The sequence below is a fragment of the Gallintestinimicrobium sp. genome (assembly GCF_046968865.1).
In the GTDB taxonomy this organism is placed as follows: Bacteria; Bacillota; Clostridia; order Lachnospirales; family Lachnospiraceae; genus Gallintestinimicrobium; species Gallintestinimicrobium propionicum.
On sequence record NZ_JBKVPW010000005.1, the window covers coordinates 57672 to 115342 of the forward strand.

Below are 57671 nucleotides of genomic sequence, written 5' to 3' on the forward strand. Positions count from 1 at the left end.
AAAGCTATCTGGCATCCGGCAGTTATGCGTGGAACAGCGGCATGTTTGTCTGGAAAGCCTCCACGATTCTTCACTATTTCGAAGAACTTCTGCCGGATGTGTACGCCTGTCTGAAACAGATCGGGGCAGCGCTCGGCACAGAAAAAGAGCAGGAGGTTCTGCATGAGGTTTATCCGACCATCCCGAAGATTTCCGTGGATTACGGCATTATGGAGCGCGCAAAGGGTGTTCTGATGCTGGAAGGAGATTTCGGCTGGAACGACGTTGGCAGCTGGGATACGCTGGATGCAGTGCGCACCCGGGATGCTGCCGGTAACATCAGCTCCGGCGATACGCTGCTTCTGGATGCGAAAAACTGCGTTGTATACGGCGGTAAAAAGCTGATCGCCGCAGTCGGCGTTGAAAACCTGGTCATCGTAGAGGGCAGGGATTCGATTCTGGTCTGCCCTGTCGATCAGGCACAGCGCGTCAAGGAAGTCGTTGAGACGCTGGAAAAAGAAGGCAGGACGGAACGGCTTTAAACGGCGAAAAAACGCGAAATATCACGACCGTTTTCCGTTTGGTTTCCAAAATCTGAGTGTTAGAATAAAGTAGAAAGCAGCGGCAGAATGTTCACAGTGCGGTCACACTGTTGGTGCGGAAAAAAGACTCAGAGGAGGAATCAGAAATGGCTGCAGAATGGAAAGAAACACTCGAAACGGAGCGGGAGATATCGGCGTTTATGCTGGAACTTGGGATTCCGGCGCATTTGAGGGGATATTATTATCTGAGGGAGGCGGTTTTGCTGGCTGTCTCGGATATGGAACTGGTTGGCAGCGTGACGAAGCTGTTATATCCGGTGATCGCAAGGCGTTACAAAACAACGCTTCAGCGGGTGGAACGCGCGATCCGAAACGCAGTGGAGGTGTCCTGGGAACGGGGCAATCCGGAGGTGTTTGAGGATCTGTTCGGGTTCAGCCGGGAGACGGGCGCGCCGAGGCCGACAAACAGCGAATACATAGCGAGAATTGCGGACAAGATAAGAATGGACGCAACTACAGGAGAGAAACATGTTACTGAGCGTAATCGTACCTTGCTATAATGAAGAGGAAAACGTTCCGATTTTTTATGAGGAAATGATGAAAAATTCCGCTTTTTTGGAGCAGGAAAAACTGGAGCTGGAAATTATTTATATTGATGATGGTTCCAAGGACAATACCGCAGCGGAGGTTCGGAAGCTTCACGAAAAGGATGAACGGGTGCATCTGGTGTCCTTTTCCCGCAACTTTGGCAAGGAAGCAGGAATTTATGCGGGCTTCCAGAAAGCAAAGGGGGACTATGTCGTGATGATGGACGCTGATCTGCAGGATCCTCCGTCACTTTTACCGGAGATGTTTTCCTACATTAAGCAGGGCTACGACAGTGTGGCGACAAGACGTGTGACCCGAAAAGGCGAACCTCCGATCCGGTCGTTTTTTGCAAGGATGTTTTACCGCATCATGAATAAAATTTCCAAAACGGAGATCGTGGACGGCGCACGCGACTATCGCCTGATGACGAGACAGGTTGTGGATTCGATTCTTTCGATGTGCGAATATAACCGTTTTACGAAAGGAATTTTCGGCTGGGTCGGCTATGAGACGAAGTGGCTGGAGTATGAAAACGTGGAACGCACCCACGGCGAGACAAAATGGAGCTTCTGGAAGCTGTTTTTGTATTCGCTGGATGGAATTACCGCATTTTCAACAGTGCCGCTGGCAATTTCGTCTATCATGGGCGTTGTGTTCTGCATCGCAGCGTTTGTGGCGATCATCGCCCTGATTATCAAAAACCTGATTTACCATGATCCGACGCCCGGTTGGCCGTCGATGGTATGTATTATTCTGTTGGTTTCCGGCGTGCAGCTTTTCTGCTTGGGAATCGTGGGACAGTATCTGTCCAAGACCTATCTGGAAGTGAAAAAGCGTCCGATTTATCTGGTAAAGGAAGAACTGTAATGAATTATGAGAACCTGATCAGCATTGTGATGCCGGTTTTTAACGCCCAGGCGTATCTGGAGGAAGCGCTGGAATCGGTTCGCCGCCAGACATGGACGGACTGGGAGCTGCTGGTGGTAGACGATCATTCTACGGACGGGAGCGCAGGTCTTGTGTCAGAAATCTGCAGAAAAGACGCGCGAATTCGGCTTCTTTCCCAGACGGACGGGGTAAAGGGCGCGGCAAATGCAAGAAATTTCGGGACAGCACATGCAAATGGACGTTATCTCGCATTTATGGATGCGGACGATATCTGGCGGGTGGATAAGCTGGAACGAGAAATGGCTTTTTTGCGGGAAAAAGACGCAGCCTTTGTATTTTGCTCGTATGAATTTGGAGACGAGCATGCGGTCGGAACCGGCAAAATCGTGCGGGTTCCCGATCAGTTGACTTATCAGAAAGCGCTCAGCCGGACGGTCATTTTTACGAGCACGGTGCTGTTTGACCGGGAAAAAATTGACAAGGCGCTTTTGCAGATGCCGGACGTGCCGAGCGAGGACACGGCGATGTGGTGGCAGATTTTAAGAAACGGACACGTCGCTTACGGGTTAAAGGAAAATCTGGTGATCTACAGAAGACCGGAAAAATCCCTTTCCTCGAACAAGCTCCGGGCGATTACAAGAATCTGGGGACTTTACCGGAAACAGGAAAAAATGTCGGTGATCGCAAGCGCAGCATGTTTTTGTATGTGGGCGGTGCGCGCTGTGTGGAGAAGAATATAGCGGGAGAACGGAAGATGAAGAAAAACGATTCTGTCAAGCGGCTGATTATTCTGGCGCTTGGGTTGATTGGGCTGTGCGTGCTGACTGCTTTTTATGCGCACGACTGGTTCGCCTATTATTATCATCATATTGCATGGAAAACACATAACCGTTTTAATGTAAACGGTCATTTGCTGATTGTTGCTCTGTATTTCATATTGCTCTTTTTCTTTTCCAATACTTATGGAGCACTTAAAATCGGCTATCTGAAACCGCTGGATATTTTCCTGTCTCAGCTGTTTTCTCTTCTGTGCGTCAATGTAATCAGCTATGCGCAGCTGTCCCTGATGTACGGCTGGTTTATCATCGGCGGGGGGCATATGGTGTCGATGATGCTGTATCAGCTGGTGTTTGCAGGGCTGTGGGGCTGGCTGTGTAATCTGATTTACCGTCGCGCGTTTCCTCCGCGGGAGCTGCTTTTGGTGCACGGTGAGCGCCCGGTAGAGGATATCCTTGGGAAATTTGCAGGACGGAAGGATAAATATCATGTTGCAAAGTGCATGAACATCAAAGAGGGATACGATGCGGTGATCCGCGAGGTCGGAAAATATGATGCGGTCGTTCTCTGGGATATTCATACGATGGACAGAAACGTTCTGCTCAAATATTGCTACAGCCATTCAATCCGCGTTTATATGATGCCGAAGATTCCGGATGTGCTGGTAAAGGGAAGCGAGCAGCTGCACTTGTTTGATACGCCGATTCTGCTGACGAGGGAATATGCGCTGAACGTAGAACAGAGAATTGCAAAACGGTTTATCGATGTAGTATGTTCGCTGGTCCTGATTGTTGTGACATCGCCGATCATGCTGCTTACGGCGGTGGTGATCAAGCTGTATGATAAAGGTCCTGTGCTGTACAAGCAGGTCCGCTGCACGAAGGATGCGAAAGAATTTTATATCCTGAAATTCCGCAGTATGCGCGTGGATGCAGAAAAGGACGGTGTGGCGCGGCTTGCCGCCAAAAACGATTCCCGGATTACACCGGTCGGCAAATTTATCCGTGCGGTTCGTATCGACGAGCTGCCGCAGCTGTTCAACATTTTAAAGGGCGAGATGTCCTTTATCGGTCCCAGACCGGAGCGGCCGCAGATCATCCGCGAATATATAGAAGAAATGCCGGAGTTCGCATACCGTACCAGAGTGAAGGCCGGGCTTGCGGGATATGCGCAGGTATACGGAAAGTACAATACAACGCCCTATGACAAGCTGAAGCTGGATCTGTTTTATATTGAGAATTATTCCGTATGGCTGGATTTGAAGCTGATGCTTCTGACATTGAAAATCCTGTTTACGCCCGACAGCACGGAGGGCGTGGACGAGAAGCAGGTGACCGCCATGAAAAAACAGGTGCAGGAGGAAGAAAAATAATGCCTCTGAAAAGAGATGAAGCATTTTGGAAAGAGGGCATGGACGAAAAACGCTTTGCCCTCTGTTGTATTCATAAAATATGGATCTGTCTGGCGGCAGCTTTGGCTGGCGCTGTTTTTGCTGCGGGGATTTATCTTGGTGTGCGGCAGCTGACGATGGGGCCGAAGCAGTATCGGTCGGAGGTTTTATATTCGATCGTCTATGACATCGACGAGGATGACGAGGTTTTAAAAGAATTTATCAACGAATATAACGCCTATACCTGGGGGGATATGATGCGCTCCGACCGTGTGATGGATACGGTGCTTTTGCAGCTGCCGGACGTGGAACGGTCCGTGATTGAGGCTTCAATCAGCACGGAAATCGTGTCCGACCCGGAATTTCTGACAGCGTACTTTACGACTGGGGACGCAGCGCTTTCCGACCGGATTGCGGCGGCTTATAACCGCGCGATGACGGCATTTGGACAGACGATGCAGGGACGCGGTCTGACGGCAATTGAAGTATGGAAAACCGTTTCTGCACAGGCGGTGCTTCCGGAAAATAAAGTGAAAAATGCGGCGGCACTCGGTCTGGTGCTCGGACTGCTTGTAGGAATCCTGGGCGTGGCAGTCTGGTATGTTCTGGACGATTCCGTTTTGCTCAGCTCAGACGTGGAAAAACGCTGCGCAATCCCGGTTCTGGGCTACCGCACGGCAAAGCCTGATGAACAGTTCGGTGCGCTTCTGGATGCGCAGCTGAGAGCCAAAGCGTCTCAGACCGCTTTTCAGGAAATTTCGCTGGACACGGTGATTTCCGGGACGATGGGGCTTGGAGAAGAAGGAAAAATTCCGCTTATCCTTTTGGTTCGCTGGAACACACCCTGTATTAAAAAACTCGGACTTGCCCTTGATTTGCTTGCTCAGCGGGAGATCGCGGTTGTGGGCGTGATCCTCACGGACGCGGACGCACGGTTTTTGCACGCGTACTACAGAGTGTAGGCTGCCAGTTCACTCGTGGCAGCCTGTAGGCAGATTCCATGCTCGCATGAGAATTTGCCTACAGACTGCTACGAAGGGAGCGCCCATTTTATGAGCAAAAAGGAGCTGCGAAGCAGCGGAAAGCATCGAAGATGCGATTCATGACAATAGAATGTCCGCGGAGCGTGCATTCTATTGTATTGCGAATGGCGCGGGTGAACTGGCGCACGATTACAAGAAACAAAGGAGACGGCTCATGAAACTGCAGATTCTGGTTTCCTCCCTGAATCAGGAGGTCAAGTCGCTGGCAGAGAAAATGAATCTGCAGGCGGATGCAATTCTCATCAATCAGTGTAACGAAAACCGTTACGAGGAATGGACGCAGGACGGTCATCGGATCCGCTGCTATCATCTGGCGGAGCGGGGTGTCGGGCTGTCGCGCAACAACGCGCTTCTGCGTGCGGACGCCGACCTGTGCCTCTTTTCTGATGAAGATATCGTTTATGACGACGGTGCAGCTGAGCGGATTATCGAAGGGTTTGAGCAGCATCCGGAGGCGGACATGCTGTTATTCAATGTGCGCGTGCAGGAGAGCCGCTTTACCTACTGGAATTCGTTTTATAAGCGGGTGAGGTGGTATAACTGCGGTCGTTATCCGGCATACAGCTTTGCGCTGCGCACGGCGAAGATGCACGAAAAGAATCTGACCTATTCGTTGTTGTTCGGAGGCGGCGCGAAATATGCAAATGGAGAGGACAGCTTGTTTATCCACGACTGCCTGAAAGCCGGGCTGAAAGTCTACAGTATTCCGGTCGAAATCGGAGAAGAACAGCCCAGACCGTCAACATGGTTTTTCGGCTTTGACCGCAAATTTTTTCACGACAGGGGCGTTTTGTATCATGTGCTGTACGGAAAGCTGGCGGCGGTGATGGGATTTCGGTTTCTGCTGAAAAATAAATCCAATATGAATTCTGAGAGCTGCCCGGAGGGGCTGACCTTTGATGAGGCGAAAAAAGCGCTTCTGTCCGGAATCCGCGACGCAAAGGGAGGGCTGTAAATGGTATTTTATTTTCTGATTACAGCGGTTACGATTGCGCTCGCGGGGCTGATGGACGCGGTCTGGACGCGCTCGGGGCAGGAGGCAGGCGGTGTAGTGCGGTGCGCTGGACAAGCCGCCGAGAGTGCGGCATCCGGGAATGGCAGGCGCGCCCGCGGCATCCCATCATCCGGCGGCGGCTTGTTTCCGGCGGGCGTTTCCCGACGCCGCGCCTTCGACATCGTGTGTCTCGCTGCTATTTTCCTGATTCTGGCGGGCGTGAGTGCGCTGCGTCTGGAGGTCGGTAACGATTACGGCAAATATGTCGAGAATTTCCACGAAATCTGGGCGGGAACCGATCAGGCGTATGTGGTGACGGAAGCCGGATTCAATTTCGTGGTATGGTTGATTTATACACTTTCCGGGTATGAAAATTATCTGCTGGTATTCGCGGTGTTCGGCGCGGTTACGGCTTTTTTGTTTTTAAAGGCGTTGTATGAGCAGAGTGACTGCTTCTGGCAGAGCTTCGCGATGTTCATGCTGCTGGGCGTATATTTTCGGACATTTACGACGGTGCGTTATTATCTGGCACTTGCGGCAGCACTGTATGGAATCCGGTTTGTACTGCGCAGGCAGTATGGCTGTTTCGTGATCTGGATTGGCATTGCGGCGCTGTTTCATAAATCTGTTCTGATGGTGCTTCCGCTGTATTTGTTGGCTGTGCTTCCGTGGAAAAAATGGATCGCGCCGGCGCTGACTGTGATCGGAGGGATCGGTTTTGTTTTCCAGCGTCCGCTTTTAAATCTGGCGCTGACGTGGTATCCTACATACAGGGACACCGTATATCTGTCACAGGATATCGGTCTGAAAGCGAATGCGTCCGGAATCCTCCGGTGCGTGCTCGTTTTTATGCTGGCGGCAGTGGTTGGCAGGTGTGGAATGGAAAAGGAGCAGAACCGTTTCTGCCTGAAATTAAATTTTTTCGGACTGCTGTTTTATACCTGCGGTTCGTTTTTGCCACTGGTATCGAGAATGTCCTATTATATGATTACGCCGCAGCTGCTGCTCGTTCCGGGACTGCTTGGCTGCGTGGAGAACCGGAAGCGGAAAAATATTTTAACAGTACTTGTGGGGATCGTATGCCTGGGGTATTTTTTGTGGTTTTTAAAAACGGCATCCGGAAGCGGGATGCGCGTGCTTCCCTATAAGACCTGGATTTTTACGGATAAGGAGTGGATCAATGGCGCAGATTTCTTTTAGCATTGTGGTAGTATGCTTAAACCCCGGTGAAAAGCTGTTGAAGACGGTGCAGAGCGTATTGAACCAGAAATACGGAAATTATGAAATTGTGGTAAAGGACGGCGGTTCGACGGACGGCTCCCTGGAACAACTTCCGGCGGACAGCAGAATCCGGGTTTATACAAGACCGGACAGTGGGATTTATGACGCGATGAATCAGGCGATGTCCTATGTGACCGGTCAGTTTGTCCAGTTTTTAAATTGCGGAGATCTTTTACACGACGATATGGTGCTGGAACGGCTTGCAGCTGTGATTGAGCGCAAGCGCGGCAGGGGAGCCGACGGGGAAGGCCTGGGACATAAGGAAAAAGAGCGGATTTTTTATGGAAATCAATATCATGAGGCGTGGGGCAGCGTGATCTATTCTGCACCGGAGGTCAATGATTTTACCTGTTACAGAAATGTGCCCTGTCATCAGGTTTGCTTTTACGACGTCCGTCTGTTTGCAGAGCGTGGTTATGACGTAAAATACCGTGTCCGCGCGGATTATGAGCATTTCCTGTACTGTATTTACGATCGGAAAGCGGAAGCGGTTTATGTGGAGATGATTGTTGCGGATTACGAGGGCGGGGGCTTTTCCGAGACAAGGGAGAACCGTCGGATTTCCGAAAAAGAGCATGCCGAAATCACGAAACGCTATCTCGGACGCGACAAGGCGCTGCGTTATAAGCTGCTGATGCTTCTGACACTGGCACCGCTTCGGACAAAGCTTGCAGAGGACGAAAAATATTCCGAGTGGTACAACGGGATCAAGGCGAAAATTTACGGAAGGTGCGGCCATAAGGACGAACCGGGGGAGAATCGGAAATGAGAGTATTATGGGTATGCAATATCATGCTCCCGGTAATCGCGCAGGCGCTTTCGCAGGAGTATAGCGTGCGGGAGGGCTGGCTGTCCGGGATACTGGGGCGGTATCTGGAGACGGAGAACGGCGCAGAGCTGAGCACAGCGGACGTGACAGACAGCGCTGCATCGCCCGGCGGACGGCAGCAGGGAGCCGAAACTGCGGCTGCACTGACGCTCGGCATCGCATTTCCGGTTGCACCGGGCAGGGAGGAGCTATCGCAGCGTCTGCAGCTTGGCAGCTATAAAAAAGAAGTCGCCTGCTATGGCTTTGCAGAGGCTTTGGAGCACCCGGAGCGCTATGACAGCGCGATGGAAGCGCGTTTTTTGCAGATTTTAGAGGACTTTCAGCCGGATCTGGTGCATATCTTCGGGACGGAGTTCCCGCATGGCTATGCCTGTGCGAAAGTATTTCACAGACCGGAGCGGACGCTTGTGGGCTTGCAGGGGCTTTGTATTTCCTGTGCGGACAACTACATGGCAGATCTCCCGGAAAATGTACAGAACAGCAGGACACTGCGAGATATTTTAAAAAAGGACAGCATCCGGCAGCAGCAGGAAAAGTTTTATCAGCGCGCGGAAAACGAGAAAAAACTCCTGTTGTCAGTCGGACATGTAACGGGACGGACGACATTCGATAAAACGATCAGTTTGGAGATAAATCCATCCCTTGTTTATCATACCATGAACGAGACAATGCGCCCACAGTTCTACAGCGGATGCTGGGAAATTGAAAACACTGTGCCCGGAGAAATCTTTATCAGTCAGGGAGATTACCCGTTAAAGGGCTTCCATTATTTGTTGCAGGCGATGCAGGAAATCCTGCAAAACTGTCCCGAGGCGCATATCAAGGTGGCGGGCATCAGCGTGCTCGGTGTAAACGGAATAAAGAGCAGAATCAAGATTCCGGCATATGGAAAATATCTGCGCAGGCTGATTTTGAAGAATCGCCTCGAAGGAAAAGTGCGTGTGCTGGGAAATCTTTCCGCGGAGGAGATGAAGCGGGAATATTTGTCCGCGCAGATATTTGTGTGTCCGTCTGCGGTGGAAAATTCCCCGAATTCCGTGGCAGAAGGGCAGCTTCTTGGCGTGCCCGTGGCGGCGAGCAGAACCGGAGGAATCCCGGATGTTGTAAAAGACGGCGTAAGTGGTCTGTTGTTTGAAAAAGGAAACATACACGAGCTTGCCGCGTGCGTCAGCCGGATTCTGACAGATAAACAGCTGGCAAAGGAGTTGTCGGCTTCGGAACGGGAGACTGCGGCGAAGCTTTACAACGGTGAAAATAATTATCAAAAACTGATAGAAATTTATCAAAATATCGAATGAACGAAGCTGCTGACCGGAGCAGGAAAGCGGGAATGGAGGAAAACGTGAAGGCTGTTTTTATTTCCAATTATATCAATCATCATCAGATTCCGTTTTCCAACGCATTGTATGAACAACTGGGGGACGATTACCATTTCATCCAGACCGAGCCGATGGAAGAAGAACGGATTGCGATGGGCTGGGGACTGGATGCAGCGACTCTGCCATATGTTGTTTGGGCGGATCAGGAGGAAGAACGCTGCCGGAAGCTGATCGAGGAAGCGGATCTGGTGTTTGCAGGCTGGACGAAGCGGCTGGATCTGGTTTTACCGCGGCTTTCCTCGGGGAAACTGACGTTTCGGGTGAGCGAGCGGATTTACCGCGAGGGGCAGTGGAAAGCGATCTCTCCGAAGGGTTTGCTTGCAAAATATAAAGAACATATCCGATTTCGGAAACAGCCGGTGTGGCTTTTATGCTGCGGCGCATATGTGGCGTCGGATTTTTCACTGATCGGGGCTTATCCCGGGAAAAAGCTGAAATTCGGCTATTTTCCGGAGACGCTGCGCTGTCCGCAGGAGGAATTGTTTGCCAAAAAGAATACGGATAAACTGCAAATCGTCTGGGCGGGACGTATGATTTCGTTAAAGCATCCGGAGTTTGCAGTGAAGTTGGCTGGAAAATTACAGGAACAGGGGTATTCGTTTGAGCTGCACTTTGCGGGAGGCGGTCCGATGGAAGAGGCGCTGAAGCAGGAAGCAGCAGCACTCGGAGTGGCAGAGAAAATCGTTTTTCATGGATTTTTAAAGCCGCAGGAGGTTCGAAACCTGATGAAACGCTGTCAGCTGCATGTGTTTACGAGCAACTATCTGGAAGGCTGGGGCGCAGTAGTCAGTGAGGCGATGAACAGCGGCTGTTGTGTGGTGGCAAACCGTCAGATCGGCGCGGTCCCGTTTTTGATTGAGGACGGCGTAAACGGCAAAAGCTACCCGGACGGCTCTTATGAAGCCTTTGAGCGGACGGTATTGGAGCTGTGCGCACAGCCGGAGCAGATCACAGAGCTCGGAAAAGAGGCATACCGGACGATTACAGAAAAATGGAATGCAGAATGTGCGGCGCAGCGCTGCCTGGAATTTTATGAAGGCTGGAAAGCCGGAAAGCTGCCGGAGTGGGAGGATGGACCGCTCTCTGCCGCGCCGAAGCTTTCCGCACGCTGGAGCTATAATGAGGGAACATTGGATGGAGAATAAAACAGAACAAAACTGCCTGATCAGCGTGATCGTGCCGGTCTACAATATCCTGGACTGTCTGGAGCGATGCGTCAACAGCATCTGCGCCCAGACCTGGAAAAATCTTGAGATCCTGCTGGTGGATGACGGTTCGACGGACGGAACCGGAAAGCTGTGCGACCTGCTTGCCGAAAAAGATGACAGAATCCGGGTTTTCCATAAGCCGAACGGCGGTTCTTCCAGCGCGCGAAACCTTGGAATCAGTATGGCAAAGGGAAAATGGATCGGGTTTGTGGACAGCGACGACTGGATCGAGCCGCAGATGTATGAAAGGCTGTATGAAGCTGCGACCGCTGCAGGCACTTCAATTGCGCAGGCTTCGCGGGATGAGATTGACGAGGATTACCACAAAAGACCGGACGTCTGTACGCCGCCGGAACAGGAAGTTACCTGCACGGCAGAAGATTTTCTGAAAACGCTGCTGCTGCATCAGGGCGATTGCTCGTTCTGTACGAAGCTGATCAAAAAGAGCCTGTTTGAAGGTCACCGCTTCCCGGAGGGAAAGTTAAATGAGGATTTCCGCCTGCTGGTTGAGCTTTTATGTGAGGGCGAAAGGGTGCGGATCTTGCCGGAGCAGCTGTATCACGTTTTTTACCGGATCGGGAGCAATACGCGCCGGAAAGATAAAAACGATTTTTCGAGAGTGTTTGAGGATATCGTAGAAAATGCGGATTATATGGAGCAGCTGACCCGGGAGCGCTACCCGGAGCTTCGGGAATATGCGGTGCGCTTCGCACTCGTTCAGCGCCTGGATTATCTGCTGCACATCCCGGTGGGACGGATGGTGGATACGGATGTGTTTTACAAATCGGTAAAGCAGTATCTGCGCGGGCATTTTTCGGATACGCGGAAAAATCCGCTGCTGGATAAAAAGAGCAGAACCTATCTGACGCTTCTGACAATTGCGCCCAAAACCGTGCGCCGCGTGCACGGCTGGACGATGAAGCTGCGGGGAGTGGGGTGAAAAAACGCCGTAACATCAATCTCTATTGAGAGGATGCTACGGCGTTTTGCGTTCGGAATTTATATTACAGTTCACTCGCGCCATTCGCAAAAGCGCGTCTTCGACGCTCTCCGCTGCTTCGCAGCTCATTTTTGCTCATAAAGTGGCGCTCCCTCCGTACCTTTTTGTAAGCAGATTTTCATGCGAGCATGAAATCTGCTTACAAAAAGGTACGAGTGAACTGTAACGAATTTATTTTACAGGCTTTGCGCCTGCTTTTTCCTGCAGTTTTTCGATGTTTCTCTTGAACCAGTTCTTCTTTTTCTGATTCTCGGGCTGTACCAGCGTTCCGCGGACTGCCTTAACACTTGTTAAGTAGATGCCGCTGACGGTTGCCTTGACTTCTTTTTTCACAGGAACCAGGTCGAAAATCTTCTGGTCACAGACTAAGGTAACGATCTGCGGACCGACTTTTGCCTTGACAATCGGAAGCTTGGAACGGCGCATCATCTTCGGCGTATTGTCGATGACTGACTGCGGAAGTCCGGCTTCTTTGAGCTTCATGATTTTCTTGTCAATTACAAGCATGGTCACATTCTGCTTATAGGCTTCAATCTGCTGCTGCTGTTCTTCCTGTTTTTTCTGCATCTTTCTTCCAAGAAAATAAAGAACAACGACTGCGACGATCAGAATGGCAAGGATGACCAGCAATACCACTGCCCAGGTTTTCATAGTGGTGAATCCTCCTCTTTCTTTGTACTGCACAGCGGCGCTGTCTGTACGGTGTGTCCGCTTAGCATTCTTATAGAACATTCTAGCAGAATTTACGGTATTGTACAAGGAGTTTTGTTGAAGTTAATAGCCACCTGGGGTATAATGTATCCAGCACGAAAGAAAAACAAGCGACGCCGAAGACGCGGTTTTGCGAATGGCGCGGGTGAACAGTAACGTTTTTCTCGTGCGGATAGCGAGCGGACGGCCTGCGAAGCAGGCAAGGAAGCGCGGAGCGCGAGTCCGCGAGCATTGGTGAATGAGGACAGCGCCGCCTTCGGCGCTGCTGACAGGAAGGAACAGGCAGTAATGACGACGTGGGTGCAGTTTTGGCAAACATTTCAGGAAGTATTCCGCTACACATGGGCACATATGGTATGGATCAATCTGGTTCTTGCGATTATTATTATTTTCTTCCAGAGAAAGGAAGCAAAGTCAGCGTGGGCGTGGCTGCTGGCGTTGAATGTGCTGCCGGGTCTGGGATTTTTAATGTATCTTCTCGCCGGGACGGACATGCACAAACGGAAGATGTTCAAGATCAAAGGAATCGAGGAGCAGATAAACGATGCGGTGCGCCGCCAGGAATACAGCGTCAAAAGCCGCGAGCTGGAGCAGGAAAACCCGGATTTGAAGGATTTTTCGGATCTGGTCTTTTTTAACCTGGAAAGTGCCGGATGCATGATTTCCGGAGACAATGCGGTAGAGATTTTCACCGACGGCAACGACAAATTCGATGCTCTGATCGAGGATATTAAAAATGCGGGATCATATATTTTTTTACAATATTACATCATAAAAGATGACGTGCTCTTCCAGAGAATTCGGGAGGCACTGCTGGAAAAAGCGGCACAGGGTGTAGAAATTCGGATCTTGTATGATGCGATGGGTTGTCGGAGCGTTGGAAAGCACTTTTGGAAAGAAATGGAAAAGCAGGGCATCCATGTTGCGGTCTTTTTCCCGGCTCTGTTTGGCAGACTGCATCTGCGTGTAAACTACAGAAATCACAGAAAAATTGCAGTTATCGACGGAAAAGTGGCTTATGTCGGCGGCTTTAATATTGGCAAAGAGTATATCGGACTGGATCCGAAGTTCGGGCACTGGCGGGATACCCATCTGAGAATCTGCGGCAGCGCAGTCGGTGGACTTTTGCTGCGCTATATTCAGGACTGGGACTATGCAGCGAGGGAGAATCTGTTTGAAAATCCGAAGTATTTCATCCTGCCGGAAGAAAAAGCCGGCAATGTCAAAATGCAAATCATTTCCAGCGGACCGGACTCCGAACTCCAGAGTATCCGGGACAATTACCTGCGGCTGATCCACAAGGCAAAAAAGAGCATTTACATCCAGACGCCATATTTTATACCGGATGAATCGATCCAGACGGCACTTCTGATGGCAACGATGTCCGGCGTGGAGGTCAATCTGATGTTTCCGTGCAAGCCGGACCATCCATTTGTGTATTGGGCGACACTTTCCTATGTCGGCGAGCTGATCATGGCAGGGGCGAACTGCTACACCTATGATAATGGTTTTTTACATGCAAAAGGATTGTCCATTGACGGAAAGGCGTGCTGCTACGGAACAGCGAACATGGATATTCGGAGCTTCGCACTCAACTTTGAGGTTAATGCCATGATTTTTGACCAGAATATCGCAGGGGAAATGGAACGGATTTTCCGGGAAGACTTAAAGTGCTGTACGCGGATCACAAAGGAAATGTACAAGAGCAGATCTGTCTGGATCCGGTTTAAGGAGCAAATCAGCAGACTGCTGTCTCCGGTCTTGTAACAGCCCGCCAAGTGTGATAATATATAGGATATTGCAATTCTATTTACTATGGATTTTATGTCCGTAAGATGATGAGGAGATCAATTTATGAAAAAATTTATGACAGCCGTTACGGCAGTGTCTCTGTCTGCCATGATGCTGGCAGGCTGCGGCAAGGCAGATGTACAGCAGGAGAGTACTGTGCAGGAAAGCACTGCAGCTGAGACAGAAGCAGCAACAGAAACCGAAAGTGAAACCAAGGTATACCCGGATGAAGCATATCTGGATGGTATCAACCTTGGCGACTTTGTAGAGCTGGGTGATTACAAGGGCGTCGATGTTACGGTTACCAAGGCAGAAGTAACTGACGAGATGGTGGATCAGTACATTCAGAGTGTTTTGGACAGCAACAAGAATAAAGAAGAAGTAGACCGTGCTGTAAAGGATGGCGATGTTGTTGATATCAAATATGTCGGCAAAAAGGACGGTGTAGAGTTTGACGGCGGTTCTTCCGACAGCTACGAGCTGACCATCGGCTCCAATACCTTTATCGACGGCTTTGAAGACGGCGTGATCGGCATGAAGAAGGATGAGACAAAGGATTTAAACCTTACCTTCCCGGAGGATTACAGCAATACAGACCTTGCCGGTGCAGACGTTGTATTCACGGTAACGGTAAATCATGTTTATGAAGAAACTGACGCGGTTCTGGACGATGCTTTCGTAGCAGCCCGCAATATTGACGGCGTAAGCACAGTAGCAGAATATCGTCAGTACGTTTATGATAACCTGATGAGCTCTGCCAAGAGCCAGCAGGAAACAGAGCTGGAAAGAAATGTTCTGGAGGCGGTAACGGCAAATGCAACCTTCAAGGAAACTCCCGAAGAGATGGTAAGCCGCTATTATGACCGTCTGGTTAAGAACCTGACCGCTACTGCAAGCATGTATGGAATCGATCTGGAGACCTTTATGTCATACAGCTACGGTCTGGCTGCGGATGAATATGAAGACGAGCTTCAGAAATCTGCACAAAGCGCAGCAGAGCAGATTATGGTTATGCAGGCGATCGCAGAAAAAGAAGGTCTGACCTTAACCGATGAAGAGCTGCAGGCAGATCTGGAAAGCAGCGCATCCGAATATGGTTATGATTCCGTAGACGCTTATCAGGAAGCGATTGGCGACCTGCGCGGCTACAAAGAATATCTGATGTCTGAAAAGGTAACCAAGTATCTGATTGAGAATGCGAACGTAACCGAAACAGAGGCGTCCACAGAGGAAGCGACCGAAGAGACAACAGAAACTGAAACCGAGACAACAACAGAGACAGCGACCGAAGCAGAATAAGCCAGGGCACAGCTGACGCACGAGGCGAGTGAGGAGAGAGAGCATGGAACTGACAAGTGTAAGACAGTTATTCAGAGAAAAAGAACAGTTTGCCGGCCAGAAGGTGACAGTAGGCGGCTGGGTAAGAAGCAACCGGGATTCTAAAAATTTTGGATTCCTGGTTGTAAATGACGGTACCTTTTTTGAACCGCTGCAGGTTGTATACGCAGCAGACAAGCTGGATAATTATGCCGATATTGCCAAAATCGGCGTCGGAGCAGCTGTCATTGTAACAGGTACGATTTTAGAGACGCCCGGTGCAAAACAGCCCTTTGAGATGCAGGCAGACGAGGTTGTAGTGGAAGGTGCATGCGGACCGGATTACCCGCTGCAGAAGAAGCGTCACAGCTTTGAATATCTGCGTACCATTGCACATCTGCGTCCCAGAACCAATACGTTCCAGGCAGTGTTCAGAGTTCGTTCCCTGATCGCTTATGCGATTCATCAGTTCTTCCAGGAGAGAGATTTCGTCTATGTGCACACTCCTCTGATTACCGGAAGCGACTGCGAGGGCGCAGGCGAAATGTTCCAGGTTACAACCCTGGATTTGAACAACGTTCCGAAAAACGAAGACGGTACTGTGGATTATTCCCAGGACTTCTTCTGCAAACCTACCAACCTGACCGTAAGCGGACAGTTAAACGGCGAAACCTATGCGATGGCGTTTAAGAACATTTATACGTTCGGACCGACCTTCCGCGCAGAAAACTCCAATACCACCCGCCATGCGGCTGAGTTCTGGATGATCGAGCCGGAAATCGCATTTGCGGACTTAAAGGACGACATGGTACTGGCAGAATCCATGCTCAAATACATTATCCGTTATGTGCTGGAGCATGCTCCGGAAGAGATGAATTTCTTCAACAGCTTTGTGGATAAGGGACTTCTGGAAAGACTGAACCATGTATTGAACTCCGATTTCGGACATGTGACCTATACCGAGGCGATCAAGATTTTGGAAGAGCACAACGACGAATTCGATTATAAAGTATACTGGGGCTGCGACCTGCAGACCGAACACGAGCGTTATCTGACGGAGAAGGTGTTCAAGCGTCCGGTATTTGTAACAGACTATCCGAAGGAAATCAAGGCATTCTATATGAAGTTAAATGAGGATGGCAAGACCGTTGCCGCTATGGACTGTCTGGTTCCCGGCATCGGCGAGATCATCGGCGGCAGCCAGAGAGAGGATAGCCTCGAGCTTCTGGAACAGCGCATGGACGAGCTTGGGCTGAACAAAGAGGATTACGGCTTCTATCTGGATCTGAGAAAATACGGCTCCGCAAGCCATGCGGGCTTTGGTCTTGGATTTGAGCGCTGTGTTATGTATCTGACCGGTATGGGCAACATTCGCGACGTCATTCCTTTCCCGAGAACGGTAAAGAACTGCGAATTATAATTCCAGTGAACTGGAATAAAATGTTACAGTTCACCCGCGCCATTCGCAAAAGCGCATCCTCGATGCTTTCCGCTGCTTCGCAGCTCATTTTTGCTCATAAAATGGCGCTCTCTTCGTGGTTTCTTGTACACAGATTCTCATGCGAGCATGGAATCCGCCTACAAGAAACCACAAGTGAACTGGAATAAAAATATTGTCGAGCGGGATGAACTTTTGGGTTTATCCTGCTCTTTTTTTGTTGTATACTGTATAAAGTGAAAACTAGTACATCGTTTTCGAAATAACTATACCACTCACTTGCCTGTGAATCCGATTGCACAGGTATAAAAGCCTCAGCGTAGCCCGCTACGCCTGCGTTTTTATACCTGCACACTCGAATCCACATCCTACGCGATTGGTATAGTTATTTACGAAACGCTGTACCAGAATACAGAAAAAGGAAGATACGGATGGGAAATCATCACTGGAAAAAAATAGCAGCAGTTATGCTTGCGGCAGCGATCGGAATACAGCCTGTCTATGTGCAGGCAAAGACACGGGAAGAAATTCAGCAGGAACGGGAACAGAAAAAGAGCGAGCAGCAGGGCACGCAGAGTCAGTATAAGCAGAGCCAGAGCAAGGTCAGCAGTCTGGAAGGGCAGCAGGACGCTTTGGAGGAAGAAATACAGGAGCTGGATTCCCAGCTGGTAGAGGTCATCGCCAGCGTAAGTCTGATGCAGGATCAGATCAGCGATACCGAAAAGCAGATCGTAAAGGCGCAGGAGGACTATGATGCGGCGAAGGCGCAGGAGGATGCACAGTATCTTGCAATGAAGAAGCGTCTCCGTTACCTGTATGAAAAGGGCGATACCAGCTATATCGAGATCCTGAGCAACGCCTCCAACTGGAGCGGCATGCTCAATCAGGCGAATTATGTGGAGAAGCTGTATGAGTACGATAAACAGATGCTCAACCGCTACATCCTGATTAAAGAAGAGGTTGCACAGAAAAAGAACGATTTGGAAGATAAAAAGAGCGACCTGGAAACGCAGAAATATGAGCTGGAAGAGGAACAGGCTTCCATGCAGCAGATGATCGATGAGAAAAAGACCCAGTCGAACGATTTCGACGCGCAGATTGCGAAAGCGAAGCAGGAAGCTGCGGCATATAAAGCGTTAATCAAACAGCAGAATTCCGAGCTGGCAAAGCTGGACGAGGAAGAAAACGCAATCATCAAGGCCGAGGAAGAGCGCCGGAAAGCCGAGGAGGCTGCGAAAAAAGCGGCGGAAGAAAAAGCAAAGGCGGAAGCCGAGGCGAAAGAAAAAGCTGCAAAGAGCAGCGATTCCGGCGCTTCTGACAGTAGCTCCAATCGCTCAAGCAGCTCCGACAGCTCCTCTTCCTCAGGCAGCAGCTCCGGCAGTTCTTCGGGCGGCTTAAAGACCGTTCCTCCTGCGAGCGGATCGAGTGGAAGCGACATTGCGGCGTATGCCTGCCAGTTCGTCGGAAACCCGTATGTAGCGGGCGGAACGAGCCTGACAAACGGTGCGGACTGCTCCGGATTTATCTGGGCAGTGTACAGGCAGTATGGATACGGCCTGCCGAGAAACTCTGCTGCTATGAGAAGTGCAGGACGCGAGGTTTCCTATGAAGCTGCTCAGGCAGGCGACATCGTCTGCTATGCAGGCCATGTGGCGCTGTATCTGGGCGGCGGACGAATCGTGCATGCCAGCACAGCGAGAACAGGAATTAAGTATGGATATGCGAATTATAAGCCGATTCTGACAATTCGGAGAATTGTGGGATAAAAGAAAAAATGTTACAGTTCACTCGCACCATTCGCAAAAACCACGAGTGAACTGTAACTTTTATTCATGACAATAGAATGCTCGCAGAGCGTGCATTCTATTGTTGCTTTAAAGACTCTTTTTCAGAAACTTGATCGTTTCGTCGATCAGCTGGGATACGGACAGATCGGCGGTTCCGATGATGTGGTTGTTGCAGCGGTTGACCGGAAGCAAAAGCTTCTGGGCATGGCTCTGTCCGACGGCGACTGCCATGGCGGGCGTCACTTCCCCAAGCAGGGAGTCTGCGGACAAAATGCCGAGGGGACCGATGATAAAATCCGCATCCCGGCAGGCAACAAGCACGGGATTTTCTCCGGTTGCACCGAAGTCAGCCCCGGCTTTGAGCATGGCAGCGGTTGCGGTTGCGTTGGTGCCAATGGCATACAGTTCACAGTTGGGCAGCTGCTCTTTACGGAGGCGGGCAGTCACAAGACTGCCGATTCTGCCGCCCTGACCGTCAATTACTACGATTTTCATAAATCCTCCATTTAGAGACATTTTGCACAGAAAAAATAGGAGCTGAACAATATTGTTCAGCTCAATTTTTTATCTGACTCAGTCGTCGTTATCTAAAGCCAGTCCTTTTTTATACTTTGCGACAGCAGCCTGGATCTTATCGTTGGGATCGAGCAGATCGCTGATGGAAGTATCATGGTTCAAGGTATCGATCAGATAAGCAACGTATTTGCTCATATCACAGTTGACGTACCACTCCCGCTTTAACAGCTCTTCAGGCTGATAAATCAGGTTGGTGGTCAGGACACGGTTGATATTGCCGCATGCATAAGCCTTGTCGAATTTCTCCATACCGCTTGTGAACAGACCGAAGGTGGTGCAGATGAAGATCTTACGGGCACCGCGCTGCTTTAATGCGGATGCAACTTCGAGTACGCTTTCGCCGGAGGAAATCATGTCATCGATGATGATCATATCCTTGCCTTCTACGCTGGTACCCAGGAATTCGTGAGCAACGATCGGATTTCGTCCGTTAACAACTCTGGTGTAGTCTCTTCTCTTATAGAACATACCCATATCCAGACCGAGTACGTTTGCAATGTAAATTGCACGTCCCATACCGCCTTCATCCGGGCTGATAACCATCATGTGGTTGGAATCGATCTGCAGGTCGGGCTCGGTGCGCAGCAGGTTTTTGATGAACTGATAAGAAGCCTGAACGGTTTCGAAACCGTTTAACGGGATGGAGTTCTGGACTCTCGGGTCATGGGCATCAAAGGTGATGATGTTATCGACGCCCATCTTTACCAGCTCCTGCAGAGCGAGTGCGCAGTCCAAGGATTCCCGTGCGGTGCGCTTGTGCTGGCGACTTTCATAAAGGAAAGGCATGATAACGGTAATTCTTCTTGCTTTACCGCCGACAGCAGCGATGATACGCTTCAGATCCTGATAATGATCGTCAGGAGACATATGGTTTTCATGACCGCAGAGGGAATAGGTCTGGCTGTAGTTGGTTACGTCAACCAGCAGATACAGATCCGTACCGCGGACAGATTCCAGAATAACGCCCTTGGCTTCGCCGGAACCAAAACGCGGCACCTTGCTTTTTAAAATGTAGGAGTCACGCTGGTAGCCTGCAAAGGCAAGGCTGTCTTTGTGCTCGCTCTCGCGCTGGGTGCGCCATCTTACAAGATACTGGTCAACTCTCTGTGCAAGGGATTCGCAACCCCTTAACGGGATAATCCCCAGGGAGCCAACCGGAATGGTTTCGAGATTTCTGGTTTCTTCACGTTCCATCATGGAAGTTCCTCACTTTCTGAAGGTAAAAGTTAATATTTTGGATATCTGTGTCAGCGGACTGGACCCGAGACAGCGGATACCTTTTTACACATACGAATATCAGGGCCGGTGAGTTTACAGAATTCAAAATTGCTGGCAATTCTGGAAAAAATTCGGTCCTGATAACGGTTTCTGCAATCTTCCAGAGAAAGATTGGTAGAAATGATAACGGATTTCTGCCGGAGCAGACGTTCGTTCAAACAGGTAAAGAAATGGGAGAGCGTCACTGCCGTGGCAGTTTCGGTGCCGAGATCGTCGATAACGAGCAGATCGCAGCTGTAGAGATCCGCACAGAGTGCAGAAAGCTCTTCCCGTGCCCTATAGTCAAACGTGTTCCTGGCGAGTAAGTCGAAAAGGGATGCTGCACTGAAATAAAGCACAGAACAGCCCTGCTCGATACATTCCTTTGCAATGCAATTGGTCAGGAATGTCTTGCCCGTACCTACTGTACCATAAAAGAAAAGGTTTTGGTAGGACGTTTTAAAATTTGTGCAAAAATTTTTACATTTTTCGACAGCCTGGCGATAGGAGGTCAGTTCGTCTCCCTGAAAAAAGGAATAGGAGAGCGTGCCGAAGTTTTCTTTTTCGAGCATTCGTTTCAGGTTGGACTGTTCGTAAAGAAGCGCGATCTCTGCCTGACGGAAGCAGTGGCATTTCTGACCGTTCACATAGCCGGTGTCCTGACAATCAGGACAGTCGTAGATCGGATCGAGAAAATCTGTCGGGTAGCCGTTTTCCAGCAAAAGGGAGGCACGTTTCTGTGCAAGGTCTTTGAGCTGGTCTTTGAGCTGTGCAAGCGCATTTGTATCCCCTGCGAGCATCCTTTTGCCCTGTGCGACAGAGGTGGATGCAACGGCTTCGTCGAGGGCCTGATAGCCGGGGACTGTCTCATAAATGTGATGCAGCCGTTGATCGTGCAGATGGCGGTTGCGGGTCTGATGTTCTTCGTATTGCCGCAGGATGGAATTGTATTGGGAAACAGTCAGTGCCACATCAAACCTCCTTACTGCTTCAAAAGCGCCTCTTCAAGCGCATCGAAATCATAGCTGGAATGCATGAAACTGTTATATTCTGCTGTAGAACCGCTGCGCGCCGGGCGAGATGCACGCTCTTTCTGATAGGAGCTGTCGAGTCTGGCGATGTCTGCGACGTGGTGGACGCCTGCCTTGTACCAGGCAGCGAGGATGCTGTCTGCATAGGCGAAGCGGTGTCTGTCGGTAGCCAGGACGGTGCGTCCGCAGGCTTCTAAAATAACGTCGAGCTCAAAGCAAAATTCCTCTGTCCAGCGGCGGATATAGGCGAGCTCATTGCGTGCGGGGGTATTGGTCTTGCCGAGAGCGTTCATAATGGAATAGACATTCTTGTCGTAACGGGAAACATGACCTTCTGCCTGGGCAGGTGTCGTGATCCCGGCTTCCGCCCAGGCGATCGCGACCTTTTCAATGTAGCGGAAATCCTTTTTGCCGCGCTCGACGCAGTATTGCAGCAGATAGTCGATCAGGTCATCGGAGAAATGGAGCTTATCCGTGAAAAAGAGGATCGACTTCATATCGGCGGGGCTTAACGTGCGTCCGAGATACTGCTCTGCGATGAAAATCAGCTGCGCGGTGTTCTCCTGCTGCTGGAAGGATTTGAGCTCGTCCAGACTGTAAGCTGGTTTGGCATAGGGATCGGCAGGCTCAAGGGACTGGTGGGAAAGCATCGTAATGCTGCGGATCTGCGGTGCGGCCGTGCGTCCGGAGGGAGCAGCCGCAGTGTTGGACGTATCGTACGCGGCTGCTCCGGGCAGGGCCGCGTCAGCGCCTTGCTCAGAATTGCGGGCTGCGTCGCCAAAGCGTTCGGTATCAGAGCTGCGAGTCGTGTCCGCAAGCCGTCCGACGTCGCGTGAAATATGTCCGGTGGTCTGCTCCGTAGAAAAATCAGCTTGTCCTGCGTCCTGTCTCTTCCCCTTGGAAAGGGGGAGCAGACGGATCTGCTGCAGGGTTGTGCGGTCGGGCGAAAGCTTGAGCGTCAGGACGCCGCACTTTTCCCAGTAGCAGAGGGCGCGCAGAATGTCCTTTTCCGTATGATTAAAGCGGTCTGCCATGTCCGAAATGCTGACAGGATCGCCTGCCTGCAGACGGCGCACGAGAAAAAGATACACCTTTAACTGTGCATCGTTGGCATCTTTTAAATATTCATCGATAAAAACGTTGGAAAGGACGGTAGCATCCGCTGCCCCGCCGCACAAAAAAATCTCACTCATACTAGTATTCCCGGTTCTTTGTAAAAATTGCTGCAGTTTGTCTGCGTCCTGCAGACTGTGGAAAACTTTTCAATTCCTTTTGGCAAGCCCCATTTTAACACAGACATTTTAAAAAGGAAACAGGAAGTTTCCGGCTCAGGGCTGATAAACACTGGGGTTTTCGTGGATGTGGATAATGTGGAAAATGTGTAAAAGATTGTCAAAGGCGCAGAAATATCATCTTTTTTTGGAAAAAAATATCCACAGCCAGAGAGGAAAGTTTTCCACGTTCTGGCTGTGGATAATGTGGATAAGTTATCTGGAAAGCAGGTTTTCGCCGATATTTACAACATCTCCGGCTCCCATAGTTATCAACAGGTCCCCGTTGATACAATTTTTTAAAACGAAGTCTTCAATTTCCTCGAATGTATGGAAATAAAAACATTCTTTGCCCTCTTTCTGTACCAGAGCCTGCAGATCGGCAGAGCTGATGCCGAGGGTGTCGGTTTCACGGGCGGCGTAGATATCTGCGAGGATGACCTTATCCGCCAGTGCGAGGGACTTGGCAAACTGAGGTAAAAACGCTTTCGTTCTGGTGTAGGTGTGAGGCTGGAAAATGCACCAGAGCGTCTTGTGCGGATAATTGAGCGCAGCGTGCAGGGTAGCGGCGATTTCGGTCGGGTGGTGTGCGTAATCGTCCACAATTGTTACACCGTTTATCGTTCCTTTATATTCGAATCTGCGGTCAGTCCCGTGGAAATTCAGCAGCGCTTCCGCGGTATCCCGATAATCGATGCTAAGCAGATCGGACAGGGCGACTGCAGCGAGGGCGTTGGAGATATTGTGCTCCCCGGGAACGCCGAGCGTAAGCTGTCTGGTCTGACCGTTTAAGCTGTGCACGGTAAAGGTTGCGTCCGCTGTTTTATTATAGGAAATATCGGAGGGATAATAGTCGGAAGCAGAGGTTGTGCCGAACGTAACGACGCGGCATGCCAGACCCTCTGTGATCTCCTGCCAGTTTTCGATGTCGCCGTTGATAAACAGCGTGCCGTCCGCAGGCAGAAGCTGTGCAAATTTGCGGAACGAAGCACGGATATCTGCCAGGTCTTTAAAGAAGTCCAAATGGTCTTCTTCGATATTCAAGATGATGCCGATTTTCGGGAAAAAGCTTAAAAAGCTGTTGGTATATTCGCATGCCTCTGCGACGAACAGACCGGAGTGGCCGACGCGGATATTGCCGTGGATGGATTTCAAAATGCCGCCGATAGAAAGGGTCGGGTCGGTATTTGCCTGCAGCAGAATCTCGGAAATCATGGAAGTGGTGGTCGTTTTGCCATGGGTGCCGCTGACAGCGATCGGCGTGTCGTAGTTTTTCATCAGCTGTCCGAGAAATTCCGCTCTGGACAGCATGGGAAGCTGCAGCTCTTTGGCACGGGAAAATTCCTGATTGTCTGCATGTACTGCGGCGGTGTATACGACGAGGTCGATGTCGTCTGTGATGTTTTCCGCTTTCTGGGGCTTGCCATAGTTGACGTGTGCGCCGCTTTTTTCGAGGTGCTCGGTCAGGGCAGAGCGGTTCCAGTCGGAGCCGGATACGGTAAAGCCCTCGGATAAAAGAATTTCGGCGAGGCCAGACATGCTGATGCCGCCGATGCCGATAAAATAAACGTGAATTGGATGGTTAAAATCTACCTGATACATAAAGAATCTCCATTTCTGAATTGGAATACTGTACTGGGTCAATTGTAGCGCAAACTCTCTGAAAAAACAAATAGAAACTTCGGCGCCGTCTGCAGCGCCTTTTTTCTTCGACAAAATAACAATGTGTTATCGGTTGACAAAACATACCGGAAAAGACGAAAAAGGACATTTTGTGAATAATTAAAGAAGGAAATGGGAGCGATAGCTTGAGAAAATTGAATATTTTGAATAAAAACATAAACCTACTAATTTGATTTGTGTCTATATTTCACAAGAAAAAAGGTCGAAAAGGGCGTGCAAATGTAAAATTATTATTCACTTTTACAGATGCGTGTGATATACTTTTCTTAAGCCCGGCGACAGCCGTGGGAAAGTTGATAGAAACAACGAGGTGAGGACATGATTAAGAAGGAAATGATTGCCATGTTACTGGCAGGCGGGCAGGGAAGCCGACTGGGCGTGCTGACTGCAAAGGTAGCCAAGCCTGCAGTTTCATTTGGCGGAAAATATCGGATCATTGATTTCCCATTAAGCAACTGTATCAATTCTAGTGTTGATACAGTCGGTGTATTGACACAGTATCAGCCTCTGCGGCTGAATACGCATATTGGGATCGGTATTCCGTGGGATCTGGACAGGAATATCGGGGGTGTTACTGTTCTGCCTCCTTATGAAAAAAATGAAAACAGCGAATGGTACACCGGTACAGCAAACGCGATCTATCAGAATATCGAATATATGGAGGGCTTTAACCCGGAATATGTGCTGATTCTTTCCGGCGACCATATTTACAAGATGGATTATGAAGTGATGCTGGATTTCCACAAGCAGAACGGTTCAGAGTGTACGATCGCCGTTATGCCGGTTCCGATGGAAGAAGCCAAGCGCTTCGGTATCATGATCACCGATGAGAACAAGCGGATCGTGGATTTTGAGGAGAAGCCTGCCAACCCGCGCAGTAACCTTGCATCCATGGGTATTTACATATTTAACTGGAAAACGCTGAAGCAGGCACTGATCGATAATGCAGATCAGCCAAACCTGGATTTTGGCAAGCATGTCATCCCTTATTGTCATAAAAACGGCGCACCGATGTATGCATATGAATTTAACGGTTACTGGAAAGATGTCGGAACCCTGACCTCCTACTGGGAAGCGAATATGGAGCTGATCGATGTTGTTCCGGAGTTTAATCTTTATGAAGAATACTGGAAGATTTATACAAAAAGCGAGATCCTGCCTCCTCAGTACGTTGCAAAGGGCGGTGTGATCGAACGCAGTATCGTCGGAGAAGGCTCTGAGATTTACGGACAGGTTTATAACTCTGTAATCGGCTGCGGTGTTACGATCGGTAAAGATACGGTTGTGCGTGACTCCATTATCATGAACAATACAGAGATTGGGGCGAGCTGTGAGCTTAGCAAGGCAATCGTAGCGGAAAACACGAAGATCGGTGATCACGTCAGACTGGGCGTCGGGGAGGAAGCACCGAACGATACTGCACCGCATATTTACTGCGACGGTATTGTCACTGTTGGTGAGAAGAGCGTTGTGCCTGCCAATGTATCTGTAGGCAAGAATTCCGTTGTATTCGGCATTACGACAGCAGACGATTATCCGGATGGATATCTGGCAAGCGGCAAAACATTGATTAAGGCAGGTGACAAACAGTGAGAGCAATCGGTATCATTTTAGCAGGCGGCAATAACCGCAAGATGAGAGAACTGTCCCAGAAGCGCGCGATCGGCGCGATGCCGGTGGCAGGCAGCTACAGAAGTATTGACTTTGCGCTGAGCAACATGACGAACTCTCATATCCAGAGAGTCGGCGTGCTGACCCAGTATAACGCCAGAAGCTTAAATGCACATTTAAGCTCCTCCAAATGGTGGGATTTCGGAAGAAAACAGGGTGGATTGTTTCTGTTTACTCCTGCGGTAACCGCAGAGAACAGCTCCTGGTATAGAGGCACGGCAGATGCCATTTATCAGAACCTCTCCTTCTTAAAAAACAGCCATGAGCCCTATGTAGTTATTACCTCCGGCGATTGTGTATACAAGATGGACTACAACAAAGTCCTCGAATATCATATTTCCAAAAAAGCGGATGTGACCGTTGTCTGCAAGGACATGCCGGCAAATGTAAACGTAGAGCGGTTCGGTACCATCAAGATGAACGAGGAAAGCCGGATCGAAGAGTTTGAAGAGAAGCCGATTGAGGCACGCTCCAATACCATTTCCTGTGGTATTTATGTTATCCGCAGACGTCTCCTGATTGATATGATCGAGCGCTGTGCAATGGAAGACCGTTATGATTTTGTAAAGGATATTCTGATCCGTTACAAAAATCAGAAACGGATCTTCGGATATAAGATCAAAGATTACTGGAAGAATATTGCAACGGTGGAAGACTATTTCGATGCCAATATGGACTTCTTAAAACCGGAGATCCGTAATTATTTTTTCAAACAGTATCCGGATATTTATTCAAAGGTTGACGATTTACCGCCTGCAAAGTATAATGTTGGAGCGAAGGTTGAGAACAGCCTGATTTCCAGCGGCTGTATTGTCAACGGCACGGTAGAGGATTCCGTAATCTTCAAAAAATCCTTTATCGGAAACAACTGTTACATCAAGAATTCCATTATTTTGAATGACGTATACATCGGCGATAACACGCACATCGAGAACTGTATCGTAGAAAGCCGGGATACGATCCGTGCAAATTCCTTCTATCGCGGAGAAGATGAAATCAAGATTGTAATAGAGAAAAACGACAGATACATTATCTGAAACGCTAGGGGGAATAAGTTATGACGATTACCGATGTAAGGGTTCGGAAAATTGCCAAAGAAGGTAAAATGAAAGCGATTGTATCCATTACCGTGGACGACGAGTTTGTGGTGCATGATATTAAAGTGATCGAGGGCGATAAGGGACTGTTCATTGCGATGCCGAGCAAGCGCAGTGCAGATGGGGAATACCGCGATATCGCCCATCCCATCAGCCAGGGAACCCGGGAAAAGATCCAGGGAATTATTTTGGAAGCATACAATACGGCATTGGAAGAACCGATTGCATAATTTCTTAAATAAATACAGAAAATAAATACAGACTACAACAGACAGTCCCGGTGCAGCGATGTACCGGGACTGTTTTCCTGACCGGATATCCGGTTAGAAAAGCCATCTGTATGTTGCCGCAGATGGAAAGGGCAGCAGGGTACATTCTCACTTGCCCGAGCGGGGGAAACTGTGCTAACATGAAAGCACAACAGACAGCGCCTGCAAAAGCAGAAAAGGGCAGGCAGAAGCAGGAAGGAAACGGACAGAACATGTATGTAATTGCAGGACTTGGAAACCCGAAAAAAGAATACGATAATACAAGGCATAATATCGGCTTTTCCGTCATAGATATGCTGGCAGATAAGACCGGAATTTCTGTAAACACGGCAAAGCACAAGGGACTTTTGGGTGCAGGCTATTTAAACGGGCAGAAAATAATTCTGGTAAAGCCGCTGACTTATATGAACCTGAGCGGCGAATGTATCCGGGAAGTGCTGGATTATTATAAGGTAGACGGCAGCACGAACCTGATCGTAATTCACGACGATATCAGCCTGGAGCCTGGCATCATCCGGGTGCGCAAAAAAGGCAGCGCGGGTGGTCATAACGGTTTGAAGAATATTATTCAGCATCTTGGAAAAGATCAGTTTGTGCGGATTAAGGTCGGCGTCGGGGAAAAACCGGCAGGCTACGACCTTGCGGACTATGTGCTGGGACATTTTGATCGGGAGGAGCAGGTGCTGATGAAGCAGGTTTCGGAGGAAGTCTGTGAAGCGGTGCAGATGATTCTGGAAAAAGGTCCGGATGCAGCGATGAACGTGTATAACGGGCGAAAAGTGGAGAAGGCATAGCATGAAGGTATTGACAGCTCCGCTTTGGGAATTGGCGGAGTTTGAAGAGGGAAAAGCACTTCTGGACAGAGGAAAAGGGCATGTTGCCTTTTCCGGGCTGTATGATTCCCAGAAGCTTCATATGGTATATGGATTGAGCGATGGTTTTACACAGAAAATCATCGTTACTTTCAGTGACAAAAGAGCGCGGGAAATCGGCGCAGAATATGGGTTTTACGACCGCAGGACGATGGTATATCCGGGCAAGGATCTGATCTTTTATCAGGCGGATGTTTCCGGCGGCGATCTGGTGCGGGAGCGGATGCGTGTGCTGCGCGCGCTGCTCGAAAAGCGTCCGGTTACGATCGTAACGACGATGTCCGCGTTGATGATGCCGCAGACGCCGCTTTCCGGGATTGTGTCAAGAATACTGCATTTCGATAAAAAATCAACGGTAGACGAGAGGAAACTTTCCGTTCAGCTGGTGGAAATGGGTTATGAAAAGAGCCCGCAGGTAGAGGAACCGGGACAGTTTTCCATTCGCGGCGGAATTATTGATATTTTCGATATGACGGAAGAAAATCCGTATCGGATCGAGCTGTGGGGAGACAGCGTGGAGTCGATTCGAAGCTTTGACGTGCTGTCCCAGCGTTCGGTGGAAAATCTGGATGAGATTGCGATTTATCCGGCAACGGAGCTGATGCTTTCGGAGGCGCGCAGGCAGGACGGCTTTGCGAGAATCAAAAAAGAGACGAAGCAATATGCCAAAAAATTGCGGGAACAGGGCAATCCGGAGGCAGCACACCGGATTGAGACGCAGATCAAAGAGATCGAAGAGTCTGCGCAGGAGTTTGGCAGTGTAGTCAATCTGGAAAGCTTCGTGCATTATTTTTATCCGCAGACGGAGTCCTTTCTGGAATTTTTCCATCCGGAAACGACGGCAGTTTTTCTGGATGAGCCACAGCATTTGTCGGAGACGGCGAACGCACTTGAGACAGAATTTCGGGAGAGCATGACCGGACGTCTGGAAAAAGGCTATATCCTGCCGGGACAGGCGCAGCTTTTGTACCCCGAAAAGGAAATCGCAGGGAAGCTGTCGCAGTATCGGGCAGTGTCACTCGCCGCGCTGGATGCAAAGAGCAGCCTGTTTAAGCCGGATCGCAGGTTTGAAATCACGGTGCGCAGCATGCCGTCCTATAACAACAGTTTTGAAGCCCTGTTAAAGGACTTAAAACGTTACAAGAAAAATGGCAGCAGGGTGCTTTTGTTATGTGCATCCCGGACGCGGGCGAAGCGTCTGGCAGCCGATCTGCGGGAGCAGGAGCTGAGCGCTTTTTACAGTGAAGACCCTGACCGGGAGGTTTTGCCTGGCGAGACAGAGCTTTTTTACGGACATGTGGAAAAAGGCTTTGAATATCCGATGCTGAAATTCACGGTCATTTCGGAGGGGGATATTTTTGGTGCGCCCAAAAAGAAAAAGCGGAAAATTCAGCGCTATGAGGGCACGAAAATCCGCGATTTCGGAGAGCTGAAGGTCGGGGATTATGTCGTACATGAGACGCACGGTCTCGGTATTTATCAGGGCATCGAGAAGGTCGAGATGGAGGGAACGGTCCGGGATTACATGAAAATTTCGTACCGGGACGGAGGAAACCTCTATGTGCTGGCAACCGGTCTGGACGCGATTCAGAAGTACGCATCCGCCGATGCAGCGAAAAAGCCGAAGTTAAACAAGCTCGGAACGCAGGAGTGGCATAAGACCAAGACCCGTGTCCGGGCGGCAGTGGATGAGGTCGCAAAGGATCTGGTGGAGCTGTATGCGGCGCGCCAGAACGGGAAGGGCTACGCTTTTTCGGAGGATACGGTCTGGCAGCGGGAGTTTGAAGAAATGTTCCCGTTTGAGGAAACGGATGACCAGCTGATGGCAATTGCGGCGACGAAGCGGGACATGGAGAGCAACAAAATCATGGATCGCCTGATCTGCGGGGACGTTGGCTATGGCAAAACCGAGGTTGCAATACGCGCGGCGTTTAAGGCGGTGCAGGACGGCAAGCAGGTTGTTTTTCTGGTGCCGACGACGATTCTGGCGCAGCAGCATTACAATACGTTTGTGCAGCGGATGAAGGATTATCCGATCCGGATTGAGCAGATGTCGCGGTTTCGGACGCCTGCGCAGCAGAAAAAGGTGATCGAGGATCTCAAAAAAGGTCTGGTGGATATCGTGATCGGGACACATCGCGTGCTTTCATCAGATATGCAATATAAGGATCTTGGTCTTTTGATGATCGACGAGGAGCAGCGCTTTGGCGTGACCCATAAGGAAAAGATCAAGAAAATGAAAGAGAACGTGGATGTGCTGACCCTGACGGCAACGCCGATTCCACGGACCCTGCATATGTCTCTGGTCGGTATCCGCGATATGAGCGTGCTGGAGGAAGCGCCGGAGGAACGTCAGCCGATCCAGACCTATGTGATGGAATATAATGAAGAAATGGTGCGTGAGGCGATCACCCGTGAGCTGTCCCGGAATGGTCAGGTGTATTATGTATACAACCGCGTCAATACGATTGCAGATATGGCAGCAAAGATTGGGGAAATGGTGCCGGATGCGAATGTGGCATTTGCACACGGGCAGATGTCGGAGAGAGAGCTGGAAAAAATCATGTTTAGCTTTATCAACGGCGAAATCGACATCCTGGTTGCGACGACAATCATCGAAACCGGACTGGACATTTCCAACGTCAACACGATCATCATCCACGATTCTGACCGAATGGGATTGTCCCAGCTGTATCAGCTGCGCGGACGTGTCGGGCGCTCGAACCGGACGGCTTATGCATTTTTGATGTATAAGCGGGACAAGGTGCTGCGGGAAATTGCAGAAAAGCGTTTGGCAGCGATCCGGGAGTTTACCGATCTGGGCAGCGGTTTTAAGATTGCAATGAAGGATCTGGAGATCCGCGGCGCGGGCAACCTTTTGGGAGAGCGTCAGCACGGTCATATGGAAGCGGTTGGCTATGATTTATATTGTAAAATGTTGAACGAAGCGGTAAAGAATTTAAAGGGCGAGGACACTGCACCGGACTTTCTTACGACGGTGGAGCTGGAGGTGGACGCTTATATTCCGGCTTCTTACATTGTTAATGAGCAGCAGAAGCTCGACATTTACAAGCGAATCGCCGGCGTGGAGACGGAAAGCGAGAGTGCAGAGATGAAAGAAGAGCTGCTCGACCGCTTCGGAACCGTGCCGAAGTCCGTAGACAATTTGCTGCGGATTGCGCTTTTGCGGGCGCAGGCGCACAAGCTTTATATTATGGAAATCAAGGGGCGTCCGGGGGAACTGCGCTTTGTATACAGACCGGACGCACGAGTGCACGGGGAAAATATCCCGATGCTTTTCGAACAATATGGGAACAGTTTAAAGTTTTTACCTCAGGGGAATCCGGTCTTTACTTATCAGTTCAAAAGGAGTAATGTAGTGGAGAAAAACTCTGAAGACCTGCTTTCGCAGGCGGAACAGATGATAAAAGATATGCAGCGCTGCCTGCTTTAAGGGGCAGCACCGGATCAAAGGAGGAAATTAAAACTTGAAAATTGTAACACAGGTAGGAATTATCTTTTCGATTTGCTGGATTTCTCAGATTATCGAAAAGCTTCTTCCGTTTTCTTTCCCAGCGAGCGTGATCGGCATGATTTTGCTGTTCATTCTGTTGTGCGTACATATTCTGAAGGTAGACCATATCCGTGAAAAATCGGATTTTCTGCTGGAAAATATGGCATTCTTTTTTATCCCGGCGGGAGTCAGCATCATCAACTATTTTGACGTCCTGAAAAACTGGGTGGTGCAGCTGATCGTGATCTGCGTGGTGAGTACGGTGGTGACATTTGCAGTGACGGCATACAGCATGAAGCTCGCGCTGTATTTGATGCAGAAAAAGAAAAGCGGGAGGGCAAAAGAATGATGCATGAACTGTTTATGTCTCCGTTTTTCGGAATCGGATTAAGCATCGCCGCATTCTGGGTTGGAACCTGGATCCGCAAAAAGACCGGATTGGTGCTGTGCAATCCCCTTGTGCTTGCAATTGTGATCGTATCCGGCGTTTTACTGATCTTTAAAATTCCGTATGAGGAATATAATGAAGGCGGAGCGCTTATCAACATGTTCCTCGCACCTGCAACGGCATGTCTTGCAGTTTCGATCTACACGCGGGCAGAGCTGTTAAAGAAAAACTGGCTTCCCATCGTAGTCGGTGCGTCCTGTGGATCTCTTGCATCGATGGGGAGCGTGCTGCTGATGTGTAAGCTGTTTGGCATGGACGAGGCGATGACAGTCTCGCTGATTCCGAAGTCCGTTACGACACCCATCGCGGTCAGCGTTGCAGAGGGACACGGAGGAATGGTGCCCATTACCGTTGTTGCGGTTATTTTTACCGGCATTCTGGGAAGCATTTTTGCACCGACACTGATCAGACTTTTCCGGGTAAACGATCCGATGATCGCCGGAATTTCCATCGGCGCATGCTCCCACGCGGTGGGAACATCCAAGGCGATTGAGTTGGGAGAAACAGAGGGCGCCATGAGCGGACTGGCGATCGGTGTCTGCGGTATCCTTACCGTACTGTTTTCAATGATTTTGATGCATTAAAGCTGGCCGCGCCGTGCGGTCAAAAACTGAGGCACGGGCATAAAAATTATAGCACGGATGTAAGAACGGCGCAGCGTCAAACTGCTGCAGCGCGGGGCACGAAATGGGGGAGAGCATGGAGAAAGTGGGAAAAAGGACAGATCGGATCAAAATGGATGTGATACTGGCGGCAGGCTGTATGCTGCGCCTGTTTTATGTGCTTTTTTCCACGATCTATGACAGACAGTATGATATCGGGATGATCGATCTGGATGCCGGGCATACGGTGACAGGCGGACATCTGGCATATATCCAGTATTTATATGAAAACTGGAAGCTGCCGGATTTTGACCCGACGAGTGTTTATCAGTTCAACCATCCGCCGCTGCACCATTATCTGTGCGCGCTGTGGATGAAGCTTTGCTCTCTTTTTATTTCCAATACGGATGTGCTGGAGGAGTCGATCCAGGTCGTCCCGTTTGTCTGCTCGCTGCTTATTCTCTGGTTCCTTTTGCGGATTGCAGAGCAGTTTGAGCTGACGGAAAAAGCAAAACGCTTTGTGATGCTGCTGTTTTGCTTCCATCCGGCGCTGGTGCTGCTTTCCGGAAGCGTGAACAACGATTGCATGAGCCTGATGTTTACGGTGATGTGCGTGTACTATACGATTTTGTGGAGCCGCTTTCCGACGGCGCATAACATCTTAAAGCTGGCGGTTTCTATCGCGCTTGGTATGCTGACAAAACAGAGTGTCGCGCAGATGGCCTTTCCGATCGCGGCGGTGATGCTCTGGATGCTGGTAAGAAGTCTGGACAATGGACGAGATTGTAGGGCACGCAGCGTAGAGAGCACCCGAAATGCTGCAATTCCCGTCGTCCCGGTAAAGAAGCTGCTCGGTCAGTACGTTCTGTTTGGTGTAGTTTCGATTCCCCTTGGCATGAGCTTTTATATCCGAAATAGGATTCAGTTCCATATGCCCCTCGTGTGGATTTATACGCTGCCGGAGGATTCCTGGCAGTACACCGGAAATGTCCCGGTTTTGAACCGTTTCCTGTTCCCGGTTCCGTCGGAAATGTTGGACAACTTACGTCAGTTTAAGCTGGGCTGCGGCTATAATGTATGGATGCAGATCATCCGTACCTCAGTGCTGGGTGAATGGGATATGGCGGACGTCGGACGCAGTGTAAAGGTGCTGGCAGTGCTTTTGATGCTGGTCGGTGCGCTGCTGGCGCTGGCGGCATTGATGGCGTTTATTCGCGTATTTGTCGTTCGGGCAAAGCGCTTCGGCATCGATTCTGCGAGCCGGATTTTATTTGTGGTCGGCTATTTTGTGCATCTGCTCCTGTATCTGAAGTTTGCATATGATTATCCGCAGGAATGCAGCATGCATTTTCGATATATGGAAATCGAGCTGCTGTTTCCGGCGATTGCGCTGGCATTTATCTGGCAGGAGGGCACGAAAGAGCAGCTTGAGATGCGGCGCAGGGAGGGCGATGCGACCGGGCATCCGGCGGTGAAAAGAGCAATATCGCAGGTGCTTTTTGTACTGCTGCTGGCATTTTGTATGTTGAGCACGGCGATGACGGCAGTGTGGTGTCTGCTTTAAGGAAGATAGAGTACGGAGAAATCTGAATGGAAAATCGGACAGACCAAAGAGTATTCTGGCATGGAAAACTGAAAAAAGAATCCCGTAAAACATGGCAGGCGACGGCGCTTACTGCACTTTGCAGTGTGGCGCTGTTTTGCCTGCTTTTTTCTTATAAAAAAATGTATCCCTTCGGGGATGGATCAGTGGCGATCACGGATTTATATTCCCAGTATCTGCCGCTTTTGTATCATTTTTACGATGTTGTGACAGGACAGAAAAATCTGTTTCTGGACTTTAGCGTTTCCGGCGGGGCGAATCTGTATGCGGATACGATCAATGAGGTGCTCAATCCGTTTAACTATGTTTTGCTATTGTTTGGGCGGGACAGAATTTATCAGGCGGTCAATGTGCTGGTGCTGCTTTACAGCACTGCATCTGCGGTTACAGCGCATATTTTTCTGGAAAAAACAGCATCGGGCAGACGCTTTCAGAATGTAGCGCTCGCCCTTTGCTACGCATGCTGCGGGTACATGGCGTATAACTATCAGATCATCAAGTGGATGATTTTCCCGGTGATTTTTCCGCTGTTTTGCCTGGCGCTTTTGCGTTTGCTGCGGGAGAAAAAGGGCGGCTGGTACGCTGTTTTGCTCGCATGGCAGTTGATGTTGTCCATTCAGCTCGGGTTTATGACGCTTCTGTTTTCACTTTTTGCCGGGGCGATCTGGCTCTATACCTGTGAGAGAAAAGAAAACCGCACCAAAAAAATGGGGTGCATGGGAATTGATACGCTGATCGGAATTTGTATTTCGGCGGCGGTTCTGCTCCCGTCTGCGATTCTGCTTTTGCAGTCCGCGCGTTCCGGGGAAAATCTGTCCTATTTCGGTGTGATGAAACGGCATGGTTTGGATGATTTGTTTGAGAGGCTGTTCCAGATTGCAAATCCGGTACTGATGGGGCTTCTGTTTGCTTCGGGATGTTTCCGGAAACGCAAAAGGCGTAGCGCTGCGGAACAGGAAACGCACAGCGCTGCAGAACGGTTCTGGCCGTATCTGACGGGATTTTTGTGGCTGACGGTATTGCTGGAACCGGCTAACCTCCTGTGGCATATGGGGTCCTATGTGTGCTTCCCGGTGCGCTATGGGTACATGGCAGTGCTGAGCATGGCGGCACTTGTGGCGGTGAGAAAGGAGCGCGATGCGGATGATTTTCGTACAGAAAATGTCTGCAAACATCCGGCAGGGCTCCGCCTGCGCTGTGTGCTCCTGCTGGTTGCTTCGGCTGTATCCGCATTGGGCGCTGTATGCCTGACACTCATTTGGGAAAAGCGTCTGGTGCAGGCGTTTTCCTCGCTGGCGATCAGCAAGGTGTGTCCGAAAGAAACCGCTGTGACAGCGGTTGTATTGCTGCTTGTTGGAGTATCGGCGTGGTGCGGACAAAAGGCGCTCCATGCAAAGACCTCCGGGGAAAAAACAGGAGGGGCGGGGGCACCGGGAATGGCGGTGCTTGGAGCACTTGTTGGCGGCTTTTGTGTGTATACAATGATTTTACTGCCGCCAGATTATGCGGTTCGACAGGAAAATGAAGCGGCGTACCGACAGATGACAGAAATTGCAAAGCAGGCGGAGAGTAAAAACGCTGAATCCGCAGAGCCTTCGTGGCTGCTTGCGCGCGAGGCAGATCGGGACGATCTTCCGATCAACGCTGCATTGGTGGACCGGAAAGGCTCGATCAGCGGATACTTTCCGACCGAAAGCAAACAGACAAAGGCGATTTTGGAAAGTCTCGGTTATCTTGCACCCTGGGTTTCGGTGCGTGCCGTCGGCGGAACGGAAATTTCCGATACAATGCTGCGCAATGTGTTTGTATTCTCAAAGGAAGCTTTGGGGCAGTCGGGCAGCGGCAGCGTACTTTCCAATCAGCGTGCCTGGGCAGAGCTACTGTCTGCAGAGGATGTTGAAACGAAACATCGACAGACTTCTGAAGAAGAGCAGAGCGTGGATGTGACGACCGGTTCGAAAGAGTATACGAATATCATGGAAGTTTTCCCGGCTCAGGAGCTTGTTTTGGAGGATGGAACGCTTTGTATTTCTGTGACGGACAAGCAGCTTTTGTATCTGGATGCAGGAAGAAGCGCGGATGAAATTTTTATTTCAGTCAACGGTGAGCCGGTTGAAATTCCGGAGAAAAACCAGATGGCGAGTGCACATCGGCTGATTCTGTTGGGAACTTTTGAAGCGCAGGAGGTGATGATTTCTGTTACCGACCGGATGGGGACGCCGGTCGCAGCACAGGAGATGGAGCTTGGTGCGCTGCATGAGAATGCATGGCAGGCGGCGTTGCAGTCAGGAACCGCCAGAATCCTGCAGCCGTCAGAATGTTCCATTTCAGAGCGCAATGCACAAATTCATGTGAGTGTGTCTGCGGCAGAGGGAGAAACGTTGTTTGTTCCGTTCGTTGCGATAGACGGATGGAAGTGTATACAAAACGGGAAAGCTGTGGATATCGAGCCGATACTTGGCGGCTTTCTGGGGATAACATTGGCAGAGGGCGAAAATGAAATTGTATTTTCGTTTGAGGAACCGGGACTGAAAGCTGGGGTTGGCATCAGCATATTGGGGTTTGCATTCCTGTTGATTCTGTTTTTTGCGAGGCGAAAAGCTGAGGCGGGATGGAAAATTGCAGCAGAGCAGAAGGGGAAGGCTGAAAAATGCTTCGGTATGCTGTATCGGCTGCTGTTGGCAGTCTTCTTTGCAGGAATCTACGTGGTTCCCACGATTGGAATGGTCGTTTCTCTGACTGGAAAAATCGTGATGAAATTTTTCGGATAGTAGATAGAAATCGGACTGGAAAGGTTCTGGGATGGCATGAAAGAGAAAAAAACGGGAAAAGACAGCGGAAGGTTGCTGCACGCGGATCGCAGACTGGAAGATGGAAAATCTGCAGGCGACAAATCGGTGGGCAGGCGGCATGCCAATGGCAGGCACGCAGTCCGTGTGTCAAAATTCCTTCAGGTTGCAGTGCTTGCTGCAGGAGTGCTCGGAATGTCAGCTGCTTCTCAAAGCATGACAGAAATTTCTGAGAAAGAGCAGCCGTTATGGCAGGTATGGAGTGCGGAAGAATGTGACGCCGGATTGACGGTAGAAACCGTTGGGGAAAATCTGATTTTACAGAAAAAAGCGAAGCTGACAGCGGACAGCGAGGAAGGCAGGGACTTTCGGGCGATGTATGCGGGGGACGGAAATCATACGGACGAAACCCTGCGCTGGTCGTCGGAAAACGATTGGGAAAACAACGATCACTGGCTGATGGCGGATTTTGGAGAATCGGTCAGCATCGGTGCAGTTCGGATATACTGGGAACGGACGAATGCGAAAGGCTATGCGCTGGAATATTCCCAGGATAAAGAGCACTGGCAGCAGGCATCTGTTTTTGAAGAGGCGCCGGAGCAAAAAGAGCAGCAGATTGTGTTGAATGAGCCTGTAGAGGCGCGGTATTTTCGTCTGCATGTGACGGACGTTTTGAAAGAGGAAAGCGATTTAAGCCTGTATTATCAGAACGTCTCGGTACAGGAGCTGGAAGTGTACGGACAGTTGGAGGATTGTTTTGTGGTTGAAACACCTGTGATTGAAGCTGGGAGCCGCAGAACGCTGGAGCTCCCAACGGTGCCGGAGCCGTACAGCATTTCCTTTGGCGGGGCGGATTATGATGTGCTGGTAAATATGGACGGAAAAATCACGGACACGATCGCGGATACGCAGGTTGAGCTTGGATTTATTCTGGAAAAAGACGGAGAAATGCAGGAACTGCCGGGAATACAGACAAAGATTCCGGCATCGGAGAGGGTGGAAGTGGACAGAGAACGGGAGGAAGTACCGGAAGCCCTCTCGGCAGTGACCCTTCCAGAGGGCTTTACCGCGATGGAATGGAAGCCCGGTGGCGCGTCCACTGGAGCGGCCCACTCTGACTGGACAACCCGTTTCATCCGGGTCGTGTACCGGGACGAGGAGCTGGAGCGGACGGCACAGCTTTTTGCAACGGAGCTTTCCGGACAGTTGCTGCAGGACGTATCGGTTGAGAAGCTGGCGGATACAGAAAAACCAACGGAAGGAGATATCGTCCTGAACTTCCGGAAGGCTGTCGGGGACGGGAAAGAATGGACACAGACGCTTGGGAACGAGGGGTATGAACTGAATTTGGAAGCAGAGAGTCCGGGCGTGATTTCGATTTCGGCGCGCACGAAGCGCGGGGTGCGCTGGGGGTGTGTGGCGCTTGGACAGCTTTGGGAGAAATCAGAAGGACAGCTTCCGGCCGGCGTGCTGCGGGACTATCCGGCGTGGTCGGTCCGGGGCTTTGGAATCGACGTAGGGCGCAGACCGGTTTCCCTCGAACTTCTGTACCGCATTGCAGAAGAGCTTTCAAAGCATCAGATGAACACGCTGCAGATTCATTTGAACGACAATCAGATCATTTCCCAGAGCGATTACGATGGGACAAAAGAGGGCGCGCGACAGTTGTATGCGGGGTTTCGGCTGGAATCGGATGTGAGAAATAAAGCGGGACAGTCGATTACGTCGCAGGATCTGTATTATTCCAAAGAAGAATTTGCACAGTTTATCGAAGACGCTGCGGTGATGGGCGTTGAGGTCGTGCCGGAAATCGACACGCCCGCCCACAGTCTGGCACTTACAAAAGTATTTCCGAAGCTTGGGCTTTCCGGTGATCCGGAGAGTGTTGATCAGCTGGATTTGTCCAACCCGGCAGCGCAGAAGCTGGCAGAGACGATTTGGTCGGAATACCTGACGGAGTCGGATGCTTTTTCCGGAACGGGGACGGTGCATATCGGCATGGACGAGTATTTTGGGAATCAGAAAGCCTTTGTGGATTATATGAAAGCGCTTTCGGACTATGTGGCGGAGGCAGCGCCGGAAAAGACGATCCGCATGTGGGGCAGCCTGTCGAAGACCGGACAGGATTATTCGGGGCTTTCCAGAAAAATTCAGCTGCAGGTATGGGATACGGACTGGACAGATCCGCAGGAAATGTATGATGCCGGATTTTCCATCATCAATTCGCTGAGCAGCAGTCTGTACCTGATTCCGGGCGGCGGCTATGACCGTCTGGATCTGGATTTTCTGGAAAAAAAGTGGCAGCCGAACGTTTTCGAAACGCAGGAGCGAACCTGGGAGCTTCCGCGGTGGTCGAGCCGGACGCTGGGAGCCTGCTACATGCTGTGGAACGATTATGCATCGCAGGATGGAAATGAAATTACGGAGGACGGGCTGTTTGAGCGGTTCGCAGAGCCGCTGGACATCCTGGCACGGAAGTTGTGGAAATAAAGAAAAGGAGAGAAAGAAAATGAAAATCATATCAGCTGTTGTATACAAACCGCAGCTTCAGACTGCTCTGGAAAAAAAGACTGCGGACGTATTTTGCAAAAATTTAAAAAAACGAAGCGGTGTTTCTTTACTGCAGTCTAAAACGTCTGGAAAAATCAGCATAGAGTTTTATAAAGAGGACAGCTGCAGCGAGGAGGTCAAAGCGCTGTTTGACGGCATCACTGTGCCGGGCAAAGAGGGCTTCCGGATCCGGGTCATCGACAACCCGGACGGCAGCGGGCGCATCGTTGTGCTCGGAAAAGACGAGCGCGGTGAGTTTTACGGGATGGCGCGGCTTTTGAGAAAAGCAATTGTAAAAAAAGGCAGCATTGAAATTCCGGACGAGCTGGACAGCCTGAGCATGACGCCGCAGTATCCGCTGCGGGGACATCAGCTGGGCTACCGGGACAAAAACAATACCTACGGCGCATGGTCAAAAAAGGAATTCGAGGCGTATATCGAGGATCTGGCGCTGTTCGGAGCAAACGCCATCGAGCTGCTTCCGCCGAAGACGGACGACCGTTTGTATTCCGCACTTTTCCCGGAAGATCCGATGGAGCTGATGTGCGAGGTTTCCAAAATCATTCATTCCTATGGCATGGACGTCTGGTTGTGGTATCCGAATGTCGGACGCGATTATCATGATTTTGGGTGCATCGACCGGGAGATGGAAGAACGCCGGAGGGTCTTTTCTGCAATTCCTTATCTGGATGCAATGCTGGTTCCGCTGGGGGATCCCGGTTCCCTCTGGCCGACGGATGCGATGCGTCTGACAGAGCATTTTGTGGAAATTCTGCACGAATATCATCCGGAAGCGGGCGTATGGGTTGCACCGCAGCATTTTCAGCCGGAGCCTGGCTGGTACGATACTTTTTATGAAGAAATCGCAAAGGAGCCGGACTGGATTACCGGTGTGTGCTTTGCGCCCTGGGAGCAGGACAGCATCGAAGAGCTGTATGAGAAGCTTCCCGAAAAATATCGTGAAAACATTCGGAACTATCCGGATATTTCCCACAATTCGAACTGTCAGTTCCCGGTGGAAAACTGGGATATGGCGTTTGCACTGACGAGCGGACGGGAGGGCTACAATGCGCGTCCGGAAAAAATGAAAGCGATTCACAATATGTTAGAGCCGTATACCATCGGTTCGATCACCTATTCCGAGGGTATCCATGATGACGTCAACAAGATCCTCTGGGCGGATCAGGATTTTGACAGCTCGGTGACGGCAGAGGAAACGATGGCGGATTATGCAAACCTGTTTATCGATTCGGAAACCTCTGAGCAGGTTGCGGAATTTTTGATGGACGTGGAGCATAACTGGGATGGCCCGGTTCTGGAAAACGACGGAATCGATGCACTGTATGAATCCTTTACAGCATTCGATAAAACCGTATCGAAACAGGTGAAAAACAATTACCGCTATCAGATGTTAAAGCTGCGGATTCTGACGGATTACTGGACGAAACAGAAATATGCAAAGGATCAGGAGCTGGAGCAGCAGGCGCGTGCGGTGCTCGACCTGGCGGATATTACCGGAAGCGAAGCAGTTATCCGGGAGGCGCGGACGATCCTGAATCTTTCCAGGGACGTTCCGGCAGCGGAGGATGTGCTGTTTGAAATGCTGAAGCTGGCAGACAGCCTGCGGAATTTGTGCGGTATTCAGCTGACCGAAAACCATCACGGCGGGCAGTGCTGGATTCGCGGCGCGTACCTGCAGACGAGAAGCATGCCGTTAAACGATTATCAGTATTTGATGCAGAGCTTCAAGCGGATTGAAAAGATGCAGAACGAAAAGAACAGATGCGCAGCGCTGCATCAGCTGAACCTGCGTCAGGATCCCGGCGACGGAAACCAGTTTTGCGCGCCCGGCACTTACGAAGGCTTTTCACATGTTTCCGTATGGCACAGCTGGGAGGAAGATCCCGGATATTTAAAAACTCCGTTCATCGATCACAGCGTGTATACAATGGTCGGCCTGCTGCATGAGATCGACGGCTGGTACCACGAGTTCCCGATGCCGCTGACCTGGGCGCTGAATGTGACGGTGCTGTATGGAACGCCGCTGGAAATGACGTTTACCGGACTTGATCCGGAAGCTTCTTATGGGATGAAGGTATTTTATCCGAATTCGTTTTTCCGGGCATTTGTGGGACAGACCGCGCTGAAGGATGAAACACTGGTCAATATCCGTGCCGGAAAAGTCCTGCTGGCAGATCGGATTGCGCAGAATCCGAACGGAAAATCTGTCCGCCGGGAGATCGAGGCTGGAAGAGAGCCGTTCTGGGAATACGACCTGCCGAAGGAATCCTATCAGGACGGCACGCTGAAAGTCCGTTGGGAGGTTTACGATACCTTAAAGGCGCTGGCAGTCAGCGAAGTATGGATTATGAAAAAAGAATAAACAATAGAATGCAAAAAAACCGGTCTTTTATGACCGGTTTTTTATTTCATAGGAAAATGCGTCCTATGAAATAAAAACGCTCCGCGAGGATGCGCACTCGGCGCAGGGGTAGATGGTTGCCGAAGCAACCGCGCCTCGGCGCGAGAATGTGCCAAGGCACATTCTTTTTTTAGTGGCAGAGATATCAAAGGCTCAGAAAAGGGCAGCTTTTTGTCTTGCTTCACGGCGGCGTTTGTATTCTGCCTTGTCGAGGGGGACAATCATGCCGCAGCTTTCGCACAGGATGCCGCGTTGTTTTTCAAGACTGACGATGGGGATAAAGAAAAGTGTTACCTGATCGAGCTGGCGGCAAAGGGTTTGGGGAGCATCATGTCCGCAGTTTTTACAGATCGCATGTCCCCATGCGCCTTCCCGCTTGAATAAGGTTCTGGTTCCGTAAGTGATCACCATTGCATACCTCCGTTTACAGACTGTTTCAGCATATCCAGTGCAGTGTTAAAGCTTTTAGATGTATTCGGGCAGGCTGCAACAAGGATCCGCTGTCCATTCTTGAGCTCCAGAGCAATGTAATTGGATGTTGTAGGCTGGCCGTTCACCATGTTGCATTTAAAAACATTATAAAACTGATCGAGGGGGTATACAGAAAAACCATACTGCAAATTGGAAAAGTCAAGGAGATAATGGGGAGAGACAGCGAGACCTAATCTGTCATAAAAAGCAGCGCCAGTTGACTGGAAATCCTGACAGAGTGGTTCGAACTCACCGTCTTGCATAAGCTCCTGAATACGGGTCTGAATGTGATTGCTGTTTTTCCGGAAGGAGATCAGGACGATCACACTGAGGATGAAAAAGACTGCAGAAAATATAAAGAGCACAAGGCTGCTGCCCATCAAAGGTGCGGTGGTATCGAGATAATGATCACCCAAGGTTTGCTCATAGTCGGAAAGGGAGAGCTCAAAGCCGTTGTTATTAAAGTAGTCTACAAGGTATCCGGCAAGCTTTTTGGGGATCTTCTTGCTTTGACCGACAGCAGTCTGAGGAACCATTGCTTTCAGATCGGCATCGGAAATGGTTTCATTGTAAACCGGAAAGGGACAGGAGTTTTCGGTGCTGATGATAGACCAGTAACCTTTGTCGTTTTCGGCAACATAATATTTCTTTACAGTCCTTCCGTCAGAGGTTTGCTCTGCGAAGGGGCCCATAACATAGACGATATTGAGGGAAGCATAGCCGCCGGAGGTCGGGTCAAAGGGCTGATCCTTGTGGGGGATCATAAAAATGCCGAACAGCAGAAAGAAGGCAGCAGCAATCAGCAAAACCGCGGGGACAGTCCGGTTTGTTTTTCCCATTTTAAGCAAGTTCTTTTTAAAATCTTCCATTAACGATAACTCTCCTCCCAGAGCTGAAATCGTGTGGGATTTCAGATTGATCTGTGTCATAGGAACAGCATAACAAGTTCATAACGGAAGATAAAGCAAGAAATTTAAGCTGTGATATCAGTTTTTTTAGATAAACAGCTCGATCAGGAAAACCAGTGCGCAGCAGATCACGGATACCGGAAATAATCCGGCGCCGAGCCATGCGGCGATGATTCCGGCGATCAGGGCAACTGCACCGGAAATCGGCGACTGCGTTGCGTGCAGGATGGCTGGAAAGGTCATCACAGCGAGCGTAACATAAGGCACATAATAAAGAAACGACTGGATAAATGTGTTGCGGATCGGTTTGCGGATCAGCGTCAGCGGAAGGACGCGGATTGTATAGGAAACCAGCGCCATGACGGCGATATAAAGCACATTACGACTCATGTTCGGATTCCTCCTGTGTACTTTTGAGCGGGAAAAAAATTGCTGCAGCGGCGGAAATCAGCACGGTAAGCAAAATCGTGCGGGTTCCGTCGGACAATGCAGAGATTCCGGGCACATAACTGCCGAAAAAGCTCAACGCAAAGCTGATGACGATCAGGACAGCAACGACTTTATTTTTCCGTGCCGGGGGGATGATGATTGCGAGGAACATGCCGTAAAGGGCGACGCTGAGCGCACTGACAGCGCGCAGCGGAAGCGCATTTCCTGCCATGATGCCGAAGGCTGTGCCGAACGCCCATGCAGGAGCGGCAAGCAAAATCGCACCATAGGTATAGAACGGATTCAGGCAGCCGGGGCGGGAAATCGTGATGCCGAACAGCTCGTCCGTTACGTCATAAGCGATAATCAGTCTGTGGAAAAACGGTGTGCCAGGTGCAAAGCGCTGCGCGAGCGCACAGCTCATCAGCAGATACCGCGCATTTGCGATCAAAGTAATAAGCGCTACCTGGAAAAGTGTCGCATTGGCGGCGATTAAGGTGAACGCAGCATATTCGCCGGCGGAGGCATTGTTTAACAGACTGGCAAAAAAGCCCTGCAGCGGCGTCAGACCGGCGTTTCTTGCGGCGATGCCGAGGGAAAAGGAAACGGCAAAATAGCCCAGTGCGATGGGAACGCCGTCGCGCATGCCGTTTAAGAAAATCCTGCGGTCGAACGCCCAGGCAGGGCGGCCGGACAGCCGGGAGGTTTCGGAACTGGAAGTCATGATAATAGAAGTCCTTTCTTTGGTGCGTGTGAACTGCACACCAATGGCGTGCAGAATTTATTATAGCGCACCCTGTCTTTGAAAAAAAGAGGAAAAAACTGAATTTACATAGAAAATAGAAGGTTTTTTTCTACAGGAAATGATTGACGGAAAGGAAGAAAGAGACTACTATAGAACAGATAAAAATTTATAGGAGGTTCATAATGGAGGAGAAAAGTGTGGCAATTAAAGACGCCAGAACACTTGGTGTACCGAAGATGCTGCTGTTAGGTCTGCAGCATATGTTCGCAATGTTTGGTGCGACGATTTTGGTACCGATTCTGGTCAACAACTATTTTGAAGGAGAAGGGCTTTCCATTCAGGTAACCCTGATCTGCGCGGGTCTGGGAACTCTGTTCTTCCACCTGTGCTCCAAGCTGAAGGTACCGGCTTTCCTTGGTTCGTCCTTCGCATTCCTGGGCGGTTTTGCTACGGTAGCAAATCTGAACACCGGAATTTTCGCAGACATGACCATGGGAGAAAAGTTGCCTTATGCCTGTGGCGGTATTGTTGTAGCTGGTTTGTTGTATCTGGTGCTTGCCCTGGTCATCAAGCTTGCAGGTGTACATCGCGTTATGCATTATCTGCCGCCTGTTGTAACCGGTCCGATTATCATCTGTATCGGTCTGTCCCTTGCACCGTCTGCAATCTCCAACGCATCGACCAACTGGCTGATCGCTCTGATTGCACTTGGAACCATTATCGTATTTAACATCTGGGGAAAAGGAATGTTCAAAATTATCCCGATTCTAATGGGCGTTGTGGTTTCCTATGTTGTTGCAGCTGTTTTAAATGCAATTGGCCTGACAAATCCGGACGGAAGCGCTATCCTGGATTTCTCCAACATTGCATCTGCATCCTGGGTTGGCCTGCCGCCTTTCCAGCTGTGCAAATTTAACCTGACTGCAATTTTAGTTATGGCTCCGATCGCGCTTGCTACCATGATGGAGCACATCGGCGATATGTCCGCGATTTCCGCAACAGTCGGCGAAAACTTCATCGCTGATCCCGGTCTGCACCGCACTCTGGTAGGCGACGGTCTTGCAACCGCTCTGTCCGCTCTGGTTGGCGGTCCTGCAAACACCACCTACGGTGAGAACACCGGCGTTCTGGAATTAAGCCATGTACATGATCCCCGAGTGATCCGTATTGCAGCTGTATTCGCAGTAATCTTAAGCTTTATTCCGAAGATGGCTGATGTAATCGGCTCCATGCCGTCCGCAATCATCGGTGGCGTAAGCTTCATGCTGTATGGTATGATTTCCGCAATCGGCGTCCGTAACGTAGTAGAGAACCATGTAGACCTGACCAAGTCCCGCAACCTGGTTATCGCAGCAGTAATCCTGGTATGCGGCCTGGGCTTCTCCAGTGGTCTGACCTTTACGGTATTCGGTACATCCATCACGCTGACCGGTCTTGCAATCGCAGCGCTGGCAGGTATTATCCTGAATGCAATTCTGCCTGGCAATGACTATGAGTTTGGTAAGGATTTAAAGGGTGATATCAACAGAGGCGTTACCCTGAAACCCAATCCGGAAGAAATTAAGTAAAAATCGAAGGCGCGCCTCCGTTATAAGAGGTGCAAAGGAACAGCCCCGGCAGTTTTCAAACAATAGAATGCACGCTCTGCGAGCATTCTATTGTCATGAATAAAAACTGTCGGGGCTGTTTTTTGTTTCATGGGAAAATGAGTCCTATGAAATAAAAACGCTTCGCGAGAATGTGCCAAGGCACATTCTTTTTTACATCAGCTTACGGAATAATGCGGTCAGATCTTCGATGCTTGCATCCTTCGGGTTGCCGGGTGCGCATGCATCTGCATGGGCAGATTCTGCCAGGAACGGAAGATCCTCTTCCTTGATGGCTTCGAGCTTGGACGGAATGCCGACATCCTCGGAAAGCTTGCGGACAGCATCGACCGCAGCTTTACGGTAAGCAGCCTGATCCATCTGATCAACGCCTTCTACGCCCATTGCGCGTGCGATTTCACGGTATTTTTCACCGGTGCAGTCTGCGTTGTATTCCATAACGATCGGAAGCATCATTGCGCATGCAACGCCGTGAGGGGTGTCATAAACAGCGCCCAGGGTGTGTGCCATGGAATGAGCGATGCCGAGACCGACATTGGAGAAGCCCATGCCTGCGATATACTGACCAAGAGCCATGCCTTCACGGCCTTCTTTGGTGTTAGCAGCGGCATTACGCAGGGATTTGGAAATGATTTCGATTGCCTTTAAGTGGAACATATCGGTCATTTCCCATGCAGCCTTGGTGGTGTAGCCTTCGATTGCGTGGGTCAGAGCATCCATACCGGTAGAAGCGGTCAGGCCCTTTGGCATGGAGGACATCATATCGGGATCAACGACTGCGATGATCGGCATGTCGTGGGGGTCAACGCATACGAATTTGCGCTTGCGCTCTACGTCGGTGATAACGTAGTTGATGGTAACCTCTGCAGCGGTGCCGGCAGTGGTAGGAACAGCGATAATCGGAACGCAGGGCTTTTTGGTGGGAGCAACGCCTTCGAGGCTGCGGACGTCTTCAAATTCCGGGTTGGCGATGATGATGCCGATGGCCTTGGAGGTATCCATAGAGGAACCGCCGCCGATTGCGATGATGTAGTCAGCGCCGGAAGCCTTGAACGCTGCAACGCCGTTCTTTACGTTTTCGATGGTCGGGTTTGCTTTGATATCGGAGTAGATTTCATAAGCAAGACCTTCGCGGTCTAAAATATCCGTTACTTTTGCGGTTACGCCAAACTTGATCAGATCCGGATCGGAACATACAAATGCTTTCCGGAAAGCATGAGCCTTTGCTTCGTTTGCGATTTCTTCGATTGCGCCAGCTCCGTGATAGGAGGTCTGGTTGAGCATAATTCTGTTTGCCATTGGAAAAACCCCTTTCTTTCGATCGATTTTTGATAATTTCATTGTAATACAAAAAAGGAAAGAAAAAAAGGAAATTTTTATAAAATCGACATTATTCTAATGGGAAAAAGGAAGAAATGCTATTAAAATTTACCAGAATTTGCTTTCTTTTCAAAACTTTTTTAGCTTTGTTGACAATCTACGATTCTGCAGATGGAAATCCCTTTTTGCAGTTTTTAGAAGCTGCGTCGTCCGGTGCTTGGGGGGTGCAGCAAAAGCGTCTGGAATATTCCAGGTTTGCCTGAATCAGGTTGTATTCCAGTAAAAGACGGAGCGTGCAGGAGAGACATTCGGGAGATTTGGCGTGCGCTTCGCACACGTCCTTGAAAGAGTGGGACAGATTCAGAATATCCAGAGAAGAGACTGCCATGCAGATCACCTGAAACGCTCCGTTTCTATATAGTATGGCGCGCGTGCCGCCGGGGTGCGCAAACCGCTGCGGTGGATACCTCTTCTTTCCGGATAAAAACAGCGATGACAAGACTTTCCTGCTTGCATCCTGCCCTACAGATGATAAACTGGGAGTAAGAATCGAAAGGGACAGGAGGCACACAGCATGAACCTAAATCCGCTTGCGGCAGAGGAGCAGTTTTTAAACCCATTGGATCGCGTCAACGGATTCGATATCCGTCCGGGGTTATATGAAATCAACGGAGCGACTTCCTTCGGAAGCTGCGTCAACTTTACAATTCATTCTCAGAATGCGGTTTCCTGTGAGCTGCTGCTGTTTCACAGAGGGGAAAAAGAGCCTTACGGGACGATTCCTTTTCCGGAAAATTACAGGATCGGGCGGGTATATTCGATGATCGTGTTCGGTCTGGATATTTACGATTTTGAGTACGCCTATCGGATGGACGGGCCGAACGTCCCGGAAAAAGGGCTGATTTATGATAAAACAAAAGTGCTTTTGGATCCGTATGCACGGGCGGTGACGCAGCAGAGCATCTGGGGAAAAGAGCCCGACCGGGAGAAGGGTTATCATGGGCGGGTGGTGTTCAACGATTTCGACTGGGGTGACGCCAGAGAGCCGAAAAAGCCGATGCAGGAGCTGATTATTTATGAGATGCATGTGCGCGGTTTTACAAAGCATGCCTCCTCGGGCGTGCAGTTTCCGGGAACGTTTGAGGGTATCCGGGAAAAAATCCCTTACCTGAAGGCGCTTGGCATCACTGCGGTTGAGCTGATGCCGGTGTTTGAATTCGACGAGACGATGGGAAAACGTGAAATCGGCGGCAGGACGCTTCTGGATTACTGGGGCTACAACACGGTTGGATTTTTTGCACCGAACACAGGATACACGGCGCGTCAGGAGTATAACCGGGAAGGGACGGAGTTTAAAAATCTCATCCGGGAACTTCACCAGAACGGAATCGAAGTCATTTTAGACGTGGTGTTCAATCATACCGCGGAGGGAAACGAGCAGGGACCGTTTTTTGAATTTAAGGGAATCGACAACCGGATTTATTATATGCTGACGCCAGAGGGAAACTATTATAATTTCAGCGGATGCGGAAATACGTTAAATTGCAACCATCCAGTCGTACAGCAGATGATTCTGGAATGCCTGCGGCATTGGGTAATTCATTATCGGGTGGACGGTTTTCGCTTTGACCTTGCGAGCATTTTGGGACGAAACGAGGACGGGACGCCGCTGTTACAGCCGCCTCTGCTTCGGAATCTGGCGGAAGATCCGGTGCTGAAGGACGTCAACCTGATTGCGGAGGCATGGGATGCGGGCGGTTTGTATCAGGTCGGAAATTTCCCGGCGTGGAACCGGTGGGCGGAGTGGAACGGCAAATACCGGGACGAGCTGCGCAGCTTTTTAAAAGGAGAGTACTGGTTCGCTGTACAGGCAGCAAAGCGGATTACCGGCTCTCCGGATCTGTACGGCGGGCAGTATCGGGGCTACAATTCGTCAATCAATTTTCTGACCTGTCACGACGGCTTTACGCTGTACGACCTGTATTCTTATAATGAAAAACATAACGAGGAAAACGGCTGGAATAATACTGATGGTGCAGATGATAACCGGAGCTGGAACTGTGGGTACGAGGGAAAATCCGACAACCCCGGAATAGAAGCGCTTCGGAAAAGAATGATCAAAAATGCCTGTGCGGTGTTACTGTGCAGCCGCGGAACGCCGATGTTTCTGGCGGGAGACGAATTTTGCAATACGCAGTTTGGCAACAACAACGCCTACTGCCAGGACAACGAAATTTCCTGGCTGGACTGGTCGCTGTTGGAAAAAAATAGAGAAATTTACGAATTTTTCCGGTATATGATTGCATTCCGCAAAAAACACTCTGCAATCCGCGGAGAATGCAGTCCGTCCGGGCTTGGGTTCCCGACGGTCAGCGTCCATACGAATCAGCCCTGGGACAATAATGTGACCCAGGAAAGTAAATTCCTGGGCGTGATGTTTGCGGGGGCGGTTCCGGCCGGAAGCAGCCAGAAAACAGGACGAAATCAGGAAAACGCGTGGAGTCAGGAAGCAGAGAGACGCCGGAAATCTGTGTGGAGCTTAGAAATGGAGCGAACCCGGGAATTGGAAACGGAAGATCTCGTGTACCTGGCGGTCAATGTTTTCTGGGAGGATCAGCAGTTTTTTCTGCCGAAGCTTCCAAACGGCTTTGTATGGAGGCTTGCGGTCAATACGGACCAGCCGGAAATGCCCGAAAAGGAGTCACAGATGACTGTCATTGACAGTGAATTTATCCTGAAACCGCGCAGCGTCGCCGTTTTTGTGGGAGGCCCATCCTTTTAACAAAATGCCGCGAAATGGAAAGAAAAGCTGATGATGTCTCCACATTATAAGCCAAACATTTCGCGGCAGATTTTTTTCCCGGTCTCTGTGCGGAAAATGTTGTCATAGGTCGCCCGGATATGGGCTGTGTCCGTGTTTCCTTCAAAGAGGTTGACCAGAAAATCCGCCTCCACCAGAATCTGATAATCGAGACCGTCGATGCCGGTATAAGTATGATGATGACCGACTAAAAAGCTGACGCGCTCTATCACATCTTTTTCAAATCCCAGCTCGGAGAGCATCTGCTCTGCCAGGGCAGGACCTTCTTTTTCCTGCAATTTTCCGTTTCCGTCTCCGTATTTTTCCAGACACAGCCGGATGCCGATATCGTGCACGATGGCGGCAGCTTCCGTAATGAACAGTGTTTTTTCATCGAGATGCTCGGAAACAGCGATCGTCTTTGCAAAGCTGTGCACCTTCAGAAAATGCTGAATGCGCCCCGGGCAGCCGTGATCGTAGGAAATCATTTTTAAAATAAGCGGTTCTAAAGTCATACAAATTTCCCTCCTTTGTGTGATACATAAGTCAGTTAAGAACATCATAGCGCGGTTTTCCTGATAATTCAAGCGCAGGAAAACGGTTGACAGTTCTCTGCGGATAAACTAGGATGAAAGAAAGATGTAGGTACATCCATTTTGAAAAACTATCGTGCAGGAAAGTCCCTGCAACTCAAATTCAGGAGGACGATTGCGATGGATAAAACCGAACGGAAAATGACGAAAATTGCGCGGGAGTTAAATAAGCTGACGGTACAGGCGATGAAGGAGAAAGGAATCGGGACGGCGGAGTTCGATTTTATCCATCTGGTGCGGCACCATCCCGGCATCACACAGGCGCAGCTGCGGGAAGAATTAAAGATCGACAAGGGAGCTGCGGCGCGCCGGGCGGCAAGCCTGGAAGCGAAGGGCTACCTGATTCGCCGGGACAATCCGGAGGACAAAAGAAGTCAGCTTTTGTATGCGACAAAAAAGGCGGAAGGGCTGAAAAACTCCAAGGTCAGCATTGAATCGACGTTTTATGAGTGGCTGATGGAGGAACTGGACGAATCAGAAACCGAGCACTTTTGCGAAATGCTGGATCGACTGTATCTGAGATCGAAAAAAGAAAGCCGGTCTGGATTTTTGCAGGTAAAGGAACGGATGGACAGGGGAGAAAAGGATGGCTGAAGGGACGACGATGTGCGACAGGAAAGAATCGGGAATCCGGACTGCCGGGAGAAAACCGGATCAGATCGGAAGCTACTTTGTGACGGAGTGGAAGCCGCTGCTTGCGGTGACGGTTTCCGGCCTGATTTATAATATCGGACTGCTCGCGGGGCCGTGGTTTGAAGGACGGCTTGCACAGTGCCTGCTGGATGTATTTACAGGGAAAAAAATTTTTACCGATATGCTGCTTTTGGTGTGCGCGTATGTGGCAGTGATCGGATTCGTGCAGGGCGCGCGCTACATCAAGCGGTTTTATGTGCGCCGGTTTGCGAACGATATCAACCGGGGCATGAAGCAGGTGCTTTACGGGAATCTGGTACATAAAAGTGTAGGTGAGCTGGAAAAAGAGGGGGCCGGAAGCCTTCTGACAAAAGCGGTGTCTGACGTGGATGCGTGCGTAGAGGGAATCCGGAAGTTTACGACGGAGATTTTTGATACCGGTATTGCGCTGCTTGCCTATGCTGCGATGCTGTTGTGGTACGACTGGCGGCTTGCACTGCTGTGTCTGTTGTTCCCGCCGTTTTCCTGTTTGATGGCGGAAAAGATGAAAACCGTGGTAGAGCGCAGCAATGCCGCATATAAGGAGAGCGCCGGACGCTTGAATACAGCGACGCTGGACCGCGCGGGCAACGCGGTGACTTATCGGATTTACGGCTGTGAAAAACAGCGCAGCGGCATGTATGAAAAACAGCTGGACGATTACGAAAAAACAGCAGTCCGTGCAGGAATGCAGGTCGTAGCGATGCCTCCGCTGTATCAGGTGATTTCCATGGGAAGCACCGTGCTGATTTTGTATTTCGGTTCGAAAAATGTGTTAAACAGCGGATGGACGGTTTGGAACATCGCAGCGTTTACGACATTTTTATCCTGCTATGGAAAGCTTGCGGTCAAGTCCTCGAAGGCGGCGAAGCTGTTTAACTCCGTACAGAAAGCGAACGTTTCGTGGAAAAGAATCCGTCCGCTGCTGACAGAGCCTCCGGAAGAAACAGAAGAAAAAACAGCCGGGGCGGTCAGCCTGAAGCTGGATCAGGCGGGCGGCGCATATCCGGGCGGAAAGCAGATTTTTGACGGATTGACGATAAGTGCAAAGCCTGGACAGATCATCGGGATCACGGGTCCTGTTGCGTGCGGTAAATCGACGCTTGGTAAAATTTTTCTGGGAGAAGTGCCTTATACCGGACATGTTTTGTTAAACGGGAAAGAATTATCTGAATATTCAGACAAAGAACGCAGGAGCATGGTCGGATGGCAGGGACACGATCCGGAGCTTTTGGCGGACAGTGTCCGAAACAATGTCGCGCTCGGAGAGGAGCAGATCGACGTCGGCAGGGAGCTTTCGCGCGTCTGCCTGGGCCGGGAAGTGTCCGAAATGGAAAACGGCATCGATACACTGGTCGGCAGCCGCGGCGTGCGGCTTTCCGGCGGGCAGCAGGCGAGAACGGCGCTTGCACGGACGCTGTCCCATGCAAAGCCGCTGATCGTTCTGGATGACCCGTTTGCGGCGCTGGATCGGAATACGGAGGAGGAGATTTTCCGGGAATTAAAAGCGATGTCAAAGGATCGGATTATCCTGCTGATTTCGCACCGCCTGTATTTGTTTGATCAGACGGATCAGGTCATCTGGATGGAAAACGGACAGACGCAGACAGGAACGCACGAAAAAATGCTGCAGATCGTTCCGGAATATGCAAATTTGTGCAAGGTATGGAAGGAGGGAGCAGACCATGCGTGAGCGTTTGAAAAAAACGATGCCGTCAAAGGCGCATCATGAAATTCTCACTGCGGTGGGATCGATCTGCACACAGAATCTTCTGCTTCCGATTGCATTGGTCATCACCGTAGTCGGCGCAGTCGTCACTGCACTTGTGCCGCCGCTGATTCTGGAAAAAATCGTGGACGGGCTGACTGCGGGAAATCCGATGGCGATTGCACAGGCATTTTCCTATTTCGGCGTGACAGCACTGGCGGGATTGCTGGAATCTACGCGGGAAAGCCTTTTGATCGTATTCGGACAGAAGCTGACTCACGGTCTGCGCAGTCAGATGTGCGAAAAGCTGTCGCAGCTGTCCGCAGATACGTTGAGTAAAATGGACGCAGGAACGATCGCATCCAGGTTCGTCGGAGATGTTGATACGCTGGAAACGCTGTTTACCTCCGGTATCATCAGCATGTTTGCAGACGCTTGCACGATGATCGGTATTTACGCAGTGCTCTGGCAGAAAAACCGCGGACTTGCGATTACTCTGCTGGCGATTCTGCCGCTGATCGCACTGTTTACAAGACATGTTCAGAAAAAAATGCTGGCTGCGCAGATGGACAGCAGAAAGGCTGCTGCGCGGACGTCGGGTCTTGTGCCGGAGACGATTCATTGCATTCGGATGATCCATGTTTTTGGAAAAGAAGGCTTTATGCGCAAACGTTATGACCGTACGCTGCAGGAGGGATATGCTGCGATGGAGCGTACAAATTTTTACGATGCACTGTATTCTCCGGTTATTTTGATTACAGATGCGCTGGTGACGGGCGTTGTCATGCTGCTGTCGGCTTCGTCCGGCCCGGAGGTCAGAATGTTTTTCGGCATGTCAGTCGGTACGGCGGTTGCGGTAATTTCCTATATTTCAAGAATCTTTTCCCCAATCGAAAGCATTGGTATGGAAATCCAGACGATCCAGGAGGCGCTGGCAGGCGCGAAGCGTGTCGGAGAATTTCTGGAGCTGCCGACGCGGCTGGAAACCTCCGGGGAGGCGGGAGAAAAAGTGATGGTAGAACTTGGCAGAGCCGGCTCGGTCTCTGGTTCGGATTATGCTGCGGCCGCTGGTTCGGATCGCGCTGCGGCCGCTGAGCCGGCAAAATCGCCTGCGGTCGCATGCATTTCCCTGGAAGATGTCAGCTTCGGCTATGAAGAGGAAAAGATGGTTCTGAAGCATTTGAGCTTCGAGATAAAAACCGGCGAGCAGGTAACGATGACCGGGCGCACCGGCGCAGGAAAGAGCACAATTTTTAAATTGCTTTTGGGGCTGTATCGTCCGCAAAAGGGCTGTGTAAAAATATATGGACAGGACGCTTATCTGCTTCCGGACAGTATCAGACGGCGTCTGTTTGGCTGCGTGGAGCAGAGCTTTAAGCGGGTTCCCGGAACCGTTCTGGAGCAGATTACGCTTTCTGATCCGATGATTTCCAGAGAGGATGCGGTCGAAGCGGCGAAGCTGGCAGGACTGCATGAAGTGATTGCCGGAATGGAGCAGGGGTATGATACGCCCTGCACGGATGCACTGTTTTCACAGGGACAGTGGCAGCTTTTGTCCATTGCCCGGGCGGTTGCAGCGAAGCCGTCGATTCTGCTGCTGGATGAAATCACGGCGAACCTCGATGTAGGCACAGAGCAGGAGGTTTTGTATGCGCTCAGGCGCGCCGGAGAAAACCGGACGGTGGTTTCCATTTCCCACCGTTTGTATGAAAAAATGGGCGGTAGGGAGCTTGTAATCGGGTAACCAGACATCGTCGCAAAATACAATATTCCGCGCAAAGCCACAACCGGTCGCCTCAGCGCGGCATATTTCTCCTCCTTTCTGCGCACGTTTTTTGCGCATGTCGAGTTTGTGTCAAGTGAGCGCAGACACAAATCTCGCGATTGAAAAATTTTATTTTTCAATCTTTGCCCTCTATGCAGCGGAAACCTTCTTGTCTTTTGCTACAAGAATGATATACTGGGACTGAAATGATGTCGGGATCAAAAAGGTCTTTTGTCTCCTATGATACCGGATCAGGCATAAAAGCGATGACAGACAGGAGTGGTATACGATGGACATGCAGGAGAAATACAGACAGCAGTTGGATATTTCCTATTCCTATCATCTGGCGAAACGGATGGAAAAACACCGCACCAACGAAGAACTCGGCTATCGGACGGCGGGGTCGAAGGCAGAGCTTGCAACCGGGGAAATGCTGGAGCAGGAGATGCACACAATCGGTTTTCCGATTATCCATAAGGATGCGATTACAGTAGATGCGTGGGAATTTGAACGCGCGAAAATGACTTTTTTAAACGAAAAAGGCGAAGAGGAAACGATACAGCTTGGCGCGTATCAGACGAATTTTGTGACGGACGGACCGGAGTGCTACTCGGTTGTGTATGCAGGCAGAGGAACTCTGCAGGATTATGAAGGAATGGATGTGACCGGAAAGCTCGTATTGGTGGATATCAACCAGCGGGATGAGTGGTGGATCAATTATCCGGTTTATCAGGCGCATTTAAAAGGCGCGGCAGCTGTCATTGCTGCGCAGACGGGCGGCTACGGAGAGGTAGACGAACGCGCACTGAACGCACAGGATATCGCGGGACCGTCGGATGCACCGGCATTTTCGATTGCCCGGCACGATGCAGATCAATTGAAAAAAATGCTGCAGGGCCGCAGTGAGGTAAAGGTGCTGTTTGACGCTTCGACAAAGGTGATCCCGGCACAGACGACCTATAACATCGTCGGGGAGATTCCCGGAAAAACGCACCCGGAGCGCAGAATTATGCTTTCCGCACATTACGATTCCTATTTTGACGGTTTTCAGGATGATAATACCGCGATTTCGATGATGCTTTCGATGGGAAAAACGCTGCTGGAAATTGGATATCAGCCCGAAAATACGCTGATGTTCTGCTGCATGGCGTCCGAGGAATGGGGCGTGGCGGATTCGCAGTTCGACTGGTCGACGGGCGCGTATGAACAGGTATTTACGGTGCATCCGGAGTGGCGGGGAAGCGTGATTGCCGACCTGAATTTTGAACTCCCTGCGCTGGCACACGGGACGCGGGCGAGGATTCGGAGCACGTTCGAATACGTTTCTTTTCTGGAAGAATTTCTGGAAGAGCTGCCGAGCCTGACCGGAGCATATCCGGAGGAAACGAGGATTACCGCGCCGATTGAAACCTGGTCGGACGATTTTTCCATTGCGATTGCCGGAATCCCGTCGATGGTAAATGATTTTACGGGCGGAAGCTTTATGGAAACGAACTATCATTCACAGTTCGACAACGACGGCTTTTACGATGAGGATGTTTATCGGATGCACCATGAGCTGTTTGGACTTTTGCTGATGGCGATTGACCGTACGGTTGTTGTTCCGCTGGATTTTTCCAGAGTATTCCGAAAAGCAAGGGAGCGGCTGGACAGCGAATGGTGTGAAAAAACCGGCGCGGACGGACAGCGGCTGTTGCGGGTATTGGAGCAGGCAACGGCGACGGCGCAACAGCTGTATGCAAAGGTAGAGAAAACGAACCGGAACGCGAGGCACTCTGACGCATCGGCGGCTGGTGTGGAAAATGCATCTGGACTGTGCGTAGCGGAGACTGACGATGCCGGGGCGGTGAACGGAGATTTTATCGCATGTGTGCAGGGAACGGACACTGCTGCAGAAGTACCTGCGGCAGACACCCGGAAGCTGGAACGAGCGCTTTTACAGGTTTTCCAGCAGGAGCAGGATGCCTATGTGCGGATCGACTGGTATGGAAACGTGTTGTTCCCGCATGGAATTTTGCAGGATCGTTTGCAGCTTCTGGAAGGTGCGGTGCGCAAT

45 protein-coding genes (2 of these 45 cut by a window edge) are annotated in these 57671 nt (G+C 50.4%); 33 read left to right on the forward strand and 12 right to left on the reverse strand.

Features of this window, described 5'->3' with window-relative positions:
* From ACLTOQ_RS06080 to ACLTOQ_RS06135, 12 genes are all read left to right on the forward strand, one after another.
* Positions 1-521: the 3' end of a mannose-1-phosphate guanylyltransferase gene (locus ACLTOQ_RS06080; protein ID WP_337672732.1), read on the forward strand. The gene continues 547 nt to the left of window position 1, outside the view; the window shows 521 of its 1068 coding nt (coding positions 548-1068); its start codon lies beyond the left edge, outside the window; its stop codon occupies positions 519-521.
* 146 nt (positions 522-667) lie between these two features.
* Positions 668-1081 (forward strand): sporulation initiation factor Spo0A C-terminal domain-containing protein, encoded by a 414-nt coding sequence (locus tag ACLTOQ_RS06085; protein ID WP_021914831.1) that lies wholly within the window; start codon positions 668-670, stop codon positions 1079-1081.
* Positions 1050-1976 carry a glycosyltransferase family 2 protein gene (locus ACLTOQ_RS06090; RefSeq protein WP_412319078.1) on the forward strand — a complete coding sequence of 309 codons (927 nt, stop codon included), beginning with the start codon at positions 1050-1052 and terminating at the stop codon, positions 1974-1976. The genes ACLTOQ_RS06085 and ACLTOQ_RS06090 overlap by 32 nt, the downstream gene beginning before the upstream one ends.
* Entirely contained in the window at positions 1976-2737 is a 762-nt protein-coding gene (locus ACLTOQ_RS06095; protein ID WP_412319079.1) for a glycosyltransferase family 2 protein, read from the forward strand. Before ACLTOQ_RS06090 ends, ACLTOQ_RS06095 begins: the two co-directional genes overlap by 1 nt.
* 14 nt (positions 2738-2751) lie before the next feature.
* Positions 2752-4146 (forward strand): exopolysaccharide biosynthesis polyprenyl glycosylphosphotransferase, encoded by a 1395-nt coding sequence (locus tag ACLTOQ_RS06100; protein WP_412319080.1) that lies wholly within the window; start codon positions 2752-2754, stop codon positions 4144-4146.
* Entirely contained in the window at positions 4146-5126 is a 981-nt protein-coding gene (locus ACLTOQ_RS06105; RefSeq protein WP_412319081.1) for a hypothetical protein, read from the forward strand. The genes ACLTOQ_RS06100 and ACLTOQ_RS06105 overlap by 1 nt, the downstream gene beginning before the upstream one ends.
* A gap of 235 nt (positions 5127-5361) precedes the next feature.
* A complete protein-coding gene (locus tag ACLTOQ_RS06110) occupies positions 5362-6162 on the forward strand; it encodes a glycosyltransferase (RefSeq protein ID WP_337672798.1) in 801 nt (266 codons plus the stop codon).
* Positions 6163-7401 (forward strand): EpsG family protein, encoded by a 1239-nt coding sequence (locus ACLTOQ_RS06115; protein ID WP_412319082.1) that lies wholly within the window; start codon positions 6163-6165, stop codon positions 7399-7401. It abuts the gene before it with no gap.
* The gene (locus ACLTOQ_RS06120; protein WP_337672801.1) at positions 7382-8251 is read left to right on the forward strand and encodes a glycosyltransferase; all 870 of its coding nucleotides are present in this window, start codon (positions 7382-7384) and stop codon (positions 8249-8251) included. The genes ACLTOQ_RS06115 and ACLTOQ_RS06120 overlap by 20 nt, the downstream gene beginning before the upstream one ends.
* A complete protein-coding gene (locus tag ACLTOQ_RS06125; protein ID WP_337425775.1) occupies positions 8248-9609 on the forward strand; it encodes a glycosyltransferase in 1362 nt (453 codons plus the stop codon). The genes ACLTOQ_RS06120 and ACLTOQ_RS06125 overlap by 4 nt, the downstream gene beginning before the upstream one ends.
* 32 nt (positions 9610-9641) lie before the next feature.
* Positions 9642-10835, forward strand: a complete 1194-nt coding sequence (locus tag ACLTOQ_RS06130; protein WP_412319083.1) for a glycosyltransferase family 4 protein — start codon at positions 9642-9644, stop codon at positions 10833-10835.
* A complete protein-coding gene (locus tag ACLTOQ_RS06135; protein WP_337425773.1) occupies positions 10825-11838 on the forward strand; it encodes a glycosyltransferase family 2 protein in 1014 nt (337 codons plus the stop codon). Before ACLTOQ_RS06130 ends, ACLTOQ_RS06135 begins: the two co-directional genes overlap by 11 nt.
* A gap of 231 nt (positions 11839-12069) precedes the next feature.
* Here the strand turns inward: ACLTOQ_RS06135 and ACLTOQ_RS06140 are convergent, their stop codons facing one another.
* Positions 12070-12549, reverse strand: coding sequence for a hypothetical protein (locus tag ACLTOQ_RS06140; RefSeq protein WP_021914220.1), 480 nt, complete (start codon positions 12547-12549; stop codon positions 12070-12072).
* 348 nt (positions 12550-12897) lie between these two features.
* Here ACLTOQ_RS06140 and cls point away from each other — a divergent pair, with 348 nt between their 5' ends.
* The 4 genes from cls to ACLTOQ_RS06160 all read left to right on the forward strand — a co-directional run bounded on the left by cls (position 12898) and on the right by ACLTOQ_RS06160 (position 18921).
* Positions 12898-14376 carry a cardiolipin synthase gene (gene cls, locus ACLTOQ_RS06145; RefSeq protein WP_412319084.1) on the forward strand — a complete coding sequence of 493 codons (1479 nt, stop codon included), beginning with the start codon at positions 12898-12900 and terminating at the stop codon, positions 14374-14376.
* Between the two features lie 87 nt (positions 14377-14463).
* A complete protein-coding gene (gene tig, locus ACLTOQ_RS06150) occupies positions 14464-15699 on the forward strand; it encodes a trigger factor (RefSeq protein ID WP_412319085.1) in 1236 nt (411 codons plus the stop codon).
* Positions 15700-15742: 43 nt separating this feature from the next.
* Positions 15743-17137, forward strand: coding sequence for an asparagine--tRNA ligase (gene asnS / locus ACLTOQ_RS06155; RefSeq protein ID WP_262585156.1), 1395 nt, complete (start codon positions 15743-15745; stop codon positions 17135-17137).
* Between the two features lie 449 nt (positions 17138-17586).
* Entirely contained in the window at positions 17587-18921 is a 1335-nt protein-coding gene (locus tag ACLTOQ_RS06160; RefSeq protein ID WP_412319086.1) for an NlpC/P60 family protein, read from the forward strand.
* A gap of 108 nt (positions 18922-19029) precedes the next feature.
* On the opposite strand, the gene ACLTOQ_RS06165 is transcribed toward ACLTOQ_RS06160, so the two are convergent.
* From ACLTOQ_RS06165 to murC, 5 genes are all read right to left on the reverse strand, one after another.
* On the reverse strand, positions 19030-19437 hold the full coding sequence (locus ACLTOQ_RS06165; RefSeq protein ID WP_337425768.1) for a DUF3842 family protein: 408 nt from the start codon (positions 19435-19437) through the stop codon (positions 19030-19032).
* 78 nt (positions 19438-19515) lie between these two features.
* Positions 19516-20715 carry a ribose-phosphate pyrophosphokinase gene (locus ACLTOQ_RS06170; protein WP_021914844.1) on the reverse strand — a complete coding sequence of 400 codons (1200 nt, stop codon included), beginning with the start codon at positions 20713-20715 and terminating at the stop codon, positions 19516-19518.
* Between the two features lie 50 nt (positions 20716-20765).
* Entirely contained in the window at positions 20766-21746 is a 981-nt protein-coding gene (locus tag ACLTOQ_RS06175) for an ATP-binding protein (protein ID WP_262585153.1), read from the reverse strand.
* Between the two features lie 11 nt (positions 21747-21757).
* Entirely contained in the window at positions 21758-22999 is a 1242-nt protein-coding gene (locus tag ACLTOQ_RS06180; protein ID WP_412319087.1) for a DnaD domain protein, read from the reverse strand.
* Positions 23000-23293: 294 nt separating this feature from the next.
* Complete coding sequence (gene murC / locus ACLTOQ_RS06185) at positions 23294-24679, reverse strand: UDP-N-acetylmuramate--L-alanine ligase (protein WP_337673762.1); 1386 nt, start codon at positions 24677-24679, stop codon at positions 23294-23296.
* A 399-nt stretch (positions 24680-25078) separates the two neighbouring features.
* On the opposite strand from murC, the gene ACLTOQ_RS06190 reads away from it, so the two are divergent.
* The 11 genes from ACLTOQ_RS06190 to ACLTOQ_RS06240 all read left to right on the forward strand — a co-directional run bounded on the left by ACLTOQ_RS06190 (position 25079) and on the right by ACLTOQ_RS06240 (position 42558).
* Positions 25079-26353, forward strand: a complete 1275-nt coding sequence (locus ACLTOQ_RS06190) for a glucose-1-phosphate adenylyltransferase (RefSeq protein ID WP_021914848.1) — start codon at positions 25079-25081, stop codon at positions 26351-26353.
* The gene (gene glgD, locus ACLTOQ_RS06195) at positions 26350-27468 is read left to right on the forward strand and encodes a glucose-1-phosphate adenylyltransferase subunit GlgD (RefSeq protein ID WP_117959957.1); all 1119 of its coding nucleotides are present in this window, start codon (positions 26350-26352) and stop codon (positions 27466-27468) included. The genes ACLTOQ_RS06190 and glgD overlap by 4 nt, the downstream gene beginning before the upstream one ends.
* 20 nt (positions 27469-27488) lie before the next feature.
* Positions 27489-27758 (forward strand): septation regulator SpoVG, encoded by a 270-nt coding sequence (gene spoVG / locus ACLTOQ_RS06200; protein ID WP_021914851.1) that lies wholly within the window; start codon positions 27489-27491, stop codon positions 27756-27758.
* 251 nt (positions 27759-28009) lie between these two features.
* Complete coding sequence (gene pth / locus ACLTOQ_RS06205) at positions 28010-28591, forward strand: aminoacyl-tRNA hydrolase (RefSeq protein WP_117960065.1); 582 nt, start codon at positions 28010-28012, stop codon at positions 28589-28591.
* A 1-nt stretch (position 28592) separates the two neighbouring features.
* The gene (gene mfd / locus ACLTOQ_RS06210; protein ID WP_412319088.1) at positions 28593-32123 is read left to right on the forward strand and encodes a transcription-repair coupling factor; all 3531 of its coding nucleotides are present in this window, start codon (positions 28593-28595) and stop codon (positions 32121-32123) included.
* A 34-nt stretch (positions 32124-32157) separates the two neighbouring features.
* Positions 32158-32532, forward strand: a complete 375-nt coding sequence (locus tag ACLTOQ_RS06215) for a CidA/LrgA family protein (RefSeq protein WP_117959959.1) — start codon at positions 32158-32160, stop codon at positions 32530-32532.
* Positions 32532-33215: an LrgB family protein gene (locus ACLTOQ_RS06220; RefSeq protein WP_262585253.1), complete on the forward strand. Its 684-nt coding sequence runs from the start codon at positions 32532-32534 to the stop codon at positions 33213-33215. Before ACLTOQ_RS06215 ends, ACLTOQ_RS06220 begins: the two co-directional genes overlap by 1 nt.
* Positions 33216-33330: 115 nt before the next feature.
* Entirely contained in the window at positions 33331-34797 is a 1467-nt protein-coding gene (locus ACLTOQ_RS06225) for an ArnT family glycosyltransferase (RefSeq protein ID WP_412319089.1), read from the forward strand.
* Between the two features lie 26 nt (positions 34798-34823).
* Complete coding sequence (locus ACLTOQ_RS06230; RefSeq protein WP_337425763.1) at positions 34824-37607, forward strand: YfhO family protein; 2784 nt, start codon at positions 34824-34826, stop codon at positions 37605-37607.
* 36 nt (positions 37608-37643) lie between these two features.
* Positions 37644-40115 carry a family 20 glycosylhydrolase gene (locus ACLTOQ_RS06235; RefSeq protein ID WP_412319090.1) on the forward strand — a complete coding sequence of 824 codons (2472 nt, stop codon included), beginning with the start codon at positions 37644-37646 and terminating at the stop codon, positions 40113-40115.
* Positions 40116-40134: 19 nt separating this feature from the next.
* The gene (locus ACLTOQ_RS06240) at positions 40135-42558 is read left to right on the forward strand and encodes a hypothetical protein (protein ID WP_412319091.1); all 2424 of its coding nucleotides are present in this window, start codon (positions 40135-40137) and stop codon (positions 42556-42558) included.
* Between the two features lie 192 nt (positions 42559-42750).
* Here ACLTOQ_RS06240 and ACLTOQ_RS06245 read toward each other — a convergent pair whose 3' ends face one another.
* The 4 genes from ACLTOQ_RS06245 to ACLTOQ_RS06260 all read right to left on the reverse strand — a co-directional run bounded on the left by ACLTOQ_RS06245 (position 42751) and on the right by ACLTOQ_RS06260 (position 45129).
* Positions 42751-43008 (reverse strand): zinc-ribbon domain-containing protein, encoded by a 258-nt coding sequence (locus tag ACLTOQ_RS06245; protein WP_021914943.1) that lies wholly within the window; start codon positions 43006-43008, stop codon positions 42751-42753.
* A complete protein-coding gene (locus tag ACLTOQ_RS06250) occupies positions 43002-43937 on the reverse strand; it encodes a hypothetical protein (protein WP_337425760.1) in 936 nt (311 codons plus the stop codon). The genes ACLTOQ_RS06245 and ACLTOQ_RS06250 overlap by 7 nt, the downstream gene beginning before the upstream one ends.
* A gap of 126 nt (positions 43938-44063) precedes the next feature.
* Positions 44064-44366 carry an AzlD domain-containing protein gene (locus ACLTOQ_RS06255; protein WP_021914941.1) on the reverse strand — a complete coding sequence of 101 codons (303 nt, stop codon included), beginning with the start codon at positions 44364-44366 and terminating at the stop codon, positions 44064-44066.
* Entirely contained in the window at positions 44356-45129 is a 774-nt protein-coding gene (locus ACLTOQ_RS06260) for an AzlC family ABC transporter permease (protein WP_337425759.1), read from the reverse strand. Before ACLTOQ_RS06260 ends, ACLTOQ_RS06255 begins: the two co-directional genes overlap by 11 nt.
* A 203-nt stretch (positions 45130-45332) precedes the next feature.
* Between ACLTOQ_RS06260 and ACLTOQ_RS06265 the strand changes: the two genes are divergently transcribed.
* Positions 45333-46718 (forward strand): uracil-xanthine permease family protein, encoded by a 1386-nt coding sequence (locus tag ACLTOQ_RS06265; protein ID WP_262585142.1) that lies wholly within the window; start codon positions 45333-45335, stop codon positions 46716-46718.
* A 192-nt stretch (positions 46719-46910) separates the two neighbouring features.
* On the opposite strand, the gene fucO is transcribed toward ACLTOQ_RS06265, so the two are convergent.
* Positions 46911-48056, reverse strand: coding sequence for a lactaldehyde reductase (fucO, locus tag ACLTOQ_RS06270; RefSeq protein WP_412319092.1), 1146 nt, complete (start codon positions 48054-48056; stop codon positions 46911-46913).
* Positions 48057-48651: 595 nt separating this feature from the next.
* Between fucO and ACLTOQ_RS06275 the strand changes: the two genes are divergently transcribed.
* Positions 48652-50859: a glycogen debranching protein gene (locus ACLTOQ_RS06275; protein ID WP_337425563.1), complete on the forward strand. Its 2208-nt coding sequence runs from the start codon at positions 48652-48654 to the stop codon at positions 50857-50859.
* Positions 50860-50903: 44 nt separating this feature from the next.
* On the opposite strand, the gene ACLTOQ_RS06280 is transcribed toward ACLTOQ_RS06275, so the two are convergent.
* The gene (locus ACLTOQ_RS06280) at positions 50904-51392 is read right to left on the reverse strand and encodes an HD domain-containing protein (protein ID WP_262585136.1); all 489 of its coding nucleotides are present in this window, start codon (positions 51390-51392) and stop codon (positions 50904-50906) included.
* Positions 51393-51590: 198 nt separating this feature from the next.
* On the opposite strand from ACLTOQ_RS06280, the gene ACLTOQ_RS06285 reads away from it, so the two are divergent.
* The 4 genes from ACLTOQ_RS06285 to ACLTOQ_RS06300 all read left to right on the forward strand — a co-directional run.
* The gene (locus ACLTOQ_RS06285) at positions 51591-52064 is read left to right on the forward strand and encodes a MarR family winged helix-turn-helix transcriptional regulator (protein WP_021914253.1); all 474 of its coding nucleotides are present in this window, start codon (positions 51591-51593) and stop codon (positions 52062-52064) included.
* A complete protein-coding gene (locus tag ACLTOQ_RS06290) occupies positions 52057-53835 on the forward strand; it encodes an ABC transporter ATP-binding protein (protein ID WP_412319093.1) in 1779 nt (592 codons plus the stop codon). Before ACLTOQ_RS06285 ends, ACLTOQ_RS06290 begins: the two co-directional genes overlap by 8 nt.
* Positions 53828-55594: an ABC transporter ATP-binding protein gene (locus tag ACLTOQ_RS06295; RefSeq protein WP_412319094.1), complete on the forward strand. Its 1767-nt coding sequence runs from the start codon at positions 53828-53830 to the stop codon at positions 55592-55594. The genes ACLTOQ_RS06290 and ACLTOQ_RS06295 overlap by 8 nt, the downstream gene beginning before the upstream one ends.
* 310 nt (positions 55595-55904) lie before the next feature.
* A protein-coding gene (locus ACLTOQ_RS06300) for a M28 family peptidase (protein ID WP_412319095.1) crosses the window boundary here: on the forward strand, positions 55905-57671 show its 5' portion. 369 nt of this gene lie beyond the right edge of the window; 1767 of the gene's 2136 nt are visible here — the first part of the coding sequence; it begins with the start codon at positions 55905-55907; the stop codon falls past the right edge of the window.

Bases quoted from the DNA above. Each gene is read 5' to 3' on its own strand.
- ACLTOQ_RS06085 (WP_021914831.1), top strand. From the start codon at position 668: ATGGCTGCAGAATGGAAAGAAACACTCGAAACGGAGCGGGAGATATCG.
- ACLTOQ_RS06090 (WP_412319078.1), top strand. From the start codon at position 1,050: ATGTTACTGAGCGTAATCGTACCTTGCTATAATGAAGAGGAAAACGTT.
- ACLTOQ_RS06095 (WP_412319079.1), top strand. From the start codon at position 1,976: ATGAATTATGAGAACCTGATCAGCATTGTGATGCCGGTTTTTAACGCC.
- ACLTOQ_RS06100 (WP_412319080.1), top strand. From the start codon at position 2,752: ATGAAGAAAAACGATTCTGTCAAGCGGCTGATTATTCTGGCGCTTGGG.
- ACLTOQ_RS06105 (WP_412319081.1), top strand. From the start codon at position 4,146: ATGCCTCTGAAAAGAGATGAAGCATTTTGGAAAGAGGGCATGGACGAA.
- ACLTOQ_RS06110 (WP_337672798.1), top strand. From the start codon at position 5,362: ATGAAACTGCAGATTCTGGTTTCCTCCCTGAATCAGGAGGTCAAGTCG.
- ACLTOQ_RS06115 (WP_412319082.1), top strand. From the start codon at position 6,163: ATGGTATTTTATTTTCTGATTACAGCGGTTACGATTGCGCTCGCGGGG.
- ACLTOQ_RS06120 (WP_337672801.1), top strand. From the start codon at position 7,382: ATGGCGCAGATTTCTTTTAGCATTGTGGTAGTATGCTTAAACCCCGGT.
- ACLTOQ_RS06125 (WP_337425775.1), top strand. From the start codon at position 8,248: ATGAGAGTATTATGGGTATGCAATATCATGCTCCCGGTAATCGCGCAG.
- ACLTOQ_RS06130 (WP_412319083.1), top strand. From the start codon at position 9,642: ATGGAGGAAAACGTGAAGGCTGTTTTTATTTCCAATTATATCAATCAT.
- ACLTOQ_RS06135 (WP_337425773.1), top strand. From the start codon at position 10,825: ATGGAGAATAAAACAGAACAAAACTGCCTGATCAGCGTGATCGTGCCG.
- ACLTOQ_RS06140 (WP_021914220.1), bottom strand. From the start codon at position 12,549: ATGAAAACCTGGGCAGTGGTATTGCTGGTCATCCTTGCCATTCTGATC.
- cls (WP_412319084.1), top strand. From the start codon at position 12,898: ATGACGACGTGGGTGCAGTTTTGGCAAACATTTCAGGAAGTATTCCGC.
- tig (WP_412319085.1), top strand. From the start codon at position 14,464: ATGAAAAAATTTATGACAGCCGTTACGGCAGTGTCTCTGTCTGCCATG.
- asnS (WP_262585156.1), top strand. From the start codon at position 15,743: ATGGAACTGACAAGTGTAAGACAGTTATTCAGAGAAAAAGAACAGTTT.
- ACLTOQ_RS06160 (WP_412319086.1), top strand. From the start codon at position 17,587: ATGGGAAATCATCACTGGAAAAAAATAGCAGCAGTTATGCTTGCGGCA.
- ACLTOQ_RS06165 (WP_337425768.1), bottom strand. From the start codon at position 19,437: ATGAAAATCGTAGTAATTGACGGTCAGGGCGGCAGAATCGGCAGTCTT.
- ACLTOQ_RS06170 (WP_021914844.1), bottom strand. From the start codon at position 20,715: ATGATGGAACGTGAAGAAACCAGAAATCTCGAAACCATTCCGGTTGGC.
- ACLTOQ_RS06180 (WP_412319087.1), bottom strand. From the start codon at position 22,999: ATGAGTGAGATTTTTTTGTGCGGCGGGGCAGCGGATGCTACCGTCCTT.
- murC (WP_337673762.1), bottom strand. From the start codon at position 24,679: ATGTATCAGGTAGATTTTAACCATCCAATTCACGTTTATTTTATCGGC.
- ACLTOQ_RS06190 (WP_021914848.1), top strand. From the start codon at position 25,079: ATGATTAAGAAGGAAATGATTGCCATGTTACTGGCAGGCGGGCAGGGA.
- spoVG (WP_021914851.1), top strand. From the start codon at position 27,489: ATGACGATTACCGATGTAAGGGTTCGGAAAATTGCCAAAGAAGGTAAA.
- pth (WP_117960065.1), top strand. From the start codon at position 28,010: ATGTATGTAATTGCAGGACTTGGAAACCCGAAAAAAGAATACGATAAT.
- mfd (WP_412319088.1), top strand. From the start codon at position 28,593: ATGAAGGTATTGACAGCTCCGCTTTGGGAATTGGCGGAGTTTGAAGAG.
- ACLTOQ_RS06220 (WP_262585253.1), top strand. From the start codon at position 32,532: ATGCATGAACTGTTTATGTCTCCGTTTTTCGGAATCGGATTAAGCATC.
- ACLTOQ_RS06225 (WP_412319089.1), top strand. From the start codon at position 33,331: ATGGAGAAAGTGGGAAAAAGGACAGATCGGATCAAAATGGATGTGATA.
- ACLTOQ_RS06230 (WP_337425763.1), top strand. From the start codon at position 34,824: ATGGAAAATCGGACAGACCAAAGAGTATTCTGGCATGGAAAACTGAAA.
- ACLTOQ_RS06235 (WP_412319090.1), top strand. From the start codon at position 37,644: ATGAAAGAGAAAAAAACGGGAAAAGACAGCGGAAGGTTGCTGCACGCG.
- ACLTOQ_RS06240 (WP_412319091.1), top strand. From the start codon at position 40,135: ATGAAAATCATATCAGCTGTTGTATACAAACCGCAGCTTCAGACTGCT.
- ACLTOQ_RS06245 (WP_021914943.1), bottom strand. From the start codon at position 43,008: ATGGTGATCACTTACGGAACCAGAACCTTATTCAAGCGGGAAGGCGCA.
- ACLTOQ_RS06250 (WP_337425760.1), bottom strand. From the start codon at position 43,937: ATGGAAGATTTTAAAAAGAACTTGCTTAAAATGGGAAAAACAAACCGG.
- ACLTOQ_RS06255 (WP_021914941.1), bottom strand. From the start codon at position 44,366: ATGAGTCGTAATGTGCTTTATATCGCCGTCATGGCGCTGGTTTCCTAT.
- ACLTOQ_RS06260 (WP_337425759.1), bottom strand. From the start codon at position 45,129: ATGACTTCCAGTTCCGAAACCTCCCGGCTGTCCGGCCGCCCTGCCTGG.
- ACLTOQ_RS06265 (WP_262585142.1), top strand. From the start codon at position 45,333: ATGGAGGAGAAAAGTGTGGCAATTAAAGACGCCAGAACACTTGGTGTA.
- fucO (WP_412319092.1), bottom strand. From the start codon at position 48,056: ATGGCAAACAGAATTATGCTCAACCAGACCTCCTATCACGGAGCTGGC.
- ACLTOQ_RS06275 (WP_337425563.1), top strand. From the start codon at position 48,652: ATGAACCTAAATCCGCTTGCGGCAGAGGAGCAGTTTTTAAACCCATTG.
- ACLTOQ_RS06280 (WP_262585136.1), bottom strand. From the start codon at position 51,392: ATGACTTTAGAACCGCTTATTTTAAAAATGATTTCCTACGATCACGGC.
- ACLTOQ_RS06285 (WP_021914253.1), top strand. From the start codon at position 51,591: ATGGATAAAACCGAACGGAAAATGACGAAAATTGCGCGGGAGTTAAAT.
- ACLTOQ_RS06290 (WP_412319093.1), top strand. From the start codon at position 52,057: ATGGCTGAAGGGACGACGATGTGCGACAGGAAAGAATCGGGAATCCGG.
- ACLTOQ_RS06295 (WP_412319094.1), top strand. From the start codon at position 53,828: ATGCGTGAGCGTTTGAAAAAAACGATGCCGTCAAAGGCGCATCATGAA.